The sequence below is a fragment of the Streptomyces monashensis genome (assembly GCF_001866665.1).
In the GTDB taxonomy this organism is placed as follows: domain Bacteria; phylum Actinomycetota; class Actinomycetes; order Streptomycetales; family Streptomycetaceae; genus Streptomyces; species Streptomyces monashensis.
In genome coordinates this window covers 1-57,671 of sequence record NZ_MLYO01000010.1, presented here as the reverse complement: position 1 = coordinate 57,671, position 57,671 = coordinate 1, and the positions used below count along the sequence as shown (strand labels likewise).

Annotated in this window: 45 protein-coding genes and 3 pseudogenes (1 of these 48 running past the window's edge); 22 read left to right on the top strand and 26 right to left on the bottom strand. The window is 72.4% G+C overall.

Going from position 1 to position 57,671, the window contains the following annotated elements:
• The 3 genes in view from BIV23_RS03010 to BIV23_RS03000 are tightly spaced (at most 4 nt apart) and all read left to right on the top strand, a layout consistent with a single transcriptional unit that may run on beyond the window.
• Window positions 1-270: the 3' portion of an ABC transporter ATP-binding protein gene (locus BIV23_RS03010; RefSeq protein ID WP_071379142.1), read on the top strand. It extends 744 nt beyond the left edge of the window; the window shows 270 of its 1,014 coding nt (coding positions 745-1,014); its start codon lies off the left edge, out of view; its stop codon occupies window positions 268-270.
• The gene (locus tag BIV23_RS03005; protein WP_071379141.1) at window positions 267-1,631 is read left to right on the top strand and encodes an ABC transporter permease; all 1,365 of its coding nucleotides are present in this window, start codon (window positions 267-269) and stop codon (window positions 1,629-1,631) included. The genes BIV23_RS03010 and BIV23_RS03005 overlap by 4 nt, the downstream gene beginning before the upstream one ends.
• Before the next feature lie 4 nt (window positions 1,632-1,635).
• Complete coding sequence (locus BIV23_RS03000) at window positions 1,636-4,386, top strand: bifunctional YncE family protein/alkaline phosphatase family protein (RefSeq protein ID WP_071379140.1); 2,751 nt, start codon at window positions 1,636-1,638, stop codon at window positions 4,384-4,386.
• 80 nt (window positions 4,387-4,466) lie between these two features.
• On the opposite strand, the gene BIV23_RS02995 is transcribed toward BIV23_RS03000, so the two are convergent.
• The 6 genes from BIV23_RS02995 to BIV23_RS02970 form a co-directional block, all read right to left on the bottom strand.
• The gene (locus BIV23_RS02995; protein ID WP_071379139.1) at window positions 4,467-6,179 is read right to left on the bottom strand and encodes a carbohydrate binding domain-containing protein; all 1,713 of its coding nucleotides are present in this window, start codon (window positions 6,177-6,179) and stop codon (window positions 4,467-4,469) included.
• Window positions 6,180-6,333: 154 nt separating this feature from the next.
• The gene (locus BIV23_RS02990) at window positions 6,334-7,998 is read right to left on the bottom strand and encodes an allantoin permease (RefSeq protein ID WP_071379138.1); all 1,665 of its coding nucleotides are present in this window, start codon (window positions 7,996-7,998) and stop codon (window positions 6,334-6,336) included.
• Between the two features lie 119 nt (window positions 7,999-8,117).
• Window positions 8,118-10,658 (bottom strand): AMP-binding protein, encoded by a 2,541-nt coding sequence (locus BIV23_RS02985; RefSeq protein WP_071379137.1) that lies wholly within the window; start codon window positions 10,656-10,658, stop codon window positions 8,118-8,120.
• Window positions 10,655-11,521: an alpha/beta fold hydrolase gene (locus BIV23_RS02980; RefSeq protein ID WP_071379136.1), complete on the bottom strand. Its 867-nt coding sequence runs from the start codon at window positions 11,519-11,521 to the stop codon at window positions 10,655-10,657. Before BIV23_RS02980 ends, BIV23_RS02985 begins: the two co-directional genes overlap by 4 nt.
• A 15-nt stretch (window positions 11,522-11,536) precedes the next feature.
• Complete coding sequence (locus tag BIV23_RS02975; RefSeq protein WP_071379135.1) at window positions 11,537-12,496, bottom strand: cucumopine synthase-related protein; 960 nt, start codon at window positions 12,494-12,496, stop codon at window positions 11,537-11,539.
• Window positions 12,493-14,043: an FAD-binding oxidoreductase gene (locus tag BIV23_RS02970; RefSeq protein ID WP_177239678.1), complete on the bottom strand. Its 1,551-nt coding sequence runs from the start codon at window positions 14,041-14,043 to the stop codon at window positions 12,493-12,495. The genes BIV23_RS02975 and BIV23_RS02970 overlap by 4 nt, the downstream gene beginning before the upstream one ends.
• 502 nt (window positions 14,044-14,545) lie before the next feature.
• Here BIV23_RS02970 and BIV23_RS49500 point away from each other — a divergent pair.
• Window positions 14,546-15,010, top strand: a complete 465-nt coding sequence (locus tag BIV23_RS49500; protein ID WP_143079042.1) for a hypothetical protein — start codon at window positions 14,546-14,548, stop codon at window positions 15,008-15,010.
• A 57-nt stretch (window positions 15,011-15,067) separates the two neighbouring features.
• Here BIV23_RS49500 and BIV23_RS51505 read toward each other — a convergent pair.
• A pseudogene (locus BIV23_RS51505) lies at window positions 15,068-15,330 on the bottom strand (carbonyl reductase); the annotation flags it as partial.
• Between BIV23_RS51505 and BIV23_RS51500 the strand changes: the two are divergent.
• A pseudogene (locus BIV23_RS51500) lies at window positions 15,315-15,737 on the top strand (LysR family transcriptional regulator); the annotation flags it as partial. The pseudogenes BIV23_RS51505 and BIV23_RS51500 overlap by 16 nt on opposite strands.
• Before the next feature lie 188 nt (window positions 15,738-15,925).
• Here the strand turns inward: BIV23_RS51500 and BIV23_RS02960 are convergent.
• Window positions 15,926-16,441 carry a DUF2231 domain-containing protein gene (locus tag BIV23_RS02960; RefSeq protein WP_071379132.1) on the bottom strand — a complete coding sequence of 172 codons (516 nt, stop codon included), beginning with the start codon at window positions 16,439-16,441 and terminating at the stop codon, window positions 15,926-15,928.
• A 160-nt stretch (window positions 16,442-16,601) separates the two neighbouring features.
• Between BIV23_RS02960 and BIV23_RS02955 the strand changes: the two genes are divergently transcribed.
• The gene (locus tag BIV23_RS02955) at window positions 16,602-17,720 is read left to right on the top strand and encodes a CapA family protein (protein ID WP_071379131.1); all 1,119 of its coding nucleotides are present in this window, start codon (window positions 16,602-16,604) and stop codon (window positions 17,718-17,720) included.
• A 3-nt stretch (window positions 17,721-17,723) separates the two neighbouring features.
• Here the strand turns inward: BIV23_RS02955 and BIV23_RS02950 are convergent, their stop codons facing one another.
• Window positions 17,724-18,383 carry a dienelactone hydrolase family protein gene (locus BIV23_RS02950; protein ID WP_071379239.1) on the bottom strand — a complete coding sequence of 220 codons (660 nt, stop codon included), beginning with the start codon at window positions 18,381-18,383 and terminating at the stop codon, window positions 17,724-17,726.
• A 168-nt stretch (window positions 18,384-18,551) separates the two neighbouring features.
• Here BIV23_RS02950 and BIV23_RS02945 point away from each other — a divergent pair, with 168 nt between their 5' ends.
• Both BIV23_RS02945 and BIV23_RS02940 read left to right on the top strand, forming a co-directional pair.
• A complete protein-coding gene (locus BIV23_RS02945; protein ID WP_071379130.1) occupies window positions 18,552-18,971 on the top strand; it encodes a CBS domain-containing protein in 420 nt (139 codons plus the stop codon).
• Window positions 18,972-18,988: 17 nt separating this feature from the next.
• Window positions 18,989-19,756, top strand: a pseudogene (locus BIV23_RS02940) (GNAT family N-acetyltransferase).
• 167 nt (window positions 19,757-19,923) lie between these two features.
• Here the strand turns inward: BIV23_RS02940 and BIV23_RS02935 are convergent.
• The 10 genes from BIV23_RS02935 to BIV23_RS02890 form a co-directional block, all read right to left on the bottom strand.
• The gene (locus BIV23_RS02935) at window positions 19,924-21,597 is read right to left on the bottom strand and encodes an FAD-dependent monooxygenase (protein ID WP_071379129.1); all 1,674 of its coding nucleotides are present in this window, start codon (window positions 21,595-21,597) and stop codon (window positions 19,924-19,926) included.
• 85 nt (window positions 21,598-21,682) lie between these two features.
• Window positions 21,683-22,525, bottom strand: coding sequence for an SAM-dependent methyltransferase (locus tag BIV23_RS02930; RefSeq protein ID WP_071379128.1), 843 nt, complete (start codon window positions 22,523-22,525; stop codon window positions 21,683-21,685).
• 151 nt (window positions 22,526-22,676) lie between these two features.
• Complete coding sequence (locus BIV23_RS02925) at window positions 22,677-23,324, bottom strand: dTDP-4-dehydrorhamnose 3,5-epimerase family protein (RefSeq protein WP_071379127.1); 648 nt, start codon at window positions 23,322-23,324, stop codon at window positions 22,677-22,679.
• 106 nt (window positions 23,325-23,430) lie between these two features.
• The gene (locus BIV23_RS02920; protein WP_071379126.1) at window positions 23,431-24,540 is read right to left on the bottom strand and encodes a DegT/DnrJ/EryC1/StrS family aminotransferase; all 1,110 of its coding nucleotides are present in this window, start codon (window positions 24,538-24,540) and stop codon (window positions 23,431-23,433) included.
• A gap of 28 nt (window positions 24,541-24,568) precedes the next feature.
• Window positions 24,569-25,579, bottom strand: coding sequence for an NAD-dependent epimerase/dehydratase family protein (locus BIV23_RS02915; RefSeq protein ID WP_071379125.1), 1,011 nt, complete (start codon window positions 25,577-25,579; stop codon window positions 24,569-24,571).
• Between the two features lies 1 nt (window position 25,580).
• Complete coding sequence (locus BIV23_RS02910; protein WP_071379124.1) at window positions 25,581-27,014, bottom strand: NDP-hexose 2,3-dehydratase family protein; 1,434 nt, start codon at window positions 27,012-27,014, stop codon at window positions 25,581-25,583.
• Between the two features lie 105 nt (window positions 27,015-27,119).
• Window positions 27,120-27,947, bottom strand: coding sequence for a class I SAM-dependent methyltransferase (locus tag BIV23_RS02905; RefSeq protein WP_143079041.1), 828 nt, complete (start codon window positions 27,945-27,947; stop codon window positions 27,120-27,122).
• A gap of 43 nt (window positions 27,948-27,990) precedes the next feature.
• Entirely contained in the window at window positions 27,991-29,238 is a 1,248-nt protein-coding gene (locus BIV23_RS02900; protein ID WP_071379123.1) for a cytochrome P450, read from the bottom strand.
• 55 nt (window positions 29,239-29,293) lie between these two features.
• On the bottom strand, window positions 29,294-32,596 hold the full coding sequence (locus tag BIV23_RS02895) for a ferritin-like domain-containing protein (protein ID WP_071379122.1): 3,303 nt from the start codon (window positions 32,594-32,596) through the stop codon (window positions 29,294-29,296).
• 58 nt (window positions 32,597-32,654) lie between these two features.
• Window positions 32,655-34,205 carry a flavin monoamine oxidase family protein gene (locus BIV23_RS02890; protein WP_071379121.1) on the bottom strand — a complete coding sequence of 517 codons (1,551 nt, stop codon included), beginning with the start codon at window positions 34,203-34,205 and terminating at the stop codon, window positions 32,655-32,657.
• A 358-nt stretch (window positions 34,206-34,563) separates the two neighbouring features.
• Between BIV23_RS02890 and BIV23_RS02885 the strand changes: the two genes are divergently transcribed.
• From BIV23_RS02885 to rfbB, 4 genes are read left to right on the top strand one after another with little or no spacing between them, the layout of a single operon-like run.
• The gene (locus BIV23_RS02885) at window positions 34,564-35,871 is read left to right on the top strand and encodes a glycosyltransferase (protein WP_071379120.1); all 1,308 of its coding nucleotides are present in this window, start codon (window positions 34,564-34,566) and stop codon (window positions 35,869-35,871) included.
• Window positions 35,868-37,094: a cytochrome P450 gene (locus tag BIV23_RS02880; protein ID WP_245790329.1), complete on the top strand. Its 1,227-nt coding sequence runs from the start codon at window positions 35,868-35,870 to the stop codon at window positions 37,092-37,094. The genes BIV23_RS02885 and BIV23_RS02880 overlap by 4 nt, the downstream gene beginning before the upstream one ends.
• Window positions 37,095-37,142: 48 nt before the next feature.
• Window positions 37,143-38,207: a glucose-1-phosphate thymidylyltransferase gene (locus tag BIV23_RS02875; RefSeq protein ID WP_071379236.1), complete on the top strand. Its 1,065-nt coding sequence runs from the start codon at window positions 37,143-37,145 to the stop codon at window positions 38,205-38,207.
• Window positions 38,204-39,148, top strand: a complete 945-nt coding sequence (gene rfbB / locus BIV23_RS02870; protein WP_071379119.1) for a dTDP-glucose 4,6-dehydratase — start codon at window positions 38,204-38,206, stop codon at window positions 39,146-39,148. The genes BIV23_RS02875 and rfbB overlap by 4 nt, the downstream gene beginning before the upstream one ends.
• 8 nt (window positions 39,149-39,156) lie before the next feature.
• Here the strand turns inward: rfbB and BIV23_RS02865 are convergent, their stop codons facing one another.
• Window positions 39,157-41,961, bottom strand: a complete 2,805-nt coding sequence (locus tag BIV23_RS02865) for an ATP-binding protein (protein WP_245790327.1) — start codon at window positions 41,959-41,961, stop codon at window positions 39,157-39,159.
• 335 nt (window positions 41,962-42,296) lie between these two features.
• On the opposite strand from BIV23_RS02865, the gene BIV23_RS02860 reads away from it, so the two are divergent.
• Window positions 42,297-42,707: a VOC family protein gene (locus tag BIV23_RS02860; RefSeq protein ID WP_071379117.1), complete on the top strand. Its 411-nt coding sequence runs from the start codon at window positions 42,297-42,299 to the stop codon at window positions 42,705-42,707.
• A gap of 483 nt (window positions 42,708-43,190) precedes the next feature.
• Complete coding sequence (locus BIV23_RS02855; RefSeq protein ID WP_425443457.1) at window positions 43,191-44,435, top strand: alginate lyase family protein; 1,245 nt, start codon at window positions 43,191-43,193, stop codon at window positions 44,433-44,435.
• A 41-nt stretch (window positions 44,436-44,476) separates the two neighbouring features.
• On the opposite strand, the gene BIV23_RS02850 is transcribed toward BIV23_RS02855, so the two are convergent.
• Window positions 44,477-45,172 (bottom strand): alpha/beta fold hydrolase, encoded by a 696-nt coding sequence (locus BIV23_RS02850; RefSeq protein WP_071379116.1) that lies wholly within the window; start codon window positions 45,170-45,172, stop codon window positions 44,477-44,479.
• A gap of 117 nt (window positions 45,173-45,289) precedes the next feature.
• Window positions 45,290-46,132, bottom strand: a complete 843-nt coding sequence (locus BIV23_RS02845) for a class I SAM-dependent methyltransferase (RefSeq protein ID WP_071379115.1) — start codon at window positions 46,130-46,132, stop codon at window positions 45,290-45,292.
• A gap of 138 nt (window positions 46,133-46,270) precedes the next feature.
• Here BIV23_RS02845 and BIV23_RS02840 point away from each other — a divergent pair, with 138 nt between their 5' ends.
• On the top strand, window positions 46,271-46,855 hold the full coding sequence (locus BIV23_RS02840) for a TetR/AcrR family transcriptional regulator (protein ID WP_071379114.1): 585 nt from the start codon (window positions 46,271-46,273) through the stop codon (window positions 46,853-46,855).
• Window positions 46,856-46,869: 14 nt separating this feature from the next.
• Here BIV23_RS02840 and BIV23_RS02835 read toward each other — a convergent pair whose 3' ends face one another.
• On the bottom strand, window positions 46,870-47,688 hold the full coding sequence (locus tag BIV23_RS02835; RefSeq protein WP_071379113.1) for an SDR family NAD(P)-dependent oxidoreductase: 819 nt from the start codon (window positions 47,686-47,688) through the stop codon (window positions 46,870-46,872).
• 109 nt (window positions 47,689-47,797) lie between these two features.
• Window positions 47,798-48,376, bottom strand: coding sequence for a TetR/AcrR family transcriptional regulator (locus tag BIV23_RS02830; RefSeq protein WP_071379112.1), 579 nt, complete (start codon window positions 48,374-48,376; stop codon window positions 47,798-47,800).
• 270 nt (window positions 48,377-48,646) lie between these two features.
• Here BIV23_RS02830 and BIV23_RS02825 point away from each other — a divergent pair, with 270 nt between their 5' ends.
• The 5 genes from BIV23_RS02825 (at window position 48,647) to BIV23_RS02805 (ending at window position 54,874) form a co-directional block, all read left to right on the top strand.
• On the top strand, window positions 48,647-49,228 hold the full coding sequence (locus BIV23_RS02825; protein ID WP_071379234.1) for a (2Fe-2S)-binding protein: 582 nt from the start codon (window positions 48,647-48,649) through the stop codon (window positions 49,226-49,228).
• Window positions 49,225-50,217 carry an FAD binding domain-containing protein gene (locus BIV23_RS02820; protein WP_071379111.1) on the top strand — a complete coding sequence of 331 codons (993 nt, stop codon included), beginning with the start codon at window positions 49,225-49,227 and terminating at the stop codon, window positions 50,215-50,217. The genes BIV23_RS02825 and BIV23_RS02820 overlap by 4 nt, the downstream gene beginning before the upstream one ends.
• Window positions 50,214-52,352, top strand: a complete 2,139-nt coding sequence (locus tag BIV23_RS02815; protein WP_071379110.1) for a xanthine dehydrogenase family protein molybdopterin-binding subunit — start codon at window positions 50,214-50,216, stop codon at window positions 52,350-52,352. Before BIV23_RS02820 ends, BIV23_RS02815 begins: the two co-directional genes overlap by 4 nt.
• A complete protein-coding gene (locus tag BIV23_RS02810; protein ID WP_071379109.1) occupies window positions 52,345-53,481 on the top strand; it encodes an XdhC family protein in 1,137 nt (378 codons plus the stop codon). The genes BIV23_RS02815 and BIV23_RS02810 overlap by 8 nt, the downstream gene beginning before the upstream one ends.
• 97 nt (window positions 53,482-53,578) lie before the next feature.
• Complete coding sequence (locus tag BIV23_RS02805) at window positions 53,579-54,874, top strand: FAD-dependent oxidoreductase (RefSeq protein ID WP_071379108.1); 1,296 nt, start codon at window positions 53,579-53,581, stop codon at window positions 54,872-54,874.
• Window positions 54,875-55,336: 462 nt separating this feature from the next.
• On the opposite strand, the gene BIV23_RS02800 is transcribed toward BIV23_RS02805, so the two are convergent.
• Window positions 55,337-55,612: a hypothetical protein gene (locus tag BIV23_RS02800; RefSeq protein WP_245790324.1), complete on the bottom strand. Its 276-nt coding sequence runs from the start codon at window positions 55,610-55,612 to the stop codon at window positions 55,337-55,339.
• Between the two features lie 270 nt (window positions 55,613-55,882).
• Between BIV23_RS02800 and BIV23_RS02795 the strand changes: the two genes are divergently transcribed.
• A complete protein-coding gene (locus BIV23_RS02795; protein ID WP_071379106.1) occupies window positions 55,883-56,302 on the top strand; it encodes a hypothetical protein in 420 nt (139 codons plus the stop codon).
• 66 nt (window positions 56,303-56,368) lie between these two features.
• Here BIV23_RS02795 and ppk2 read toward each other — a convergent pair whose 3' ends face one another.
• Window positions 56,369-57,172: a polyphosphate kinase 2 gene (ppk2, locus tag BIV23_RS02790; RefSeq protein WP_071379105.1), complete on the bottom strand. Its 804-nt coding sequence runs from the start codon at window positions 57,170-57,172 to the stop codon at window positions 56,369-56,371.
• Window positions 57,173-57,316: 144 nt separating this feature from the next.
• Here ppk2 and BIV23_RS02785 point away from each other — a divergent pair, with 144 nt between their 5' ends.
• Window positions 57,317-57,664: an ArsR/SmtB family transcription factor gene (locus BIV23_RS02785; protein WP_071379104.1), complete on the top strand. Its 348-nt coding sequence runs from the start codon at window positions 57,317-57,319 to the stop codon at window positions 57,662-57,664.
• Window positions 57,665-57,671: the final 7 nt, after the last annotated feature.

Sequence of the window (57,671 nt, the reverse complement as noted above, 5' to 3'; positions counted from 1 at the left end):
GGGATCCGCACCGTCGACGGCGTCGGCGTCGCGCGCCAGGGCGCCGAGACGCTCGTCGTCCGGGCCCTCGTGCCCGACCTGGACGAACTCGTGACACGGCTGGTGCGGGAGGGCGTCGCGCTGCGCGAACTCGCCCCCGTGGTGTCCCCGCTGGAGGCCGCGTTCCTCGCCCTCACCGAGCAGCCGGAACCGGCCTTGGGGCAGCGGGACACCGGCACCGCACGGCACACCGCCGACACCGGCACCGACCGGCGGGAGGCCGACAGATGACCGCGACTGCCGTCCTCCCTACGCCCGTTGCGGCAGCCACCCGCGTCAGCGTGGCCCGGGGCTACCGCTTCGAACTGGTCAAACTCGTCTCGCAGTGGCGCATCCGGCTGCTGGTCCTCGCCTGCTGGATCGCGCCCGGGCTCTTCGTCGCCGGAGTCGGCCAGCAGAGCACACTGCCCTCCGACACCCTCTTCGGCCGCTGGATGCTCGCCACCGGCTGGGCCGGACCCCTGGTGATCCTGGGCTTCTCGGGCACCTGGGCGCTGCCGCTGCTGACCTCCGTGGTCGCCGGTGACGTGTTCGCCTCCGAGGAACGGCTCGGCACCTGGCGCCATCTGCTGGTCGCCGTCCGCTCACCCCGCCGGATCTTCGTGGCCAAGGCGCTGGCCAGCCTGACCGTCATCGTGCTCCTCGTGGCCGGGCTGGCCGCCTCGAGCACGGTGGGCGGGCTCCTCGCCGTCGGCGATCATCCTCTGGTCGGGCTCGACGACCATCTGCTCGCCCCCGGGGACGCGGCCGGCAGGGTGCTGCTCGCCTGGCTGAGTGTGCTGGCCCCCACCCTGGCGCTGGCGGGTATCGGACTCCTCGGGTCGGTCGTGCTGGGGCGCTCCCCGATGGCACTGCTGCTGCCGGTGGTCGTCGCCCTCGCGATGCAGCTCGCGCAGCTGCTGCCGCTGCCCGTCGCCGTCCGACTCGCCCTGCCCAGCTGGGCGTTCATCGCCTGGAACGGCCTGTTCGCCGACCCGGGCCAGCTCGGCCCGCTGGTCCTCGGCATCGTCGTCAGCCTGGTGTGGGCGGTGACGGCGACGGCGATCGCCTACCTGCTCTTCCTGCGGCGCGACTTCACCAACTCCACCGACGACGGATCGGCGCGCCGCGCCGTCACCGCCGGGCTCCTGCCGCTCGCCGGGCTCATCGCCGTCACGGTCGCGGTCGTCGCCGCGGTGACCGGCGCGACCACCGGCTCCGGGATCCGGCAGGACAAGGTCCAGCGCTCACTGGCCACGGCCTTCGCGCACCTCTACCGGATGCAGACCGCACAACTCAACCGGCCCGCCGTCACCGAGGCACAGCTGAAGTCCTCGGCCGCCTGCACCAAGGGCGACGTCGCGGACGACGCGCAAGGCGCCGGCAACGACTGGCGCTGCGTCGTCTCCTGGCATCTGCCCGGCACCCGGACCGCGGGGCAGGCCGTCTACCAGCTCGACATCACCGCCGACGGGCGGTTCGTGGCCGACGGCGACGGACCGAAGGAAGTGAACGGCTACTTCCTGGTGCGCACCTCGACCGGAGACGCGCCCAACCCGCTCTGGCAGTTCGACGGCAACGTCGACCTGCTCTCCACCTCCCCGAAGGGATGACCTCATGCAGATAACGCGCCGCCGCCGGCAACCCGAGAAGGAGTACTTCGTCCTGCTCGGCAGACATGTCGGCCGCCGGGCGACGCTGCTCACGGCATGCATCACCACGGCGGCCCTGGCCACCGGCACCGCGATGGCCTCGACACAGCAGTTCGGCAAGGAACAGGTCGGCCAGGTCACCGACAAGGGCCAGGTCATCTCCGGCGACCAGTACCTCAACCCGTACGGCAGCCGCCTCGTCCTCAACGACGGCAAGATCATGTCCTCGACGGTCAGCCCGGACGGCAGCCACCTCGCGGCCGCGGTCACCGACGGAGACGCGGCACTGGTCCTCGTGGACCTCAAGACCGGACAGGTGAAGCAGAAGGTCGGCACCAACGCGGCGGACGACCTGCGCATCAAGAGCGCGGCCGTCGGCCAGGAGGGCCCGGCGTACTCGCCCGACGGCAAGCAGCTGTGGCTCGGCCAGACCGACGGCTACACCAAGTTCACCGTGAACGCCGACGGCACCCTCGCCAACCCGGTGACCGTCTCCATCCCGGCCGACGGAGACAAGCACGCCCTGGCGAGCGCGGCGGTGTTCTCCGCCGACGGCTCCACCGTGTACTCCGCGGTCAACGGCCAGAACCGGGTGGTGGCCATCGACACGGCGACCGGCGCCGTCAAGCAGAGCTGGTCCGTGGGCAACGCCCCGCGCGGCATGGTCCAGGTCGGCGACAAGCTCTACGTCAGCAACGAGGGCGGCCGCCCGGCGAAGCCCGGCGACACCACGATCAACTCCTACGGCACCCAGGTCCCGGCCAACCCCAAGACCGGTGCCGCCACGACCGGCACGGTCAGCGTCATCGACCTGAAGAACGCCTCCGCCGCCGTCGGCACCATCGACGTCGGCCTGCACCCGACCGCCGTGTACGCGAAGCGCGGCGCGGTGTTCGTCACCAACACCGCCGACAACAACGTGTCGGTCATCAACACCAGGAACGACAAGGTCGTCCAGACCATCTCCACCCAGCCGTGGCCGGAGGCCTCGGTCGGCTACGAGCCCAACGCGGTCACCCTCACCGACGACGGCCACCTGCTCGTGACGCTGGGCCGCGCCAACGCGGTCGCCGTCTACCGCTACACCTCCGCGCAGGAGCCGGTCTCCTACGTCGGCCTGCTCCCGACGGACTACTTCCCCTCCGAGATCACCACCGTGGGCAAGACGGTGGTCGTCTCCAACACCCGTGGCATCGACGCCCGCCGCCCCGACAGCGCCGGCCACGCCACCCACGACACCACGTCCAGCCTGACCCAGTTCGCGCTGCCCAGCGACCGGACCATCCGCTCCGAGACCCGCAAGGTCTTCCAGCAGAACGGCTGGACCGCGGGCGCCGTGCGGACGGCGAACAAGCACAGCAAGGCCAGGGCGGTGCCGGTCCCGGCGCGCCTCGGCGACCCCTCGACGATCAAGCACGTCTTCCTCATCGTCAAGGAGAACCGGACCTACGACCAGGTCTACGGCGACATCGCGAAGGGCAACGGCGACCCGTCGCTGACCCAGTTCGGCGAGAACGTGACGCCCAACCAGCACGCGCTGGCCGAGCAGTTCGGGCTCTACGACAACACCTACGACATCGGCACGAACTCGGCCGAGGGTCACAACTGGCTGATGCAGGCCGACAACCCCGAGTACACCGAGTCCTCGGCCGGTGAGTACCAGCGCAGCTACGACACCGAGGACGACGCGCTCGGCCACCAGAAGTCGGGCTTCCTGTGGTCCGGTGCGCAGGCGGCCGGCAAGTCCGTGCGGGACTTCGGCGAGTTCCAGCAGTTCCTGACCAAGCCGTCGGGCGCGAGCTGGCAGAACCTGTACTGCGATGCCAAGAACATGGCCGCGACCGGGCAGGGCACCGCCTACCCGCTGAACTCGTCCTCGCCGATCCCCTCGCTCAACAGCGTGTCGGTGCCCGGCTTCCCGAAGTTCGACACCAGCGTCCCGGACGTCTACCGGGAGCAGATCTGGAAGCAGGACTTCGAGAAGAACGGCCCGGCGAACCTGAACATGTTCTGGCTCTCCAGCGACCACACCGGCGGTCCGGCGAGCCCCGCGGCCCAGGTCGCGGACAACGACCTCGCGACCGGCAAGATCGTCGACGAGATCTCGCACAGCAAGTACTGGAAGGACTCGGCGATCTTCGTCGTCGAGGACGACTCCCAGGCCGGCCTCGACCATGTCGACGGCCACCGTGCGCCGATCCAGATCATCAGCCCCTGGGCGCAGCACGACACGGTCGACAGCCACTACTACTCGCAGATCACCATGATCCGCACCATCGAGCAGATCCTCGGGATCCACCCGATGAACCAGAAGGACAGCGCGGCCACCCCGATGCGCGGCGCCTTCACCGGCCGCCCGGACAACACGCCGTTCACGGCGCTGCCCAACCGGACCTCGCTGACCGACGGTCTGAGCACCCCGCCGTCCTGTGGCGTGGACACCCCGGCGAAGCAGAACACCAAGGCGGCGCTCGTCCCGGCGACGAAGGTCCCGTCGGACAGGAGGTCGCTCGTGTCCGAGTGGAACACCTGGAAGTCGAAGCAGCGGCTGACCGGCCCGAACGCCGTGCCCGACTACGCGAACCCCGAGCAGATGAACCACCTCACCTGGTACGAGACCCACAACTGGAGCACGCCGTACCCCGGCGAGCAGAAGATCTTCGCTCCGAATGACGTACCGGGCGCGTACATCCCGTCCGCAGAGAACGACGGCTGACCCGGCCCCGGACCGGAAAGACGTGCGGCGCATCTCTTGTGGGGGGAGAGGTGCGCCGCACGCGTGCGGGGGTGTTCGGGCTAGCCCAGGCTGAAGTCGTCGGCGTAGACGTCGGACTGGCCGTACCAGCCGTGGACGTAGACGGTGGCGGTTCCGCTGCTGCCGGTGGTGAAGGTGACCGACTGCCGGTTCCACGTCGAGCTGTTCGACCAGGTGCTGGCGGTGGCGCCGCCGCTGACCCCGATGTAGGCGTACGGGCCCTGGGTCCAACCGCTCAGCGTGTACGTGTGGTCGGGGGACAGGGTGACGGTCTGGTCGCACTCGCCCGTGCTGCTCGCGCTCGGCGTGACCTGGAGGCTGCGGCTTCCGGAGTGGACCGGGCTGGAGACCACCGAGCTGCCGCCCGTGCAGGTCCAGGGGCCCAGGCCGCCGGTCTCGAACCCGGCGTTGGTCAGCGAACCACCGCCGCCCCCGCCCCCGCTGGAGGTGACGGTGAGCGTGTACGTCGCGCTGTGGCTGCCACTGGCGGCCGTACCGGTGACGGTGATGGGGTAACTGCCCGCCGGTACCGATGAGTTGACCGATGCCGTCAGGGTCGACGTGCCTCCGGAGGTGACGGACGCCGGACTGAGGGAGACGCTGACGCCGGAGGGCGCGCCGGTGGCGGAGAGGCTGACGGACTCGGCGCTGCCGGAGGTGACGGCGGTGTTCACGGTCGCGGTGGCCGCACCGCCCTGGGCGGCGGAGGCGGAGCCCGGTGACAGCGAGAGCGAGAAGTCGCTGCCCGTGGTGCCGCCCCCACCGCCCGAGCTGCCCTCGTACGGCACGAACGCGTCCGTGAAGGCGAGGCTGTTCTGGCTGATCTCGCTGCACGTGGGCAGGGAGTTGGCGCTTCCGCCGCACGGTTGGTCCCGGGTGACCGCCCAGAACGCGAGGCGTCCGACGCCGTTCTGCGCGGCGAAGTTCTCCACCGTCTGCGCGTCCGCCAGGGTGAACGTGGAGCCGTCGTCGTTCTTGCCGATCATCGGGGTGATGCCGAGATTGGCGTACGTGTAGCCGGAGTCGACGGACTGCATCTGCGCCAGGGTGGCCTTGGCCGCGTCGACGGCGCCCTGGCCCATCTCGGTGCCGGTGCCCGCGTAGTAGTCCATGGCCATGATGTTGACCACGTCGATCCTGATGCCGGCGTTCTTGGCGGCCTTGAGGATGTTGACCCCGTCGCCCGTGAGCCCGCTGGTCAGCACCGGCAGGGTCATGGAGAACCGGAGGTTCGGGTTGGCCGCCTTGAGGTCCTTCATCGCCTGCATCTGCCGGGCCGCCGCCGCGGTGTCCGCGACCGCGGCGCCCTCGACGTCGAAGTCCAGCTGGGTGACGCCGTAGTCGTCGATGACGGCCTGGTAACCGGCGTCGATGCTGCTCTGTGTGGAGCAGGTCCAGGCGAGCGGCTCACCGCTCGCGCCGCCGGAGGAGATGATGACCGAGGCGCCCTCGGACTTCGCCTTGGCGATCTCGGGGTCGGTGTAGGAGTCGTTGCCGATGGGGAGCGTGTCGCCCCAGATCTGGTTGCAGCCCGTGCCGAGCACGAAGGCCGCGGTGTAGGCCTTGAGACCGTGTCCGGTGACGGCCGTGTCGAGCAGGCCCTCCTGACCGTTCGACATGTCGACATAGGGAGCCACGGAGTAGACACTGCCCGCCGCAGACGCGGCACTGCCGGCGGGCGCCAGGGCCGTGGCCGCGCCGGTGGCCGCCAGTGCGAGCGTGCAGGCGGAAGCCGCGAATCTTGCCAGGTGCATGACATTGCCCCTTTCGGGGATGCCCCTCGGGCGTCTGAGGGATGGGGAGTTGGTACATACCAAACAGCCCGAGAGTGCACCCGTCAAGAGGACTAGACCAAATCGAATCCATCCAGGGCCCTGATGCCCGGTCGGGCGGTGACCCCGGACCGGCCTACGCGCCGGCCGGCAGCACGTGGTCGCCCGCCTTGTCCGTGCTCAGGCACAGCGAGCACACGACCGCACCGTGGGCGGCGCACGCCGTCAGGTCCGGGCGCTCGTACGGCTGGTGGCACACGTGGCAGTCGAGGGTGACCGCGCTCGGGTTGCCGTCCGTGTCGAGCAGGGGCTCGGTGATGCCGTCGTCGGTGCGGCGCAGGTAGTACCTCCCCCTGGTGACGACGGCCATCACGGGGGTGAGGACGAAGGCGAGCACGGCCGCGGCGACCGGGGAGTACGGCTGGAGGGTGTCGCCCAGCAGATGGAAGTACATCGCGATCGACAGGCCGGAGGCCGCCACGAAGGCCACGACGCCGACCGGGTTGACGGCGTACAGCATGCCGCGCCGGAACTCGGGGGCCAGCGGGGACAGCTTCAGCACGTACTTGTTGACGCCGATGTCGGTGGCGACGGTGACCACCCAGGCGATCGCGCAGTTCGAGTAGAAGCCCAGGATGCTGTTGAGGAAGCTGAACATGTCCGCCTCCATCAGCGCCAGCGCGAAGCCCAGGTTGACCAGCACGAAGATCATCCGGCCGGGGTAGTGCCGGGTGACCCGGGTGAAGGAGTTCGTCCACGCCAGCGAACCGGAGTAGGCGTTCGTCACGTTGATCTTGATCTGGCTGATCACCACCAGCGCCACGGCCAGCGGGACGACCATCCAGGACGGCATCATCGCGTCGAAGGCGCCGCGGAACTGCTGGATCGGCTCGGTCGCGGCGGCCGGACCGACCTTCGCGAGGACGTAGACGGCGAGGAAGACGCCGATGACCTGCTTCAGCGCACCCAGCACCACCCAGCCCGGGCCTGCCATGACGACGGCGGTCCACCACGTGCGCTTGTTCGCCTCGGTCCGTGGCGGCATGAAGCGCAGGTAGTCGATCTGCTCGCCGATCTGCGCGATCAGGGACAGACACACACCGGCACCGAGCAGCACGGACGCGGTGTCGACCCCGCCGCGGCCGTCGGTGCCGGCGTAGGAGAGGAAGCGGTCGACCGTGCCGGGGTCGGTGGCGATCAGGTACGCCAGCGGGCCGATCATCAGGAGCAGCCAGATCGGGGTCGTCCACACCTGGAGCTTGCTGAGCGCCTTCATGCCGTAGATCACCAGGGGGATGACCATCAGCGTGGCGACCAGGTAGCCCAGCCACAGCGGGAGTCCGAGGCCCAGCTTCAGGCCCTGGGCCATGATCGAGCCTTCGAGGGCGAAGAAGATGAAGGTGAAGCTGGCGAAGATGACGCTGGTGAGGACCGAGCCGTAGTAGCCGAAGCCGGAGCCGCGGGTGATCAGGTCGAGGTCGATGTTGTAGCGGGCGCCGTAGTACGCGAGCGGGAGACCGGTGACGAAGATGACGACGGCGGCCACCGCGATGGCCACGAGCGCGTTGCCGGTGCCGTGGGCCAGGCCGATGCCGGCGCCGATGGAGAAGTCGGCCATGTAGGCGATGCCGCCGAGCGCGGTCGTCGCCACGACCATGGGGGTCCAGCGCCGGTAACTGCGGGGAGCGAAACGGAGGGTGTAGTCCTCCAGCGTCTCCTGCACCGCCTGCCCGGCGGCGCCCTGCGGCGTGGCCGGCTCCGCCGTGGCCGGTGCCGGCGGCCGTGACTCCGTGGTGCTCATGTCGCGCCTCCCGGTGCTGCGTACGGTCGTGTATACGACCCTGAACCCGTGGCCGGTCACGCTAGAAAGCCGTTGTTACCCCCGCTTCCCGCCCTCGTGAACGCGGCGTTTCCGAGAACTCACCCGTCCTGCGGGGGAGTTGCCGCCCGCCGTGCCGCCAGCAGCGGGTTCCGGTACGGGTGTGTCGCGTCGAGCCGGGACGTCAGGTACTCGCCGGCCACCTGGGGGGCGTAGCGGGGTTCGGCGCCCGGGGCGAGGCAGCTCGGGAGACATGTGATGCGAGCCCGGTAGGGCGGGGTGACGAACAGCGGGATCGAGTACCGGTCGGTGTCCGGCGGGTTGACCACCCGGTGCGGATTGGAGACCCAGCGGTCGTTGGTCCAGATCGCCATCAGATCACCGAGGTTCACCACCAACAGTCCCTCCGGCACCGCCACGTGGATCCAGGTGCCGTCGCGCCGCATGACCTCCAGTCCGCCCACCCCGTCGTCGGCCAGCAGGGTCACCGTGCCGTAGTCGGTGTGCTCCCCGCAGCCGAGCTGACCGGGGGCGGGCCGCGTGTGCCGCTGCGGCGGATAGTGCAGCAGCCTGAGGTGGTACATCACCTCGCCGCCCGCCATCGCGAGCAGATGGTCGTCCGGCAGCCCCAGGGCGCGGGCGAGGGCGCGCTGGACCCGCTCGGCGGCCTCGACCGCCTCGGCCCGGTAGGCGCTCCAGGCCTGCCGAAAACCGGGCAGATCCGGCAGCTGGTTCGGGCCGAAGGTCGGGGTGCCCGCGAGCACTTCGGGGTGATCGGGGCCATGCTCCCCGCCGGTGTCCAGCCCCTCCTTCAGATCGCCGGTGGTCCCCTCGTCCAGGGCCTCGGCGGCGATGCCGAAGTACCCGCGATGGCAGCTCGACCGGCTGATCGCGAGCGCGTTCTTGGCGGCGGCAGGCAGTGCGAAGAACTCCCTGGAGGCCGCGAACATCGCCGCACGGGTCTCGGGCCGCACCCCGTGACCGGCGGCCAGGAAGAATCCGGTCTCCCGGCAGATGCGGTCCACCTCGGCCGCCACCGCGTCCCGCCCGGGACCCGGCGCCGCCTCGGTGGCGAAACCGCTGATGTCGACAACTGGCAGGCCGGCCATGAGATCTCCAGGAAATTCAGGGTGCGACGGTGTCACGGTTCTCATGTCACCCGGGCGGACGCGTCGCCGGAGCTCCCGGCGCAGGACCTTGCCCGTCGGGCCGCGCGGAAGGGCGCCGACGATGCGTGCCTCATGGATCCGTTTGGGCGCGGACACCCGGGCCGCCACGAAGAGGACGAGCTCCTCGGGGATCGCCGGAGTGCGCAGGGTGACGAAGGCGACCGGCACCTCACCGGCGCGGGCGTCCGGCCGTCCGACGACGGCGGCCTCGGCCACGGCGGGATGCCGGGTGAGCACCGCCTCCACCTCCGCCGGGGACACCTGGTGCCCCTTGTACTTGATGAGGTCCTTGAGCCGGTCGGTGATCCAGAGGTAGCCCTCGCCGTCCACATGACCGACATCGCCGGTGCGCAGCCAGCCGTCCGCGCCGAGGACCCGCCGCGTGGCCTCCGGATCGCCGAGGTAGCCGGCCATCAGCCCCGGGGCGGCGACGTGCACCTCGCCCGACGAACCGGCGGGCACCTCGCGGCCGTCCCGCACGATCCGGATCCGCACACCCGGCAGGGGCAGCCCGGCCGAGCCGGGCCGGGCACGGCCGTCCACCGGGTTGACCGTGATCATCGGCCCGCCCTCGGTCATGCCGTACCCCTGCGCGACGACGCAGCCGAGCCGCCGCGCACAGGCGCGTTCGAGGTCTGCGCCGGCGCCGGCGCCGCCCACGTACACGACACGCAGCGCGCTCAGGTCGTACCGGTCCACCAGCGCGCTGGTGGCGAGCAGGTCGACGAGCGGCGGCGGGACGATCGTCTGCGTCACCCGGTGACGGCTCAGCGCGCCGAGGAACGCGGCGGGCGTGAAACGGTCCAGCGTGACCACGGTGGCCCCGGCCGCGAGCCCTCTCAGCAGCACTCCGCAGGCTCCCATCACATGCGCGAACGGGGCCAGCGCCAGGAGGACGTCGTCGGTGCCGAGCGGCAGCGGACCGGCCGCCTGACGCAGGTTGGCGACCAGGCCGCCATGGGTGAGCACGGCGTACTTCGGCAGGCCCGTCGTGCCGCTGGACAGCGCGAGGACCGCCGGATCGCCGGCGCGGACGACGACCGGTACCGCGGCGGATTCCGCGGCCCGGCGGTCCGGCAGGAGGTCGAGTACGGCTCCGACGCCCGCCCGTGCGGCCGCGGCGCGGGCCGGAGCTCGCAGGGCGGGCGCCGTGACGACCACGGCGGCACGGCTGAGCGCGAGTTGGCCGGTGAGTTCCTCCTCGGTCGCCAGGGGGCTGCACAGCACCGCCGCGGCGCCCGCCCGCAGCACGGCGCACAGCGCGGGCGCGAAGTCCGGGACATTGGGCAGATGCAGTGCGACCACGTCACCGCGCCCGACGCCCAGGGCGGCCAGCCCGGCCGCCCCGCGCCGCGCGCGGTCCGCGAGCGCGCGGCCGGTGAGCGGTCCGGTTCCGTCGGCGGCGACGATCGCGGTCCGCCCGTGCGGCACGGCCCCGAGCACGTACTGGGCCAGCCCGCCCTCGCCGCTCACGCGGGACCGGTGAAGTGCCCGGCCAAAAGGCGCCGAACCGCCGCCAGGAACAGCTCCCTCTCCTCGACGAAGGCGAAGTGACCGCTGTGTTCGCACACGACCAGTTCCGCCTGCGGCACACCGGCGGCGATCGCCTCCGCCGCCTCGACCGAGCAGACCCGGTCGTCCCGGCCGGCGAACAGCAGCATCGGGCCTTTGACCTGGTCGAGACGGTCCTGCACCTCGATGCCGCCGTAGCCGTTGGCCACGAGGTACCGCAGCACGGCAGGTGCGTACCGGGTGTCCTTCGTGCGCTCCCGGTACTCCGCGATGCGCGGGTCGGCGGGGTCGGAGAAGAGGAAGGGCAGCTGCGCGTCCAGGGCGTCCCGTGCCTCCGCGGGGGTGCGCACCCGGGCGGAGCGTTCCATCGCCGCACCCACCCGGTCCCGCAGCCCGGCCGGCCGGAACGTCTCCAGCGCCGCGTCGGCGTGCGCGAACCAGGCGACGGACGGCACGGCGCCGCACAGGATGCTCGCGACGTCCGCGGTCGGCTCGTCGACGGCGTGCTGGAGCGCGACGAACGCCCCCAACGAGTGGCCGAGAACGGCGTACTCACGCAGTCCCAGGGCCCGCGCGACCGCGCCCACGTCCGCCGCCAGCCGTTCGAGCGTCCAGCTGTTCTCGCCGGACGGGGCCGAACGGCCGTGGCCGCGCTGGTCGATGAACAGCAGGCGGTGGCTGTCGGCGAGCGGGTCCAGGTAGTCGCCGAAGGACCCGTGGTCGAGGCCCGCGCCGTGCAGCACGAACACCGCCGGTCCGCTGCCCCGTTCCGCGACATGGAGGGCGGTGTCCCCGACGTCGACCATCGCACCGTCAACGGTCATGGCGTTCCTCCTGGTTCAGATGCGCTCGACGGTGAGCCACACGTGCTCCTTGGTGCGGAAGGTGCTGTCCCAGGCGGCCCGGCCGACCTTCCGCAGCGCGTCGATGTCCTCGGCGACGACCCGGCCGAGCACCGGAGCGTGCAGCGTCTCGGTGGTGGGCCCGTACTGGACGACCAGCTTGTTGCCGGTGGCCTGGGAGAAGCGCAGCCTGCCCACGGGGGCGTCGCGGATGCGCTCCGTCACCGGCGTCGGGGCCACGCTCACCAGTGGCGTCCAGGCGTACATGGACTCACCGGTCACGACCGCGTGGTCCTGCAGCACCGTGAACGGCAGGGCGGCGAGGAAGTCGCCGCACAGGCGCTCGTTGAGGTCGCGGCAGATCTCCGCGACCACCTCGACGCCCAGGGGCTCCCACCGCAGCCGGACCGGCGTGCGCACCGAGGAGCCCTCGTCGCACGCGGCCGGCAGCGTCTGCGCCATGACGTCGGGCGGCGCGGCGTCATAGCGGTACGCCTCGCCGACGTGCCACGGGAAGTAGTGATGGGACCAGGCCGTGAGGCGGTTGACGTACGCGACCAACGCGGACAGCTCCGCGACGAGCCCGCGGTGGTCGCGGACACCGGACTCGACCATGAGCCGGGCGTGATCCGCCAGCCGCTCGAAACCGCTGTACCGGAGGAACTCGCCGTACATGGGAACCCAGCTGCGCAGTACCGCCAGCGCGCTGTCCACGCCGATCTCCCGGCGGGCCACCATGCGCAGCGCCTGGTAGAGGTTCATGGAGTAGTCGCGCAGGATCCCGTTGGCCAGGTCCCAGGCGGTGAAGTACTGGCCGTACGAGCCCGGTCGGTGGGGGAGTGCGCCGGTGCGCAGGGCGTGGATCTCCTCGGGTTCCCGGGCCAGCAGATGTGCGGTCAGGGAGCGCAGTTCGGACCAGGCCCGGGCCTCGATCGTCGCGGTCGGCGTGGTGGTCATGGAGCCTTTCCTGTGTCGTGCGTGACCGGTCGGCGCGCGTGGGTCCGTGGGGGCGGGGTGTAGCGGCCGGTGATGACGCCGTCCGGATCCAGTGCCTGCTTGAGCGCGGAGACGGTGCGCCAGAAGCCGTCGTCGGTGCGCTCGATGAACGGGCCGGCCGAGTCGACGTCCAGACGCATCGGGTAGATGCCGTGGGCTTCCAGCCGCCGGTGCAGTTCGTCCCGCAGGGCGTGGGCGCGGGACACCGCATCGGGGCTGCGCCGGTCGAAGTAGAAGGGGAAGAAGCCGGACAGGGCGGTGGGGCCGATCATGCCGAACAGACAGGCGGCGGTGATGCCCGCCTCGTCGGCGGCGGCCCGGACCTCCGCGACGCAGGCGGCCACGTGTGCTCCGGAGAACGGCAGCGTCACGTTGGCACACAGGAAGCCGGGCAGGTCGCGGTCATGGTCCAGGCCGGCCGTCCCGGGCGGGAATGACTTTCCGGCGGTCCGGGCTATGTTCTCCAGCGAACGGTCCGAGGGGATGCCCTCGGCGAGGCGCAACCGGGCTTCCAGCAGGGCGCGGTCCTCGCCGTCGCGGGCCCGGAGATCGTCGTGCTCGGTGTCGAAGCCGTCCGTGCGGAGCACCAGGGCGCTCATGCGACGCCGCATCTCCCGGTCGGCCTCGGCCCGCATCGCGCTGGTGCCGTAGAGCGTGATCTGTGCCTTCCAGGTGGCTCCGGTGTCGCGCCGGAAGAACCGGATGTGGGGGTCGATGCCGTCGGTGAGGCGGACGTACCCCGTGATGAGACCGTCCTCACGGGCCTGGCGCAGGGCATCGACGACGTCGGGCAGCCTGCCCTCGGCGGCTTCGAGCGTCAGCTCCCGGAAGGGCCGGGCCGGGTGCAGACGCAGCACCATCTTCGTGACGATGCCGAAGCTGGACTGCACGAACAGGCCGCGCAGATCCGGTCCCAGCCCCGGCGGATAGTGCTGGATCAGGTCGCCGGACTCCCGCAGGTGCCACAGTCCGGTGCGCACCGTCTCGCCGTTTCCCAGGGCCACTTCGACACCGAGCAGGTCGTCGAAGCGCGCGCCGAGATGGCCGCCGCCGTGGTCGAGGACGTTGCCCACGATGCTCGTCTCCCGGCCGGCCCCGGTCACATTGAGTTTCAGGGCGCACCCCAGCCCCCTGAGGTGGTCGGCGAGCTGTCCCTGGGTCGTGCCGGGCTCGAAGACGGCGTAGCGGTACGGCGTATTGACCTCGATGATGCGATTCATCCGCCCGAGGTCGACCAGGGCCACCGGTCCACGGGGTGGCAGCGCCGATCCGAATCCCCAGTTGCGGCCGGTGCTGAGGGGATGGAGAGGCACTCCGGTCGAGCGGGCCACGTCGATGATGTGCCGTACGTCATCCGGTGTCGAAGGCCGCAGCAGGGCAATCAGCTCACGGGGACGGTACTCCGACGTATTCATCTGATAGGCGGCGAGGACCTGCGCATCGGTCGAGACCGCCGTGGTGCCGAGTACGGCTCGCCAGTCGGCCACCGCCCGGTCGGCTTGTCGCATGTTTTTCATTATCGGCCCTGTCCCACTTTATATGACGGATTCCATGATCCGGGACGGGATCGCGATTTGTCAAAGGAGCGAAATCGGCCGCACGTGATAATGAGAGCTTTTTATATGATGAAAGGTTGTCAAAGGAAGGCGTGTGGCGGGTGTTCGGTGCTGCTGCATTAACCCTCGATATTCGGCCTCAATCCAATTTCTCACGTGTTGCCGTGGACGCGACCGAATCCTCAACGTCACCGACCCCGAATTCGACTTCCGCGGGCCGGCGGTCCGGCTCGCGGCGGCGAGCTTCGTGCAGGGCGCTGTCCTGCCGGTGGACGGTGGACGGTGGCCGTACGGACGTCTGACCCGCGCTTCCCCGCAGCCCGCGCCTCTTCCCCTGTGCGCTCTTGTGTTCGGGGCCCGCCGCGGCGGTGTGTCCCCGCAACGGCCGTGGAACGGAAAGAGCGTGACGGACCCGTGCGGTACCGGCGCGGGGTGGGTGGCGAGGGGCGGGACGATGGATGCGCGGCGGAGTGCGCGGGCGGCCCTGGTGGGGCTGGGCCTGGCGGTGGCTCTCGTGGGCTGCGGATCGGGGGCCGGTGCGGGCGGCGACGGCTCGGGGGAGGGGAGCAAGTCGCCGCCCGCACCGGTGGTTTCCCCGACCGCCGATGTCGCTGCCTGCTTCGAAGGGCGCTGCCGGATCCGTGTGACGGAGCAGCCGACGCGCATTCCCGTCGACGCACGGTTCGGGGTCGGCTCGCTGGAGGTCATCGGCATCACTGCACGCTCGGTGGTCGTACAGGCCTCCGGGAACGGCCAGTTCATGACCTCGTCGGTCGGCGAGGGAGGAACGGGCAGCCTGAACGGGCTGGGCTTCCGGGTGGAGGACGTCCACGACGGGCAGGCCGTGCTCGACTTCTTCCCGAACGACCAGCACCGTCAGGCGTCCTGGAGGGCGCCCGCAGGCCGGCGGTGTCGCTGACGTGGACCCCGGGACAGGAAGACGTTGCCGACGAGTACCCGGCGACCAGGTCCCGGGTACGGCGCTGCGCCAGGACTCGACCGCGTACTCGACCTGCTCCAGGGCGCGTCGTCGAAGAGGCGGTGCAGCCGCGCGACGAGGTGGCCGAGGGCGCCGAGACTGCTGGCCACGACGAGCAGCCGGCCACCCGGGCGCAGGACAGCGCGGAACGAGCGTGGGATCGCGGGGGTGGCGGTGTTGGACATGTCGATGAACTCGTCGGCCCGCTCGGCCTGCGACTCCCCGGGCAGTACCCGGGCGACCGCGTGGGAGACGACGACAGGAAACCTTCACCGCGGCCGCGGCGGCGCTGGGCTACATGTGGTCGGCGGTCTCCTGGCAGGTCGCCGCGATCGAGCGGGCGGCGGGGCGGAACTGCTGGAGCGGCGGCGCGAGGGCGTACGGCTGACTCCGGCCGAGCGTGTCGTGATGCGGCGCTCGGCGACGGCACGGGAACTGTCCGGCCTGTTCGGCTGTCCGGCCAGTCCGGAACCGTCCGGCTCGGCTGGGTGCCCAGCACCGGGGGCGTACTGATCCCCCGACCCTGGCCACGCTCAGCCACACGGATCCGGGCCTGCAGGGCGTGGGCCGGGAAGGCGGCACCCCCGCCCTGGCGCGTGCCCTGCGGGCGGCGGTCGGCAGGGTGGCCGCGGCGCTGCGTGCGAGGGCACCGGACAGCGACACACCCGCCCCGCCGAGGTGACGTGAGGGACATCGGGGAGATCCGAGGGGGCGGGCGGGGGCCGGGCCGCCTGCCGTCGACGGTCGCTGTGCGGTGCACCTCGTTCGGACAGCGAGAGGCCCGGCACAGAGATTCCGTGCCGGGCCTCTCGGCAGGCCGCCGGGCCGCTCAGGGCCGGGGCTGCACGCCGTGTGTCAGGAGCCGTCCGCCGACTTGGTCGCCGTCTTCGAGTAGGCGTCGTGCCAGGCGGCCTTCGCACCGGAGTCGCCGATCCGGTAGACGTCGACGACCGCGCCCACCGCGACGGCCAGCGAGAGTACACCCACCACGATCCGCACGGGCAGGGCCGACCAGCGCAGGGCACCACCGCCCTGACCGGGCTCCGCCTCGGTGCGTCGGCCGGCCCACCACACGACCGCCGCCAGCACGAACAGGCCCAGGGCCCACGGCAGCAGCCCGTCGCCCAGCTCGGTGTGCCGGCGCACGAGGGGGTCGGAGTCCACGTGCCGTTCGAGCCACTCACCGGCATGCGTCGTCAGCGGCACGCTCACCAGCGCGACGAGGGCCACCAGCGGCAGCACCACGCCCAGCCGGCGGGCGGCGCGCGGCCACAGGGCGGCCGTGACCAGGGCCAGCGCGGTGAGCGGGATCAGCACGACGACCACATGCACGAACAAGACATGTGCGGGCAGACCGTTGATCAGAGTCATCAAGGAGCTCCTGAGGGGGGACAAGGCGCGTCAGCCTGACACAGCAGACTCTCAGTTGCCTCTGAGCCCGCTCAGCCGCACGCGCGACGGTGCACGGGGACGCCATGACCGCGCGCCGTCCGGACCGCGGTGGCCTCCGACGCCGTCCTAGGGTGGAGGCATGGGCGGCGGCACGGTGACGCTGTTCCTGTGCGGCGATGTGATGCTCGGGCGCGGCGTCGACCAGATCCTCCCGCACCCCGGAGAGCCGGAGCTGCGCGAGGACTACGTCACGGACGCCCGGTCGTACGTCGAACTGGCCGAGGCGGTCAGCGGGCCGATCCCCGCGCCGGTCGGTCCCGCCTGGCCGTGGGGCGAGGCGCTGCCGCTGCTGGAGCGGGCCGCCCCGCACGTCCGGATCGTGAATCTGGAGACGGCCGTCACGCGCAGCGACACGTTCGCCCCCGGCAAGGCGATCCACTACCGGATGCACCCGGCCAACCTCCCCGCGCTGACCGTGGCCCGGCCCGACGTGTGCGTCCTGGCCAACAACCATGTGCTGGACTTCGGCCGGCCGGGTCTGGAGGAGACGCTGGACTCGCTGACCGGTGCGGGACTGCGGGCCGCGGGCGCCGGGCGCGACGCCGAGGAGGCCCGCGCACCCGCCGCCGTCCCCGTCGGGCCCGGCCGCCGCGTGCTGGTCCTCGCCCTCGGCGCGCAGTCCAGCGGCATTCCGTCCGACTGGGCCGCGACCACCGAGCGGCCGGGCGTCGCCCATGTCCGCGAGCTGTCGGCCGCGGCCGCCGGGACCGTCGTACAGCGGCTGCGGGCCGTGCGGCGACCGGGCGACATCGTCGTCGTGTCGGTGCACTGGGGCTCCAACTGGGGCTACCCCGTCCCCCTTGAGCAGAGGCGCTTCGCGCACGCCCTGATCGACGGCGGCGTCGACCTCGTCCACGGCCACTCCTCGCACCACCCCCGCCCCGTCGAGGTGTACCGGGACCGGCTGATCCTCTACGGCTGCGGCGACTTCATCGACGACTACGAGGGCATCCGCGGCTACGAGCGGTACCGCGACGACCTCCGCCTCGGTCACCTCGTCTCGGTGGACGCGGACACCGGGGCCCTCGTCGGGGCGCGGATGTTCCCCCTGCGGGCGCGGCGGATGCGGCTGGAGCACGCCGGGGACGCGGACCGCGCATGGCTGCGCGCGACCCTCACCCGGATCAGCCGCGGCGTCCACATCGACGCGCGGCCCGACGGCACGCTCGCCCTCGTACTCCGGCCGCCCGCCCGGTGACCCTCACTCCGGCGGCGCCGCGCGCAGACGCTCCGCACACCACTCGCGGACCGCGTCGGCGACCTGCTCCAGCGCGCCGGGTTCCTCGAACAGGTGGGTCGCGCCCGGGACGACGCGCACGGCGTGCGGGACCCGGAGCCGGCGCGCGGCCTCCTCGTTGAGCCGCAGCACCTCGTGGTCCTCGCCGCCGACGACGAGCAGGACGGGCGCGCGTACGGCGGGCAGCGCGGCGCCCGCCAGATCGGGGCGCCCGCCCCGCGAGACGACGGTCAGGACGCCCGCGGGGCGCTCGGCGGCGGCCTGGAGGGCGGCGGCCGCGCCCGTACTGGCGCCGAAGAGGACGACGGGCAGGCCACGGGTGCCGGGCCGGGCCCCCAGCCACTCCATGGCCGCCACCAGGCGGCGCCCCAGCAGCGCGATGTCGAAGCGGTGCTCGCCGGTCACGACGTCCCGCTGTTCCTCCTCGGCGGTGAGCAGATCGATCAGCAAGGTGCCGAGCCCGGACTCGCGCAGCGCGGCGGCCACGGCCTGGTTGCGCGGACTGTGCCGCGAACTGCCGCTGCCGTGCGCGAACAGCACGACGGCCGGTGCGTCCTTCGGCACCACCAGATCACCAGGGAGCGCGGCGCCGTCGGCGGGCACCACAACCGTCTCGGACATGATGGTCATTGGTCATCGACTTCCCCAGGGGCTACGACGGCCCTCGGCCGTCTCCTGCGACTTCCTGCACATCTCACGTACCCCCGTGCGCGTCCGGCTACCGATTGAAAGCCCAACAGGACATCACGACGTACACGGGTGCACGCTGGCGGGGGAATGGAGGCAACAGCGATGACTACTGCGAAGGACATCATGCACCCGGGCGCCCAGTGGATACCCCGGTACGAGACGCTGGACCGCGCGGCACAGCTGATGCGGGACCACGGTGTGGGCGCACTTCCGGTCAGCGACCCCGAGAACGGTGACCGTATGTGCGGCATCATCACCGACCGTGACATCGTGGTGAAGTGCGTGGCCGCCGGCCACGACCCGGCGAAGGTGACGTGCGCGGAGATCTGCGAGGGCACACCGCGCTGGATCGACGCCGCCTCCGACATCGCGGACGCCCTGCGGGAGATGGAGGGCCGCCAGATCAAGCGCCTGCCGGTCGTCGAGAACAAGCGCGTGGTCGGCATGATCAGCGAGGCCGACATCGCCCGTAACCTCAGCGAGGGACAGCGCGCGGAGTTCGTGCAGCGGGTCTACGCCTAGAGCGTGCCATCGAATCCATGGAGCAACACGCGCTGGTCTGGCGCGCGATGGTGGTCGACCGGGACCCGGACGCCGATGTGCGGGCATCGCCGGGCATCGCCGTGCGCTGGGCCGACTCCAGGTTCGCGTTCTGGAACTGCGTCACGCTCACCGAGGTCGACGCGGACCCGGCGCTGCTCGGCCGCCGCCTGGTCCGGGCGACGGACGTCATGCGCGCCACGAAGCAGCCCGGGTTCCTGTGGCTCTTCGACGACCTCCTCGGCGACGAGGCGCTCGGGAGTGCGGGCGGCGGCCGAGAAGGCGGGCCTCGCGTACGGCTTCCCCGGCACCGGCATGGCCGGAGACCCCCTCCCCGTCCCCGAACCGTCCCACCCCGACCTGACCTTCGAACGCGTCACCACGGAGGAACAGCTCCGGGCGTACGCGGACCTGAACTCGCGCGCCCACGGCTTCCCGCTGGACCATGGCCGCGACGGACTCCTCGGCTCCACGCTGTGGAAGGGCCGGGTGCACGCCTGCCTGGGCCTGCGCGACGGCGTCCCGGTGACCTGCGCCGGCACCGTGGAGGCCGACGGCCGGCTCTTCGTCGCGCTCGTCGCCACCGCCCCGGAAGGGGAACGGCGCGGCTACGGCGAGGCGGTGACGCGCAAGGCCCTGTACGAGGGGGCCAGGGCGACGGGGCCGAACCGGGCCACCCTGCACGCGACGGCGGCCGGGGCGCCCGTGTACCCCGCATCGGCTTCCGGCCGAACTCGCCGATGGGCTTCTACGGCCTGAAGGCGTGACGGTGCGGCCTTGGAGGGTGTCGTTCGGATCATGTCGGCGTCGCGGGCCCTGGCATGCGCTCCCCAGGGGGCACCCCCAGCGGGGGTCGCCGTCGATCGCCGAGTCTCCCACGCCCGGCGCGGGGGACCCCATGACCCTGCTCGGGTCGGCCGGCAGGCGCCGTTCCTCATGGCCGGCCTGATCCGGACGACACCTCCTGACTCCCCTGGCCGGCGAGCACGGCGTCGGCCCGGTCGCCGCGCACCGTGTCGACGAACGCCCCCGGATCGTCGGGGAGCCGGTCGCCGCGCCAGGCCACGTGGCCGTCCGGGCGGACCAGCACGAAGGACCGTTCGTAGAGCGTGGCGGCCGCTCCGCCCGCCCCTGCGTGGATCGTCAGCGGAACGCGCCGGCCGGCGAACGCACGCTCCACGTCCCGGAGTCGGCCGGCCCTCGCGAAGCACAGCAGGGCGAAGCCGCGCCCGAACAGGTCGAGCGTGGAGGTGGTGGCGTCCCACCAGGTGTGCGCGGCGCGGTAGCCGGGCTCGCTGCCGGGGCGCCAGTCCGGGCCCGGCTTTCCGTGGCGCACCGGCACCCGGGGGTCCTCGATGATGGCGGGCGAGCGGTAGCGCAGTCCGAAGTGGATCTCCGGGGCGTCGAACTCCCGCTGCGCGCCGCTGTCTTCGAGCACCCTGGCCGCGTGGCTGCGGGCCAGCTCGCCCTCGGGCCCGTCCAGGTGGATCTCCGGCGGCACCTGCCTGCGCAGGGTGCGCTGCAGATTGACGTTGGCCTCCTTCAGGCTCGCCACGGCGATCGGCCGGCGCTCGGCGTCATAGGTGTCGAGGAGCAGCTGCCCGGCCCAGCCGTTCAGGGCGGCGGCGAGTTTCCAGCCGAGGTCGGCGGCGTCGCCGATGCCGGTGTTGAGCCCGAAGCCGCCGGACGGCGACAGCGTGTGCGCGGCGTCGCCGGCGAGGAAGACGCGCCCGGCCCGGTACCGGTCGGCGACGCGGTGCGTGAGCTGCCACTCGCCGTCGCTCAGCAGCTCCACCGGGGTGTCGAAGGCGAGGGCGTCGCGGACCAGTGTCACCGGGTCGCCCCGGTCGGCGGTGTCGTCCGCGGCCACCACCAGGTTGTACAGGTCACTGCCGTTGAGCGAGCGCATGGGGAAGCGCAGCGTGGACGACAGCATCAGGAAGTAGACGAGCGCGGCCCGGTCGCCGAGCCGGTTGTTGAGTTCGGGGGCGCGGAAGAGGATGTTGCGGAACACCTGGGTGCGGTGGCGCGCCGGCGCGTCGATTCCGCAGGCCCGGCGGATCGGGGAGGAGGCGCCGTCGCAGGCGACCAGATAGCGCGCCCGGACCGTGCCGGTCGTGCCGGTGGTGTGGTCGGTGAGGTCGGCCTCCACGTGGTCGTCGGTCTGCCGGACGCGGTCGACCGTCGTCCGCAGCCGCAGGGGGCCGTCCGGATGGACGCCCACCGCCTTGGTCAGCACCGGGTTCAGCCAGTGGGCCGGGCACATCTGGTCGGGCTCGGGGGTGTGCGTGAAGGCGGGCCGGTTCCCGGCGGTGCCCCGGCGGTAGCGGTAGACCTCGTGGCCGCCCACCCGGGTGACCCAGGCGATGTCCAGGGGATGGTCGGCCGGCCAGCCGGCGTCGCGGACGGCGTCCGCGACGCCCCAGCGGCGGAACAGCTCCATCGAGCGCGGGCCGATCGTGCTCACCTTGGGGTGCCGGACCCGTCCGTCACCGGCGTCGACGACCAGGCAGTCGATCCCGCGGTACGCCAGGTCCAGCGCGAGCGCCATTCCGACGGGGCCGCCGCCCACGATCAGCACATCGGTCCGCTCGTCGGAACGCGTCATGTCCTGCCTGCCTTTCGTGCGTGGGTCCGTTCCCGGTGGGGCGGGCGCGTCGGGTGGCCCGGGACCGGCCACCCGGCACCCCGGATCAGGGCCGTTCCGCGCTGACCAGCAGGCAGCCGAAGGTGTCGACGCCGGCCAGGTCGGCGGGGTGGAACGCGTCGTCGGAGAAGGCGAAGTTGCTCTCGACCATGGCCTCGGGACGCTCGTCGGGATGCGCCGTCCTCAGCAGTTCGTGGCCGGTGCGCAGGGTGGTCTGCTCGGTGACGTCGAGCACGGCGCGCGGCCGCAGACCGGAACGGCGCAGCAGCCCGATGTAGTCGTCCAGGTCCGCCATGGTCGCCATGAGGTCGCGGCAGAACTTCTCGACGCCCGGGTGCCGCGCCTGCCCGCGCGGGCCGCGGTCGAACACGTCGGTCAGGACGAGCCGGCCGCCGGGGACCAGCACGCGGCCCACCTCGGTGAGAACGCGCTGCCGGTCCGGCATGTGACAGAGCGACTCCAACGCCATCACGGCGTCGAACGACCGGTCCGGGAAGGGCAGTCGCATCGCGTCCCCGTGCCGGAACACGGCCCGGTCGGCCACCCCGGCCTCGGCCGCCAGCCGGTTGGCGGTCTTGATCTGCTCCTCGCTGATGCTGATGCCGGTCACCCGCGCACCGGTGCGGTCCACCACCCGCAGCCCGGGACCGCCCACGCCGCAGCCCAGGTCGAGCACATGGGAGGTGCCGTCCACCCTCAGGTGCTCGATGAACACGTCGGTGAGCCGGTCCATCGCCTCCTCGATCGTGGCGTCGGAGTCCGGGGAGTCCCAGTAGCCGATGTGCACATTGGTGTTGAAGGTGCCGTCCTTCATCGCGTTCAGTGTCAGCTGGTCGTACAGCTTGCCGACGGCTCCCGGCACCGGCAGTGTCTGTGCGGAATCGGTCATGGCAGTGGCCTTTCTGGTCGGGATCCACGAGATCGGCGCTCCGCCAGCATCGGGCCGCGCGGGCGGCCGGGCGGCCCGGCGGCGGAAAACCCGCTCATTCACGCGGTGGGCGCGGGCCGGCTCCACCACGACCGGGTGAGCCGGACCTCGCTCACCCCATGCGTGCTCGGGAGGGTTGGGGGATGTGATCCGAGTGCGGGTGGGACCAGGCGTCCTCGATCTCCGCGCACCGGACGTAGTCCGGCAGCAGACCCCGCTCGTGCGCCTCGGCCAGGGTGGGCGCCACCCGGTCCCGGTCGGACAGGACCGGTTCGGCGGCCCCGGTCAGGGGCAGCCCGAGGGCCGGGTCCAGCACGGACACGGCGAGTTCGTGCTCCGGTACGTAGCTCTCGGAGAGCAGGTACGACATGACGGTGTCGTCCTCCAGCGCCACGAACGCGTGCCCCACGCCCAGAGGCAGATACGAGGCCCGGTGGTCCCGCTGGTCCATCAGCACCGAGTCCCAGCGGCCGAACGTGGGCGAACCCACCCTGATGTCGACCACGATGTCCAGGGCCCGGCCGCGGGCGCAGTGGACGTACTTGGCGCTGCCCGGCGGGGTCACGGTGTAGTGGATCCCGCGCACCACACCGCGCCGGGACACACTGTGGTTGGACTGCGCGACGCGGAACAGCGGGCCCCCGCGCGCCTCGGCGAACGCCTGCTGCTGGAACGGCGAGAGGAACAGACCCCGGTCGTCGGGAAAGACCCGCGGGGTGAACTCGATGGCTCCCTGGACGGCGAGTCGGCGTGCTTTCATGTGCGCTCTTTCCTGGCTCGGTGCACGGCTACGTGAACGGCTCGGTGAACAGATCGGTGAACAGATCGGTGAACTGCTCGGTGGGGCACGGGAGTTCGGCGGGGAGTCACAGCGTGCTCAGCACCTCGCGCAGCGCGTGGATGACCTTGTCCTGGAGGTCCTGGGCGAGCGCCGGGTACATCGGCAGCGAGAAGATCTCGCCGGCCAGCGCCTCGGTGACCGGGAGCGAGCCGGTGGCGTAGCCGAGGTGGGCGAACCCGGTCATGGTGTGCACCGGCCACGGATAGCTGATGTTGAGGTGGATGTCGTAGGCCTTGAGGCGTTCGACGACGTCGTCGCGCCGGGGGTGGCGCACGACGTACACGTAGTACACGTGGTCGTTGCCCGGGGCGGTGTGCGGGAGCCGGAGTCCGGTGCCGGCGAGGCCGTCGGCGTAGCGCTGGGCGACCGCCCGGCGGCCGGCGATGTAGGCGTCGAGCCGCCGCAGTTTGCGGCGCAGGATCTCCGCCTGGACCTCGTCCAGGCGGCTGTTGTGGGCGGGTGTCTCCAGCGTGTAGTAGCGGTCCTCCATGCCGTAGTGGCGCAGCCGCCGCAGCCGCGCCGCCACGTCCGCGTCCGAGGTGATCACCGCGCCGCCGTCGCCGTACGCGCCGAGGACCTTGGTCGGATAGAAGGAGAAGGCCGCCACGGCGCCCGTCGTGCCCGCCAGGGTGCCGCCCTGCCGGGCGCCGTGGGCCTGGGCACAGTCCTCCAGCAGGGCCAGCCCGTGCCGGCCGGCGAGCTCCGTCAGCGGTGCCAGGTCGGCGCACTGGCCGTACAGGTGCACCGGCAGCAGGCAGCGGGTGCGTTCGGTGATCGCGTCCGCCACCTGGGCGGTGTCCATCAGGAAGTCGTCCTCGCGGACGTCGACGAAGACGGGAGTGGCGCCCGTGGCGTCGATGGCGACCACGGTCGGCGCCGCCGTGTTCGAGACCGTGATCACCTCGTCGCCGGGTCCGACGCCCAGGGCCTGGAGCCCGAGCCTGATCGCGTTCGTGCCGTTGTCGACGCCGACGCAGTGGCCCACCCCGTGGTAGGCGGCGTACTCCTCCTCGAAGCCGCGCACGCTCGCGCCGAGCACGAGCTGCCCGGAGGCGAAGACGGTCCGTACGGCGTCGAGGATGTCCGGATGCTCGCTCTCGTACTCCGCCAGGTAGTCCCAAACACGCGTGGTCATGTCCTGCCAGCCTTTCCGATGAGGGAAGTCAGTGCTGCTCGTCCTGCTGCCGGGCCAGGGCGTCGACCGTGCGGCGCACCCCTTCGGGCAGGGAGATGCGCGGGTGCCAGCCGGTGGCCGCGCGGAACGGCGTGGAGTCGATGGTCACGCTGCGGAAGTCCGTCACGGGCGCGTGCGCGGGCGGCTCCACGCACTCCACGGCGACCGCGCGCCGCCCGGTGCGCTCGGCCACGGTCCGCGCGATGAGCCGGAACGTGTCGCCGAGCGCGTCGCCCCGGCCCGCGCCGATCAGATGGCGGCCGCCGACCAGGGCCTCCGGGTGGTCGAGCGCGGCCGTGAACGCGTCGGCGACATCCTCGACATGGACCAGATCGCGCCGGACCGTGCCGTCGTGCCACATGGTCAGTGGCCGGCCGGCGAGCGCCTGCCGCACCATGGCCGACACCACCCCGCGGTCGCCGGTACCGCCCGCCACGCCCTCCCCGAACACCGTGGGCAGCCGCAGCGCGATGCCGCGCACCCGGCCCTCGGCCGTCGCCTTCAGCAGGATCTGCTCAGCCGCCAGCTTCTGCCGGTCGTAGGCGGTCCGCGGACGGTCGGGCTCGCTGCCGTCGAGCGGCTCTCGCGGCGGCACGCCGACTTGCGAGGCGGCACCGCCGTACAGCACGAGCGCGGGCGGCCCGCCGTCGTACCCCGGGCCCCGCACGCCGAGCACGTCGACGAGGTCCCGCATCACGCCCACGTTGACGCGTTCGGCCGCCGGATCCGACTCCGCCGCCCGCCAGCCGCCGTCTCCCAGCAGCAGATGCACCACCACGTCCGCACCCGCGACCGCCCCGGCGAGCTCCGTGCGGTCGGTGAGGTCGGCGGTGACGACGGTGAGCTCGGCCGGGCCGCGGACGGCGGGGCTCGGCCCGCGCGCCACGGCCCGCAGCCGGACCGGGCGCGACGCCAGCGCGCGCAGGACGGCCGAACCCACGAAACCCGAGGCGCCGAGCACGGTGATCAGCGAGGCGGGGGCCGGTGCGGTGCCCGTCATGTCACATCCCTTCCCGGGGCCGCGCCGCGACCGCGTTGAGGCAGGCCAGCAGGGTGCGGGCCTGCACGTTGAGGTAGTGCCCGTGCCGGGTCAGCGCCCGGAGCTGGGCGGGGGTGGCCCAGACGAAGCCGGCGGGAGGGTCGAGCGGCGCCTCGGCCGCGCCCGCGTCCACGGCGAGATAGCGGCTGCGGGCGTGCAGGAAACGCCCGCCCTCCTCCGACTGGATCGCCTGGTAGCGGATGCGCGACGGGTCGGCGCCCAGGACCGTGTCGAGGTACGGCGGCCGGTCCGCCACCGGCAGATGGGCGTAGTTGCCCGGCGTGCACTGCACGGTCGGGGCCAGCTCGACCGTGTCCAGGAACCCGCCCTCCGCACGGGCGTTGACCAGCACGTGCGGGACCCCGCCGAACTCGCGGACGAGGAACGCCGCGACCCCCAGGCCCACGGGTTCGACCAACGGCTGGGTCCAGCTGACGTTCTCGCGGTTGCTGCCCCGCACGGAGACGGCGACCACCCTGAAGTAGCGGCCGTGCTCGTGCTCGATCGCCTCCACCCCGTGCTTCCAGCCGCGCACGGCGGCAAGCGGGATGCGCCGCGCGCGCACGTCGTGCCGGGAGCGCTCGCCGGTGAACCAGGACAGCAACTGCGCGTCGGAGTGCAGCGCACCGGGCGCCGCATCCGGGTACGGGACACAGGACAGCACGCTCCGGGCGTTCATGTTGACCAGGTCGTCCTCGTGCAGCAGCGCGGCGATCTGGCCGAGGGTGAGCCAGCGGAAGTCGTCCGACGCGGCCACCTCGCCGGTGGTCTCCACGACCATGTTGCGATTGCACTTGTGGAGGAACCACGAGCCCTGCTCCGACTGGAGGACGTCGACGATGACCCGGTCGGGGTCGGGCCGTACGAAGTGGTCGAGGAGCCGGACGTCCGTACCCCGGTGCGCCCGGGTGTAGTTGCTGCGGGTGGCCTGCACGGTGGGGGACAGCTGGAGCAGATTGCGGTTGCCCGGCTCCATCTTGGCCTGCATCAGAAAGTGCAGCACCCCGTCGAACTCCTTGGCCAGGATGCCCAGGATGCCCACCTCGGGCTGTCTGATGACCGGCTGCTGCCACTCCCGGCGGGGCCCGTCGCCGTAGGGCCCGTCGTGCTCCACCACGTGCAGGCCCTCGACGGTGAAGAACCGTCCGCTGCGATGCACGAGATCGCCCGTGCCCGGCTCGAACCGCCACTCGCCCAGCTGGCCGAACGGGATCCGCTCCACCCGGAACTCACCCGCCGCCCGGCGCTCGGCGAGCCAGGCACGCACCTCGTCGGTCCGCAGCTGCGCCCCGCGGTGGGTCGCCGCCGACACGGCGATTCGGTCGGCGAGCCCCGGGTCCTCGCGCGGACGTACGGCGGCCGGGGAGGCCGCGGGGGGGCCGAGACAAGACGACATCGAAGAACTCCCGGTCTGCGGACGACGGAGGCGGGCAACAGGGTGGGGCACAGGCGTGGGCAACAGGCGTGGGTGAAGGCGTGGGTGACGGAGGCCGGCGGCGGGTCAGAGCCGCTGCGCGGTGATCAGGAGGTAACCGGCGTGCGGGTGCTTCCCGAACGCCTCCAGCAGCTCCGCCGCCGCGCCGAGCCGCGCCGCCGCGGGCGCGGCCAGCATGGCGGCGATGTCCCGGAAGGCGGCCGCGCCGTGCCCGTAACTCGCGCGGACCTGTTCGCCGATGTCCGTCAGCTCCAGCAACTGCCAGCCGGACGCGGTCAGTTGTGCGCGCTGCTCGTCGGGCGTGCTGATCCTGGCGATCTCGTACACGTCCAGCATGCCGTCCAGTACGGCCTTGTCGTCGCCGGTGAACGGCAGCCGCCGGCACAGGTCGGCGACCACCAGCCGGCCGCCGGGGCGGACGACCCGGCGGAGCTCGGTCAGGGCGGCCGTCTGGTCGGGCATGTGCAGCAGCGACTCGATCGCGAAGGCGCCGTCGAAGGAGGCGTCCTCGAACGGGAGCTTCATGGCGTCCGCGAGCTGGAAGGAGACCCGGCCGTACGCCTCGGAACCCTCCGCCGACCTCGCCGCCTGGACCACCTCTCGGCTGCTGACGGTGACACCGGTGACCCGCACCCCGTGTGCCGACGCGATGCGCAGGGCCGGGACGCCGTTGCCGCAGCCCACGTCGAGCAGCCGCTGCCCCGGCCGGAGGGCGAGACGGCCTGCCACGAGGTCGGTGAGCTGATCGGTGGCCTCGGTGATCGGGATGTCCTGGCCCTCCCTCCAGTAGCCCACGTGGATGTTGCCGCCCAGGGCGTTCGTGGTGCCCGCCTCGGCGAACGCGTCGTACGTCTCGCCCACGGACTCGGGGGTGGTGTCGGTCTGCTCGGGCACGATTGCCTTCCTTTCGTCGGGTGTCAGCACGGCGCGACGCAGGTCACGCCAGACTCAGGACCAGCCGCCGCGGTCCGTGGAAGACCATGTCGTCGGCGTAGTCGACCTGGTGACCGCCGCGGCTCAGCCCGGGCACGCCTTCCAGCAGCGTCCGCAGGCCGATCTCGGCCTCGGTGCGGGCCAGCGTCGCGCCGAGGCAGTAGTGGATGCCGAGCCCGAAGCCCAGGTGCCGGTCGGCGGCCCGGTGCAGGTCCAGCACGTCGGGGTGCGCGAAGCGCGCCGGGTCCCGGTTCGCCGAGCCCAGCAGGGCCACCACACGGCTGCCGCGCGGCACCTCGTGCTCCCCGAGCCGGGTCTCCTCGTAGGCCCACCGGGTCACGGCCTGCACCGGCGAGTCGTAACGCATCAGCTCCTCGACCGCCCCTGGTGTCAACTCGGGCCGGGCGCGCAGCTCGTCGAGCACCCGCGGATGCGCCCGCAGCGACAGCACCGCCTTCGCGAGGAAGTTGGTGGTGGTCTCGTGTCCGGCCGTGAGCAGGTGGACACACGTGCCCACGATCCCGTCCACGCTCAGCGGGGCGCCGGCCTCCCGGGCCCGGACGAGGAGCGTGAGCAGGTCCCCCCGGTCCTCCCCGCGCCGCCGCTCCACCTCCCGCCGGAAGTACTGGGCGAACTCCAGGGCGGCCGCCTGGGCCTGGACGTAACCGTCCCTCCCGCCGCCCGATCTGCTGCTGCTCGCCTCCTGGAGTGCCACGGCGTTGGCCCGCAGCCAGCTCTGGTGCTCCGGCGGGATGCCGAGCAGTTCGGAGATGACGAGGATGGGGAACGGCGCCGCGAAGGCCTCGACCAGATCGGTCGGCTGGCGAGGCCCCAGCCGCTCCAGCAGATGCTGTGCGATGCGGGTGACGCGGGGCCGCAGACCGGCGACGACCGAGGGCGAGAACTCCGTGGTGAGCAGGGAGCGCAGCTGGGTGTGGCGCGGCGGGTCCAGGAACACCAGCCAGTTCTCGACGAGGGTCCGCAGCACCCGGTACTCGGCGGGAATCGGGACGGACACCGCGGACGCGTCGCCGGACGCCACGCGCGCGCTCCGGCCGAAGAGCCGGCTCGTCAGCACCCGGACGCAGTCGTCGTGGGAGAAGACGAAGAAGGTGTCCGGCCGGTCCGTGCCCGACGGCCAGCGATGCACCGGCGCGGCCTCCCGGTAGCGCCGGTACACCGGGTACGGGTGGGCTATGTCCTTGCTGTCCCAGCCCTGCAGGTCGAACCGCGGCAGCGTGGGGGAGGGCATGCGGTCTCCTTGGGTCGGCGGTGGGGCGGTGTGGTGGTGTGGTTGCGTGCGGCGGCTAGGGGCGTGGCCGGAGGCGGTCGGCCCAGAACGCGCTCAACTCGCCTACGCGCGAGGGAACGTGAGGGTGCTTGCCGCACGCCGCCGCGAGGTGGTCCAGGCGCAGCGCGATGCCGCGCCGTGCCACGTCCGGGCGGGCCACCGGGGCCGGCTGCCCGTCCAGCTCGAAGGACGGCCCCGCGGTCCTGCCCCGGCGCCCCGACGGCAGCGTCACCAGCTGCTCCGCCAAGGGGCGCATCATGCCCGCCATCACGTCGATCGCCGCGTTCATCAGGTCGGACCGCCGCAGGCTCCCGTCCGGGCGTTCACCGAAGTGCTGGGCCATGAGCTGCAACGCCATGAAGTACGAGCGGTTGAACAGCCGCATGACCGACCGGGCGTCGGGGTCCGTGACGGTCTCCATGGCCGGATTGCCCTCCGTCAGCGTCGGGTTCCGCACGACCGGATGGGCCGGGTCCCAGCGTCCGTCGCCCGCACGGGCCGCACCCGGAGTCGCGGACAGCAGATCGGCGATCCGCAGGAACGAGGCGTAGTGCGACTCCTCGCCCCCGTCGGTCCCCGCGTCGGACCCCGGGCCGAGCACCCCTCCCTCGCCCTGCTCGGTGATGATGTCGATCGCGAACAACGCGCTGGAGAGGTCGTCGACCTCCAACTGGTAGTCCGGGTGGCGCCGGTTGACGGACTCGCGCAGGAACAGGTGGTGCTCCCCGCCGCCCCTGCCCTTCGCCACGAGGAAGAGATCGGGCACGCGTTCCAGGCCCTCGCGGATGTCGGCGTACAGCTCGCTCAGCGAGGCGTAGGGGGTGGCGTGGCCGGCGGGGCGGTCGGCGTCGTACGGCGCGGGAGCCGGTGCGGTGTCGCCGCGCCGCACCTCGCCGACCAGGGCGTCCGGGCGCTCGATCAGCGCGAACCGCTCGACGCTGCCGAGGCTCAGCCGATCGAGACAGAGGTCGAGCGGGACCGGGAGTTCGTGGTTGAGGGTGGCGAAGTCGATCCGGGGCACGTGGAACGGCTCGCCCAGCGCGGTGATGATGTTGTTGACGAGGAGGAAGTGGATCATCTCCTCGCGTGCGACGGTCACGAGCATGCCCCGGATGCCCTCGTCGACGGTCCGGCCGCCGTCGCCGCAGGCGAGCCGGAGCTGCTCGGCCGTCCACCGGCCCCGGCGCACGTACTCCAGACCGGTGCCGTGCGTGGGCACCGAGTAGGCGGCGTACAAGTACTGGAGCATGACGGCCAGTTCGAGCGCGGCGGCCTCGCGCAACAGGCGCAGGAGCCGGCCCCGGGTGGTGACGCCCGCCCTTGCTCGGTGGGCCACGGGCACGGTGAGGGGAACCGCGTCCGGCGCCTGCCGGGCCCGCAGGAACGTCAGCAGAAGCCGCGCCTTGGGCTCGGACAGGTCCCGGGTCGGCGGCATGTAGTACGTCTTCGCCTTGTTGCGCGGGTCGCACATCTGCCAGATCAGCTTCGCGTACGTCTCCACCCGGCACCGGTCCGCGAGGCTGAAGACCTCCGCCTTCATGAACGAGTAGAGGTGCTCGTAGAACGCGAGGACCTCCTGGTACACCAGCTCGAAGGTCGCCTCGTCCTCGGTGGTGCCGGCCAGCCGCCAGTCGTCGGGGAGCACGCGTACGGACACATAGCCGGCGCCGGACCAGTAGCCGAGCGCGTCGTCGGCGTCGTGCCCGAGGGCGGCCGATCCGGGCAGGTCAGGGTCGCACGGCAGGTCGTCGGCGCCGGTCGACAGCAGGATCCGGGCGGTGCCGGCCGTGGCGCCCCGCAGGGTGAACCAGCCGTGGCCCGTACGGTCGGTGTCCAGGACACACATGTGCGACCAGGAGCCGGACCCGCCCCGCCGGCCCGCGCGCAGCCGCACGATGTCGAGGTCGTGGCAGCGTGCCTCGGGAGAGCGGGCGGCGGGATCGCGGGGCAGGGCCCGGGGGTTGAAGAACTGCCGTACCCCGATCCCCGCGACGGCGTGCGGCCGGCCGCGCACGAAGGACCGCACGAGCACCTCGACGTCGTGGTCCCCGTCGTCCGGGGCCCGGGGATGCTCCAGGAAGAGGCAGGCGTCGTCGACCTGGACGTTGACCTCCTTCTCGCGCAGGTGCACGACCGGAGCGCCGGCGCCCGCGGCGACCAGGCACAGCGCCTCGTCGGCCGCGGCGTGCGCCGGCATCTCGCCGGGCACCGTCACCAGCCCACCGCCCAGCGTGTACCGCACGCCGAGGTAGGCCTGCCGGGGCACCCGCGCCACCAGCCGGTCGCTGTGCGCCGTGCGCAGCTCCAGGTCGCCGACGTCGAGCGGCGCCGGTGCGGCGGAGGGCGCCGCGGCGTGGGCGGGCAGTGCGGTGATCATGTTGAGGGTGACATGGTCGTCCGTCAGCTCGACCGTGAGGTTGTGCAGGGGGGCCGGGGCCCGGCCGGGTGCGCGGCGGGCCGGGACGAGCAGCCGACCGGCCGGATAGGTGCGCGGCTCGTGCGGGCGCCAGGGCGCGATGGTCCCGCGCAGCAGCCACCGGCTCGGCCGGTCGGGGGCCGGTGGCAGGGACAGATGGCTGAGCGCGAACTGCACCACCAGCCCGCCGGCCTCCTCGGCGGCCACGACCGCGCGCAGCCGTCGTACGGCCGGGGACACGGCGGACTCGTCGAGCCAGGTCAGCTCCTCGTCCTCGGGCACCACGAACTGGTGGACCACGGACCGGCGCAGCCGGCCCGCCAGAACGTGCTCGCCCACACCGCTGACATGCCGGGCGTTGTGCCATCTCGGGGGATGGAGACCCCGGACGGCGCCGGTGACCATGGAGCCGACGTCGTGGGAGCGGCCGTCGCGCCCGAAGCAGAACCGGCCGACCATGAGCGTCGTCGTCCGGTCGGACGCCGGATCGACGTCGAAGACGCGGGCGCGGTTGACGGTGGTGGCGAGGTACTCGTTGTAGTGGCCCCACATGTCGACCGTGCGCCCCACCACCGGGTCGGCGGTGTCGAGGTCGCCCGCGGCGGTCTCGACACCGGCGACGCGGGCGTCGACCGAGAAGTGCCCGTTGCCCGCGAAGTCCACGCCCTTGGCCGCACTGAACGGTCCGGCGGGGTCCGGGCGGCCCGTGGCGTCGAACCGCGGCCCCAGCCGGTCCAGATGGGCGTGGTACTCGGCGGGCGGACGGTGCGCCGGGAAGGGCCGCCCGTCGCCGGTGAGAGCGGTGTTCGTCGCCAGGTCGACGAGACCGCTCCCGGCACCGGTGGGCAGCCCGGTCGTCGCCACTCCGCGGAAGTGCAGCCGGGGCAGGTCGAAGACGCTCATGCGCGCACCCTCCCTTCCCCCTCATGAACGCGCCTACGGACAAGGTGACTTGGTACGGTCACGCCGACTCCTCCGAGCGGCTCGGCCGAGAGGCGGCGAACACACGGCTGGCCCGCGGCTCGTACCACTCGATCTCGTGGGCGGCGTCGATCGCCGACTCGATGGCGCCCTCGATCCACGCGGGCTTGGACGAGCAGTGCTCGCCGGCGAAGAAGAGCCCCTTCTGCGGCCGGGCGGCCTCCCGGCGCTCCGCCTCGCGGACGGCGGCCGCCTGACCCCAGCGGACCGTCGCCGCTCCCCTGGACCAGCGGTGTGTGCCCCAGGCCCGGGCGACCACGCCCAGCACCATGCCCGGCTCGCGCAACTGGGGGTGCATCACGGCCAGTTCGCGGGCGACGACCGCGTTGCGCTCCGCCTCGCCCAGCCGGGCGAGCTCCTCGGCGTCCGGGCCGATGGTGTAGCTCGCGAGCAGCACCGCGCCGAGTGCCGGATCGCCGTCCACGGGTGGGTAGTAGGTCTGCCGCACATGGCCGCCGGTGAAGGAGGCTCCCCCGCTGATCCCGTCCTTCTCCCAGAAGGCCTCCCGGCAGTGGAAGGCTATCTTCGTCCCCGCCCAGTACTTCGTCTGCCGGATGATGTCGAGCTTGTCCCGGTCGAAGCCGCTCAGGTGCATCCCCCGCAGCACCGGGAACGGGATCGTGCACACCACGTAGTCACAGATCCTGGTGAGGGTGCCGGCGCCCTGCCGGATGCCGAGAATCACCGCGTCGTCGCGCACGTCGATGCCGACGACCTCCAGGCCGGTCGAGATCGGGCCCCGCACGCGCGCGGCGAGCCGGCGGGGGAGTACGTCCATTCCGCCCCGCAGCCGCACGATGGTGGAGCTGGTCTCGTCCAGCACGTCGTCGAGGAAGCGCTCCAGGTGCGGCGGGCAGAACGTGCGCACCTGGGGATGGTCGGCGAACAAGGCGTGCAGGTCGATGCGGTTCTTCGTGCTGCCGCACCGGTAGGGCGTCAGGTCGATGTGGTCGACGCGGTTCAGCAGTTCCACGCCCATTTCGGTGCCCAGCGCGCTGTAGAACTCACGCGGAGCCACGGCGCGCAGACTGGCGTCCAGCCAGGCGCCGAACAACAGGGTGTTCTCCTGGTAGTCACGGCTCGGCAGCCCGGCGGCGAACTCGTCGACCAGCGTCTCATGCGCGTCCCGCACCCGAAGATATCCCGTGGAACCGGGCAGATATGCGGCCTCGTCGGAGAACAGTGTCCGGAACTCGGAAACGTGCTTCTGCAAACCCAGTTCGGCGATGTAGTGCATGGTCAGCCGGTGTCCGGCCGGGATCCGCATCGCACCCAGCTCGGCGAACGGCCCGCCCGGACCGTCGGCGGAAACCCGGTCGTCGCCCGGAATCCGACGGTCGCCGGAAAAGCGGTGGGTGTGAATGCGGCCGCCGATCTCCGGACTGCCCTCGATGATCTGGACGTGATGTCCGAGCCGCTCCAGTTCATAGGCCGCCACCAGACCGGAGATACCGGCGCCGATGACGGTGATGTTCTTCGGTCCACCGATGGCACCGTCCGCTCCGGCAACCTCCTGAAAGGGTCTCGTCACAGGTTTCCTCTCCAGTGCGCGAAGTCCTGGCCCGGAAGCATGTCCTGGTTGAATCCGGTGCCTTTCCCTGTTCCGGAACGGCCATGCCGGGAATTTCTCAACGGCCATTGTTTGCGGGGTGGTAGCGCTCCCATATCCCCCAGCGGACCCTGGATCCGGATGGTTTGACAGGGCCGCGCCCACCCACTCGGGGCGACGGGGCAGCCGTCACCCCGCGCGATCGCGCGGGGTTTGTCCCGCGCCGCAGTGGAGCGCGCGAGGCGGGGGAAGACTGGCGGGCGTCGCCGGACGGCCGGGCCCACGGGAGGCCCGGCCGTCCGGCCGGCACGGTGACACACCCCCCACGGAGGCGACGTCGATGCGTGTGTTGATCGCTACCACCCCGGCACCAGGACACGTCGTCGGCATTCTCGAGGTCGCCCGCGAACTGGCGCTGCGCGGTCACGAGGTGCGCTGGTACACAGGGCGGGCCTTCCGGACACAGGTCGAGCAGGCCGGGGCCCGCTTCGAACCCATGAGAGAGCAGCTGGACTTCAGCGGAAAGAGCCGGGAGGAGGCCTACCCGGAGCACGCCGGACTGACCGGCACCGCCAGCTTCAAGATCGGTGTCCGGGACATCTTCTACCGGACCGCGCCGGCCCAGATGGACGACCTGCTGGCGGTCCTCGAACGCTTCCCGGCCGACTGCCTGCTCTGCGACGACATGTGCTACGGCGCCTGCTTCGCCGGCGAGCACACCGGGATCCCGCTGGCCTGGCTGAGCAATTCCGTCTACATCCTCGGCAGCCGTGACACCGCCCCGCTCGGCCGGGGACTGCTGCCGAGTGCGTCACCGCTCGGCCGGGCGCGCAACGCACTGCTCAGGTTCGTCGGCGACCACGTGGTGATGCGGGACATGCGCAAGGAGGCCGACCGGACCCGGGACCGGGTGAACCTGCCCCGGCTGCGGACCGGCGCCATGGAGAACATCGCCCGCCCGCCGGCCCTCTATCTCCTGGGCACCGTACGGTCCTTCGAGTTCCCCCGCAGCGACCTGCACCCCGGCACCCACTTCGTGGGCGGACTGCTCGGACTGCCCCCGGAGCACTTCGACCCGCCCGGCTGGTGGGCGGAACTGCACGACAGGCGGCCGGTGGTGCTGGTCACCCAGGGCACCACGGCCAACGACGTCGACCGGCTGCTCGTGCCCACCCTGCGCGCGCTGGGCGGTCAGGACCTCCTGGTCGTGGTCACCACCGGCAGCTCCGTGGACCGCGCCCGGCTCGGTCCGCTGCCGGACAACGTCCGCCTGGAGCGCTTCGTGCCCTACCACCACCTGCTGCCGCACGTGGACGTGATGGTCAGCAACGGCGGCTACAACGGCATCAACGCCGCCCTCGCCGAAGGGGTCCCGCTCGTCGTCGTGCCCGGCTCGGAGGAGAAGCCCGACGTCGCGGCACGGGTCAAGTGGGCCGGGGCCGGGGTGGTGCTCGGCCGGCGGGCCGTTTCCGAAGCCGGCCTGCGGGGCGCCGTGACCACCGTACTGAACGACGACCGCTACCGGCGCCGGGCCCGTGAACTGGCCGAGGAGTACCGCAGCTGCGACGCCCCGCGCGGGGCCGCCGACCTTGTCGAGTCCCTGGCCGGTTCCGCGGGCCAGGTTCCCACCGGAGGAGTCACACGTTGAACACCACGACCAACGCCGGCCTGAACGAGGCCCCCGAGACGAACATGCCCGTGGACCCGGGACCCTTCGACTGCATGCCGGAGCTGCTGGCCGCCGCGAAGGTGGCACCGGTCGTCCGGATCCCCTACCTCGGCGAACACGCCTGGGTGGTGTGCGACCCGGAGCTGGTGAAGGTCGCGCTGACCCACCCCCAGATGGGCAAGGACGTCACCCTGGTCCCCGACTTCATGCGCCGGCCCGGCCTGATGGTGGGATCCCAGCCGGACCCGGACTACGCCCGCGCCATGATCATGAGCGACGGCGAGAACCACGCCCGGATCCGGCGGATGCACGCGCCGGTGCTGAGCCCGCGCAACACCGAGAGGTGGGGCGAGCGGGTCGCCGTCAAGGTCGACGGCTTCCTCGACGAACTGGAGCGGTCCGCCCCCGGTACCGGCGCCGAGGTCAACGTCGTCACGGACTACACGCACCGGATCCCGCTGGCCTTCATCTCCGAGATGCTCGGCCTGCCGCCGCAGGCCCAGCGGCAGCTGCGCGGCATCACCGACATCATGCTCTACTCCTCCGACTACCCGGCCCGCAAAGAGGCGGTCGGGGCGCTGTACGGGGCGGTCGAGGGCTGGGTGCGCGCCCCGGAGCCGCTGGACGAGGGCGTCATCACGGGCCTGCTGGCCTCCTCCGGCGGGGCGGACGCGGCGGTCACCGAGGGCGAGGTCATCGTCTGGACGCTGGGGATGATCATCACCGGCTACGAGACCACCGGCAGCCTCATCTCGGCCTCGCTGTACGAGGCACTGCGCCGGCCGCCCGAGGAACGGCCGCGCACCGACGACGAGATCAGGGCGTGGGTCGAGGAGACCCTCCGCGTGCACCCGCCGTTCCCCCACCCCACCTGGCGCTTCCCCCTCACCGACATCGACCTCGGCGGCTATCTGATCCCCAAGGGCGCGCCCGTGCAGGTCAGCATCGCGGCGGCCAACCGCGAACCGGACGAGGGAGCCGACTGCTTCGCGAAGGACCGCCAGGGCAAGGGGCACCTCAGCTTCGGCCTCGGCACGCACTACTGCATCGGCGCTCCGCTGGTCCGCCTTGAGACGAAGATCGCGGTGGGCGGCTTCCTGCGCCGCTTCCCGCAGGCACGGCTGAGCACCACCACGGCCGTCGAGTGGGAGTCGGAGTGGATGATCCGCCGGCTGAGCGTCCTGCCCGCGACGCTGCTGTGAGGACGCTGCTGTGAAGACGACGGGATGCCCCCAGGTGACGGGATGCCGATGAAAGCCCTCGTGCTCGCCGGCGGGTCCGGCCGCCGGCTCCGGCCGATCACACACACCTCGGCCAAACAGCTCGTACCGGTCGCGAACAAACCGGTCCTCTTCTACGGCCTGGAATCGATCGCCGAGACCGGGATCCGGGACGTCGGCATCGTCGTCGGCGACACGGCCGCCGAGATCGGGTCCGCGGTCGGCGACGGCTCGCGCTTCGGCCTCGACGTCACCTACCTGCCGCAGGAGGCACCGCTGGGCCTGGCCCACGCGGTGCGCACCGCCCGGGACTACCTCGGCGACGACGACTTCGTGATGTACCTCGGCGACAACTTCGTCGTCGGCGGCATCAGCGCGATCGTGGACCGCTTCCGGGCGCGCCGCCCGGACGCCCAGATCATGCTGACCCGGGTGTCGGACCCGCGCGCCTTCGGCGTGGTCGAACTGGACCGGCACGGCCGGGCCGTCCGGCTGGAGGAGAAGCCGGAGCAGCCGAAGAGCGACCTCGCGCTGGTCGGCGTCTACCTGTTCACGCCCCGCGTGCACGACGCGGTGTCCGTGCTCAAGCCGTCGTGGCGGGGCGAGTTGGAGATCACCGACGCCATCCAGGAGCTGATCGACTCGGGCTGCCGGGTGGACTCCACCGTCGTCTCCGGTTACTGGAAGGACACCGGCAACGTCGACGACATGCTGGAGGTCAACCGCCTCGTCCTCGACGGCGTCACGGCCGAGTGCGCCGGTGAGGTCCACTCCAGCGAGCTGATCGGCCGGGTGGTGATCGAGCGGGGCGCGACCGTCACCGGGTCGCGGATCGTCGGCCCGGCGGTCGTCGGGGCAGGAGCGCGGATACGTGACTCCTACGTCGGCCCGTTCACCTCCATCGACCGGGACTGCGCGGTGCTCGACAGCGAGGTCGAGTACTCCATCGTGCTGCGCGGGGCGTCCATCGTCGGGGTGCGGCGCGTCGAGCGCTCGCTGATCGGACGCGAGGTCGAGGTCACCTCGACACCCCGGATCCTGCGGGCCCACCGCCTCGTCCTCGGCGACCACAGCACGGTGCGGGTGACCTCATGAGGATCCTCGTGACCGGTGGCGCCGGCTTCATCGGCTCGCACTTCGTGCGCACCCGCGCCGACGAGGCCGAGCTGACCGTGCTCGACAGGCTGACCTACGCCGGGAACCCGGCGAACCTGGAGCCGGTGCAAGGCCGTTGCACCTTCGTCCACGGCGACATCTGTGACCCCGAACTGCTCGCCGAGGTGGTACCCGGCCACGACCTCGTCGTCAACTTCGCCGCCGAGTCGCACGTCGACCGCTCCATCGCCGACGCCGACGCGTTCGTCCGCAGCAATGTGCTGGGCGTCCAGACCCTCATGCGGGCCTGCCTGGACGCGGGCACCCCGAGGATCGTCCAGGTCTCCACCGACGAGGTGTACGGCAGCATCGAGAAGGGCTCCTGGGACGAGACGGCCCCGCTCGGCCCCAACTCCCCGTACGCCGCGGCCAAAGCGGGCGGCGACCTGATCGCGCTCGCCTACGCACGCACCCACGGACTCCCGGTCAGCGTCACCCGCTGCGGCAACAACTACGGCCCCTACCAGTACCCGGAGAAGATCGTCCCGCTCTTCGTCACCCGCCTGCTCGACGGCCTGGACGTCCCGCTCTACGGCGACGGCGGCAACGTCCGTGACTGGCTCCACGTCGACGACCACTGCCGGGCCGTACGGCTGGTCGCCGAGCGCGGCGAGCCCGGCGAGGTCTACCACATCGCCGGAACCGCCGAGCTGACCAACCTGGAGCTGACCGCCCGGCTGCTCGACGCGCTCGACGCCGACTGGTCACGCGTCGCGCGGGTGCCCGACCGAAAGGGCCATGACCGCCGCTACTCACTGGCCGACGGCAAGCTGCGGGCCCTCGGCTACGCACCCCGGACCGAGTTCGAGCAGGGCCTGGCCGAGACCGTCGACTGGTACGCCACCCACCGCGCGTGGTGGGAACCGCTCAAGGCGTCCTGACGGGGCCGCTACTGCTTGAACTGGACCAGGGCCGTACGGGAGCGGATCCCCAACTTGCGGTAGACCTGCCGGAGATGGAAGCCGACCGTGTGCGGCGAGATGAACAGATGGCGCGCGGCCTGCCGGTTGGTGAGGCCGCCGGCCACCAGTTCCGCCACCTTCCGCTCCGTGTTGGTGAGACTCTCCCAGCCGGACACCGGACGCTTCGCCTGGGTCCAGTGGCGGCGCCGGACGCCGAGCCGGCGCAGCCCGGCCCGCACCCGCGCGGCGTCCCGCTCGCCGCCGAGGCCGTCGTACAGGCTCATCGCCCGGTTCAGCTCACCGATCGCGCTCTCGTGGTCGCCGCGACCGAGCAGCACGCCCGCGTGGTCCTCGGCCGCCGCAGCGCGCGCCCATGGATTGCGGTGCAGCCGGGCCGCCCGGGCCAGGGCCTCCGCGTCGCCCTCGGCGAGGGCGCGGGCATGGGTGGCCGCGGCGACCACCGAGGGCACCCGCGGGTTGTGTGCGCGCAGGTACTCCGTCGCCTCGACCACCGTCCGCGCCAGCTCCGGCTGGTCCGCCGCCAGCGCACAGCGCACGCACCACGCCGCGGCGGCCGAGTCCTCCAGCACGAGTTCGCGGAACGCGGCGGGCTGCGTACCGATCTCGGTCAGTACCTCCGCGGCCACCGCGGAGTTCGCCTGTGCCTCGGCCACCTGCGCGTTCAGCAGCAGGCATGCGGCCCACCAGGGGCTGTGCGGATGCTGCGGGAAGTCCTTCTCCAGCGTCGCGATGTGCCCCTGGGCCTGGGCGAGTTCCCCGCGGCGCAGCGCGGTGTGGGCCAGCACCAGCCAGGCCTGGGGGGCGAGCATCGGCACACACGGGCCGTCCAGGCGCACTCCGGCCCTCGCCGCAGCCTCGGCCTCGGCCAGCCGGCCCTGGGCGAGGTGCAACGGCGCCCGGAGCACCGCCGGGAGCGTGGCGGCCAGCGTCCTCGCCCCCGGGACGACCGTCCGGGCGAAGGACTCGACGACGGCCGTGGCCTCCTCGTACTCGTCGATCCTGGTGAGGGTGAAGGCGAGGAACCAGCGCGGATCGAGGAACGGTACGTCCTCGCCCCCGTGGTCGAGCGCGACGGCCTGGCGCAGTATCCCCACCGCGTCGGCCACATGGCCGTCGCGCCACTGTGTGAAGGCCTGGAAGGTCATCGCGCCGATCTGCACGGTCCAGGTGTGCCGGTCGGGCGCGCTGAGGATGCTCCGGGCCCGCTGCGCCGCGGTGCTGTCACCGTTCAGATAGGAGGCGGCGAGATGGGTGAGCACGGCGTCCCGGTGCTGGGGGCCGCCCCGTTGCACCGCGAGCGCGTCGCGCGCGGCCTGGTAGGCCAGCGGCGCGTTGCCCAGCAGGAGCAGCGCGGCGGACATGGAGGCTCGCAACGAGGCGACGTCCGCGGCGAGTTCCGCCGGCAGCGGGAGGGCGAGGCGCGCGGCCTCGTCGATCGTGTCCTTGGCCAGAGCGATGGCCCGGTCCAGGCTGCCCGCCCTGGTGAGCGCGTCGACCGCGGTCTTCGCGAGGCGGACGCGGTCGCTCTGACCGGGAGACAGCAGCTCCATGCCGCGGGTCGCGAGCGCGGCGGCGAGCGAGGGATCGGTGGCCAGGAGCCGCTGGGCCCCCTCGGCGATGACGCGCAGCGCCTGCGTGTCGCCCGGCTGGGCGACGTGCACGAGCTGGAGCGCGGCGCGCTCGATGCCGCCGGGGCGTGACAGCAGCGTCTCCGCCGCCTGCCGGCGCAGCAGCGCGCACACGGGCGGCGGCACGGAGTCGAGCAGGACCCGCCAGACGGGCTCGCTGCGGAACGCCAGATCGCGCTCGCCGCAGACGAGGAGCCCCCGGTCGACCGCTTCGTCCACCGCCGCCAGCAGGCCCACCGGCGCCTCACCGAGCAGGGCCGACAGATCCTCCGGAGCGAACGGCGAACCGAGCACGGCCGCCAGCCTGAGCGCCCTCGTCGTGATCCCGGAGAGCGAGCGGAGATCCTTCTGGAGCAGCGCGGAAAAACGCTTGGGCACCGGTGCCGGCAGGCACACATCGGTCCCGCCGGAGGCGCCGCCGGTCGCGGCGGGCTGCAACCGTGAGGTGCCGTCGACCACACATAAGTCACCGTCCTCCACGAGGCCGCGCACCAGCTCGATCACCGCCCGCGGCCTGTCGTTGACACTCTCGGCCAGGGCGAGCAGCCCCGCGTCGGGGGCCGCCCCGACGCAGTCGGCGACGAGCAGGCTCAGCGCGTCGCCGGAGAGCGGGCCGAGCTCCCGCAGGTGCTCCACCGGGAGCCTGCCGCGCAGCCTGCCGAGGCAGCTCGGCACCGACTCGTGCGGCGCGGCGCGGCTGACCGGGGTGAAGGCGAGCAGCCAGAGGATCGGGCGACCGCCGAGGCCCGCGATGAGGTCGGACAGCACCGCCAGATCGGAGGGATCGGCCAGATGCAGATCGTCGAGCGTCACGACGGTGCGCACCGGGTCCGCCTTGTTGCGCAGCAGCGCCCGTGCGGCCTCGATCGCGACGGAGGCCCGGGGGGTGTGGAGCCCGTCCTCGACGGCGCGGGTCAGGGGCGGCGCGTGCGCAGCCGCCCGGGAGACGGTGTCGGAAGCGCGGGGGACGCCGTCGACGACCGAGAAGCCGTGCGCACCGGCCAGGGCGGCGGCTTCGGCGAGCAGCCGGGTCTTGCCCGCGCCGGGTGCCCCCTCCACCAGCAGAACCCGGCTCCGCCGGGTGTCCGTCACCGCGCGCAGACGGGCACCGATCTGTGCCAGCTGTGCTTCCCGCCCGCGCACGTGCGGCAATGGTTGTGCAGTGGGCCCCATGACGCTCCATGTCCGATGGTGAAGGGACGCAGACTAGTACGTACCCGGCTGCCCACGCGGTGCACACGGGCGCGAGCATCAGGGAGGAGGTGCGGAGGGCTCACTGGTACGCAGGTGGTGAACGCGTGGCGCGCGGTCGCTCCGTCAGCGCCGCCGGAGGCAATCACGACCTCGGCGTCGGCCGCGCGCCGAGAGTGAGCGGGTACCCGAACGAGTCGCAATGTGACGAATCATCAGATAGCGCACGGAGCCCGGATACCATGGCCGCCTGCCGAACACCTGACAACGCCGAAGGAGCGACCGGCATGGAGATCGCGTCGTCGCAGAAGATCACGACGTTCCTGATGTTCGAGGGCGACGCCGAAGAGGCGATGACCTTCTACGTCTCACTCTTCGACGACGCCGAGGTCGTGCACATCACCCGCTACGGCGCAGGTGGTCCCGGCAAGGAGGGGAGCGTGCAGCACGCGACGTTCTCGCTGGCCGGTCAGCAGTTCATGTGCGTCGACAGTCCCGCACAGCACGACTTCACCTTCACCCCCTCGATGTCGCTCTTCGTGCAGTGCGCCAACGAGGCCGAGATCGACCGTCTCTTCGCGGCCCTCGCCGAGCGCGGCACGGAGCTGATGCCGCTGGGTCAGTACGGCTTCAGCCCGAGGTTCGGCTGGGTGAACGACCGGTTCGGCGTTTCCTGGCAGCTCAATCTGCCCGCCTGAGACCGCCGGTGCGCGCTCGTCGTGACGCGCACAGGGCGTGGTCCGCGAGTTCGGTGACGTCGCGGATCCGGCGTACGGCTCGGGTGGGCGATCGTGGTGTCGGTCATCGGGCCGCCCGGCTCGAACTTCCAGGCGTACCGTGATCCGCCGCCCGTCGTTCCCGTGCCCGCGCACCAGGGCACGGGGCGCCCCGTGCCGCGGTCGGCGAGCCCGCTGCGCACGGCGCCGCGCCGACTCCCGCGGGCAGGAGCGCGGCGAGGGATGCGAAGGCGACGACGGCCGCGGTGCGGCGGACGGTCCCGCAGCGGATGACCGGCATGCGGCCACCGTGGAAAGGGCCGGGCGCGACCGGCCGTCCGGCCGGCCGGAGGATCCGAGGTGGATTCTCCGCAGTGCCGCCGAACGCCCCACGGGTTCCCGGCACTTGACGGCCGTTTGGTCCGTACCTATGGTCGTCGGTCAGCGCAATGTTCAAGCTGTCGCATGCTGTTCACATACGAGGACGGTCTCATGCTGGACATCCCGCTCTCCCCCCGACGCCGCCGAGCCTCCAGGCGCTCCGCCCTCGCGCTCACCGCCGCCCTGCTGACCACCGGACTGCTCTCCTGGCCCGGTGCCCAGCGGGCCCAGGCCGCCCCCACCGCCTTCGTGCACCCCGGCGTCACCGTCTCGCGCGCCCAACTCGACTTCGCGCGCGGCAAGGTGCTCGCGGGCGTCCAGCCCTGGAAGAGCGCGTACGACCAGATGGCGGCGAGCCCGTACGCCGGCCTCAGCCGCACGGCCAAGCCCCGCGCCGTCGTCGAGTGCGGCCCCTACTCCCACCCCGACCACGGCTGCACGGACGAGCGCGAGGACGCCATCGCCGCGTACACCGACGCGCTCGCCTGGTACGTCACCCGGGACGACCGGTACGCGAAGAAGGCGATCGAGCTGATGGACGCCTGGTCCGCCACGCTCACGGACCACACCGACAGCAACGCCCCCCTGCAGGCGGCCTGGGCCGGCGCCTCCTGGGCCAAGGCCGCCGAGCTGATCAAGTACACGTACACCGGCACCTGGGCCGACTCCGGCCGCTTCGCCACCCTGCTGCGCACCGTCTACCTGCCCGAGGTCATCAACGGCTCCCGTTCCAACGGAAATTGGGAGCTGACGATGATGGAGGCCGCCGTCGGCATCTCCGTCTTCCTGGAGGACGAGGCGTCCTACGACTCGGCCATGGCCCGCTTCCGCACCCGTACCGCCGCCTATGTGTACCTCTCCTCCGACGGCGCCCTGCCGAAGACCGTCCCGAGCCAGAACCTGAACACCCGCGACAAGATCGTCTCGTACTGGCAGGGCCAGTCCACCTTCGTGACCGGACTGACCCAGGAGACCTGCCGCGACTTCACCCACACGGGATACGGCATCTCCGCCATCTCGCACGTCGCCGAGACCAGCCGCATCCAGGGGCGGGACCTCTACGGCACCGACGTCGGCGAACGGCTGCGGCAGGCGCTCGGCTTCCAGTCCACGTACGAGCTGGGCGCCGCCGTGCCGAGCTGGCTGTGCGGCGGATCCCTCAAGCTCGGTCTCGGTCCGGTCACCGAGGTCGGCTACAACGCCCTGCACAACCGCCTGGGCATCGCCATGCCCAACACCCGGACGCTGACCGAGCGCAACCGCCCCGCCGGCACCGACAACCTCTTCGTGGCCTGGGAGACCCTCACCGACGGCGACAATCCCAACTGACCGGGCAGGTCCGCAGGTTCGGGAACCGGCACCGGAGACTGTCACGCCACGGCGGCCAGCTCCACGAGACGGCGGGCCGTGCCGGCGGGATCGACGATCTGGTGGAGGTGTGCGCCGGGCAGGTGCGCCACGCGCCAGCCACGGGCGCGCGCCTCGGTGGCGAGGTCGTCGTACGGCGGGCCGAACAGCAGGTAGGAACAGGGGTGGTCGTCCCAGCCGGCGGGGACGGGGATGTGCTGCTCGTAGTAGGACAGCGGCAGGGTGGGCTGCTCCTCGACGACGGTCTTCCGCATCACCGGATCGGTGAACATGGGGGCGACGTCCGCCTCCTCCCACCAGTCGGTCCAGCGCGGCAGCCGGCCGTCCACGGCCCGGGGGCGCAGCAAGTCCAGCAGCTCCGGCGCGGCGACCGGGGTCGCTCCCGCGCGGGCCGGCAGCGCCGCGTCCACGAAGACCGACCCGGCCACCGGACGGTCGAGCGCAGCGCGGATCACCGGGAGGAACAGGCCCGCGTTGCTGTGCACCACCAGCACGAGCGGGCTGTCGGCCCGCACATGCCGTACGTCGTCCCGGACCGCCCCGGCGACGCGGGGCCAGAACGGCGGCTCACCGGTACCGATGTGCAGCAGGGACGGCACGTGCACCCGGTGCCCCGCGGCCAGCAGGTGCGCGGCCACGGGACGCCAGGTGGACGGGCCCACGGACGGGCTGTGCACAAGAACGAACGTCGTCTGCATGGGACGATCCTGCCGCCGGTCCGGGAGAGGGCGCGAGCGTCTCGGCCCACAGCAGAACACGGCACCGCACCTGCGCGCCCCGTGCGCCGGCCCGACGTCATCGGCCGACGCTGCCGCTCACCGGTCCGCCGTGACGAGCCAGGCGGTGCCGCGCAGACGGACCGTGCCGTCGGCGGCCTCGTGGGCGCGCAGATGGGCGACGAGCGTGTCGCGGGCGCGGGCCCTGGTCGGTGCGTCGGCCTGGGACGTGAGGTGGCGGCCGGGGCCGGTGCCGAGGAGGAAGTCCGCCGCGTCCTCGGCTCCTGCTCCCCAGTCGCCGTACGCCTGGACCTGGTCGACGGTGACGGCGGTGAATCCGGCCGCGGTGAGGACGGCGCGGAGGTGGTCGGGGTCGGCCAGGGAGAACATGCCGGGCAGCCCCGGCCGGCCGAAGTCGCCGACCGGCAGGATGCCCCGGAGCGCGGCCACGGCCAGCACCCAGTCGTTGCTTCCGGGGTCGGCCGGGCAGACGAACGCGAGGCGGCCACCAGGGGCCAGGGCCCGGCCGACGTTGGTGAACGCGGCCACCGGGTCGGCGAAGAACATCACCCCGTAGCGGCTGATCGCCACGTCGAAGGAGCCCGCCTCGAAAGGGTGGACCTGCGCGTCGCCCTGGACGAAGGAGAGGTTGGTGACGCCCTCCCGCGCGGCGCGGGCCCGCGCCGCGGTCAGCATGGGGCCGGACAGGTCGAGGCCCGTCGCGTGCCCCTCCGGTGCCCTGAGCGCGGCGAGGCGTGTGGTCCGGCCGGCGCCGCAGCCGACGTCCAGGACGCGGTGCGCCGCGGTGGGGGCGGCGGCGTCGAGGAGGCGGTCGTCGAAGCCCCCGTTCACCGCGTTCCAGCGGTCCTGGTTGCGGGCCCAGTGGGCGCCTTCATGGCCGTTCCATGCCTGTGCCTGCTCCGTGTTGACGATGTCGGACACGGGTTCCTCCTGCGGTGGACGGCGGAGAATGGGCGTACGCCCAAACTGTATGGGCATACGCCCAAAGTCGCAATGTCCGTTACTCTCAAGGAAGTTGCGTGTCGCGGGAGCGGCGGATTGCGGAGCAAGGAGACGCCCATGGCACCGCGCGGAGTGGCGACGCCGGACGTGCGCGAGCAGTTGTTCGCCGCCGCCGAGCGCGTCGTGGACAGGGACGGCCCCGGGGCCCTCACCAGCCGGGCCGTCACCACCGAGGCCGGCTGCGCCAAGGGGCTGCTGCACACGCACTTCGCGGGTATGGACGAGTTCGTCGCCGAGCTGTGCGTCGACCGCTTCGCCCGTACGGCCGCCAAGGCGAGGTCGCTGTCGGACCTCGTGGGCCAGGGCACCGTGGCCCGGAACCTCGAAGCCGTCGCCCTCGCCCTGTTCGACTCCGGCGGCCCCGCCATCTCCGGTCTCGCCATGACCCGGCCCGGTGCCGCGCTGCGCATCCGCGAGGCGCTGGAGGGCGGGGCGCCCGGCTTCGACGCCATTCAGCAGGCGGTCACCGGCTATCTGGAGGCCGAACGGCGGCTCGGTCGGGTGGCGCAGACCGTCGACCCCGACTCGGCCGCCCTCGCCGTCGTCGGCGCCGCCCACCACCTGCTGATGACCAGCCGGCCGGGCGCACCCGACCCCCGTCCCGCCATGACGCGCCTGGTCGGCGCACTGGTGGGCGGCTAGGCGGGGTCCTTCCCTCAGGGGGTGTCGTCGCTCCGCGGCGTGATGCGGAAGTCGAACGCCACGGTGCCCGGATCCAGGGCCGTCGTGCCGCCGTCCACCGTGAGGACCGAGCCGTTGACGTACGACGCCGCCGGGGACAGCAACCAGTCGATCGCCTCCGCGACTTCCCGCGGCTCGCCCGGTCGCCCGAGCGGCATCAGCCGGGTCGCCTCCGCGTAGGCGGCCTCCGCGCCCGCGTCCCCCAGGTCCGCGTCCTGGGCGAACCGGGCCATGCGCCGGTCGGCCATCTCGGTCCGGACCCAGCTGGGGCACACGATGTTGGCACGCACTCCGGCACGCCCGTAGTCCACGGCCACGGAGCGGCAGAGCTGGAGCAGGGCCGCCTTGGACGTGGCGTACGCGGCGTTGCGCGTGCCGTTGCGCAGGGCGGACACCGAGGCCACGGCGACCACCGCCCCCTTGGACTCCAGCAGATGCGGCAGCGCGGCGCGCAGCAGGAGCATGGGCCCGGTGACGTTGGTGCGCATGACCTCGTCCCAGTCGCCGAGGGCCAGGTCGCCCACGGCTCCGCCGCGCCCGATCCCCGCGTTCAGGACCACCCCGTCGAGACGTCCGTGCGCCTCCAGGGCCGCCCGGACGAGACCGTCGGCCGTGTCGGGCTCCCCGATGTCGGACGGGTACGCCAGCGCCCCGGTCTCCCGCGCCAGGCGGTGCAGCGGTTCGGCGCGGCGACCGGAGACGACCACCTGGTGCCCGCCCTCGGACAGCAGCCGGGCAGTGGCCTCCCCGATGCCCGAGCCCCCGCCGGTCACGATGACAACTCGCTTGCCCATCACTGTAGTCGGGCCCTTTCGCCGAGATCACCCAGACACCGTCCGACCCTAGGGCCTGCCGGCGTCACCGCTGATGACTTCCGGCCACGGCGTGGCTGCCGGACGGTGTTCAGGCGCCGGCGGGCCCCGTGCGCAGCCCGGCCATGACCAGGTCGAGGAGGCGGGCGGCGCGGGGCTCCCAGTCGTCGTCCGGGTCGAGCTGCCACAGGCCCGCGATGGCGAGGAGGAAGTCGTCCGGGGTGAAGCCGGGGCGGATGGTCCCGGCCTCCTGGCCGGCGCGGAGCAGGAGGCCCGCCGCCCTCATCACCGGGGTGGGCGGCGGCTTCTCCGGCCCCCCGGGGGTGCAGGTGGCCTGGCGGATCGCGTCGGCCAGGCCGGCCTTGGTCATGGCGAACTCGGCGAGCCGGTCCATCCACGCGCGCAGGGCCTGGTCGGGGGGCCGGGTCTCCAGCAGCTGGGTCGCGCTGGCGGCGACCTGCTGCATCTCGTGGCGGTAGATCTCCAGTACGAGCGATTCGCGGTTGGGGAAGTTGCGGTAGAACGTGCCCTGCCCGACGCCGGCCTTCCGGGCGATCGCGCTCAGCGGGGCGTCAGCGCACCGCGACAGTTCGACGAGGGCCACGTCGAGTATGCGCTCGCGATTGCGTTGCGCGTCCGAGCGCCGGGGTGAGTCCTGCTGCTTCGGCACTCGTCCTCCTCATGGGTCCGTGGCGGGAACCCACTCTTGCTAACCGGACAACTGTCCGGTACGTTCTCAAGTAACGGACAGTTGTCCGGTTGTGTCCACCATAGCGGCGGACGCGGCCCGGCGGCAGTCGCCGGCTGCCCCTGTCCCGGCTCAGCACCCAGCACCTTCGTTTCGCCCCGCGGCACAGGCCCGCACGGCGCGCGCCCCGCGTCGCACGTATCCCGGCTGCCGGACCCTCGATCCGCACTGTCCATGCGAAAGAAGCAGCTCATGACCTCATCGACGTCCAGTGTCATCACCTTGAAGATCAACGGCGAGAAACACACACTGCCCGTCGACCACCGCACCACCCTGCTCGACGCGCTCCGCGAGCGCCTCGATCTGACCGGCACCAAGAAGGGCTGTGACCAGGGTCAGTGCGGGGCCTGTACCGTCCTGCTGGACGGGCGCCGGGCGGTCGCCTGTCTGCAACTGGCCGTGGCGGCCGAGAACCGCGAGATCACCACCATCGAGGGCGTGGCCGACGGCGACCGCCTGCACCCCGTGCAGCAGGCCTTCCTCGACCTGGACGGATTCCAGTGCGGCTACTGCACCCCGGGCCAGATCTGCTCGGCGATCGGGGTGATCGAGGAACACGCGGCGGGCTGGCCGAGCGCCGCCACCTCCGACGTACGGCCCGAGGCGGGGCCGCCGCCCCTGAGCGCCGAGGAGATCCGGGAGCGGATGAGCGGCAACCTGTGCCGCTGCGGTGCGTACGTGTCGATCGTCGAGGCGGTGGCCCGCGCGGCCGGGGTCCAGGCGGACGAGCGCCGCGGCGAGGACGTCCCGGCGGGCAAGGGGGCAGCGGCATGAGGGAGTTCGACTACCAGCGGGCGTCCGACGTCGCCGGCGCCGTCGCGCTGCTCGGCGCCGATCCGGACACCCGCTTCCTCGGCGGCGGCACCAACCTCGTCGACCTGATGAAGTCCGGGGTCGAGCGCCCCGCCCGGCTCGTCGACATCCGTGAACTCCCGCTCGACGAGATCGAGCCGACGCCCGACGGCGGACTGCGCATCGGCGCCACGGTCACCAACGGCGACCTCGCCGCCCACCCCGAGATCCGGCGCCGCTACCCGGCCCTCGCGCAGGCGGTGCTGGCGGGCGCCTCCGGGCAGCTGCGCAACATGGCCACGGTCGGCGGGAACCTGCTCCAGCGCACCCGCTGCGGCTACTTCACCGACGTCACCAAGCCCTGCAACAAGCGGGTGCCCGGCAGCGGTTGCCCCGCGATCGAGGGCGAACACCACAACCACGCGATCCTCGGCGCCTCCGGTCACTGCGTGGCCGTACACCCCTCGGACATGGCCGTGGCCCTCGCCGCCTTCGACGCCGTCGTCCACTTCCACGCGGCCGACGGGCCGGGACAGTCGCCGCTCGCCGACTTCTACCTGCCCGTCGGCGACACCCCGCACCGCGAGACGGCCCTGCCGCCGGGCGCGCTGATCACCCATGTCACGCTCCCGCCCGCCCCGGTCGCCGCACGCTCCCGCTACCGCAAGGTGCGCGAGCGTGCCTCGTACGCCTTCGCCATCGGCTCGCTCGCCGCCGCGCTCGACGTGCGCGACGGCGTCGTACAGGACGCCCGCCTGGCCTTCGGCGCCGTCGCCTCCCGTCCATGGCGGGCCGGCGCGGCCGAGCGGGTCCTCATCGGTGCGCCGGCCGACGCCGGGACCTACGCCGCCGCGGCGGACGCCGAGCTGGCCGCGGCCCGGCCGCTGCCGCACAACGGCTACAAGGTGGAGCTGATCCGCAACCTCGTGGTGGCCGTCCTGTCCGAACTCGCCGAGGAGGCCGCCCGATGACCACCCTCACCACCGCAACCACCCTGCACACGCCCGCCGTCGGCACCGCGCACACCCGGATCGAGGGGCGGGACAAGGTCACCGGAGCCGCCCGCTACGCCGGGGAGGTGCCCTTCGCGGACCTCGCCCACGGCTGGCTGGTGCTGTCCACGGTCGCCCGTGGCCGCATCCGTGACCTCGACACCGAGTCCGTCCTCGCCATGCCCGGTGTCCTCGCCGTCCTGGAGCACCGCAACGCCCCGCGCCTCACCACCGACTACACCAGCTTGCTGGGCATGCGGCCGGACCCGACCTGCGCCGTCTTCCAGCACGACCGGGTGCCCCATCTGGGCTGGCCCGTGGCGCTCGTCGTGGCCGAGACGTCCGAGCAGGCCAGAGAGGCCGCCGAGACGCTCGTGGTGCACTACGAACAGGAGCCGCACGACGTCGGGTTCGGCGCCGGGCACCCCGACGCCTACGCGGCGGACGGACACATGCCGGCGGTGACGGAGAAGGGCGACCTCGACGCCGAACTGGCCGCCGCGGCCGTCGTCGTGGACGCCGAGTACACCACTCCCGAAGAGCACCACCACCCGATGGAACCCCATGCCGCGACCGCCCGCTGGGACGGTGGCCGGCTGGAGGTGACCGACTCCAACCAGGGCGCCACCTGGGTCGTCGGCGAGCTGGCGAACCTCTTCTCGCTCGACCCGGCCGCGGTCCGCGTACGCTCCGAACACGTCGGCGGCGGCTTCGGCAGCAAGGGCGTGCGCGCCCACCAGGTGGCCGCCGTGATGGCCGCGACCGTCCTCCAGCGGCCGGTGCGCGTCGTCCTGACCCGCCGTCAGATGTTCTCGCTGGCCGGCTACCGCAGCCCCACCGTCCAGCACGTCCGGCTCGGCGCCGACACCGACGGACACCTGCGTGCCCTGGCGCACCGCTCCCTCAGCCAGACCGCCACCGGCTACGAGTTCGTGGAATCGAGCGCCGGGGTGGCCCGGGTGATGTACGACGCCGACGCCCACCACACCGCCAACCGCGTCGTACGGCTCGACGTACCGTCCCCGACGTTCATGCGTGCCCCGGGCGAGGCGCCGGGATCGTTCGCGCTGGAGGCCGCCCTCGACGAACTCGCCGAGAAGTGCGGGATCGACCCGATCGAACTGCGCCTGCGCAATGAACCCGACAGGGGGCCGGTGTCCGGCCTGCCGTTCGCCGGCCGCAATCTGGCCGCCTGCCTCCGGGAGGGCGCCCGCAGGTTCGGCTGGGGCGAGCGGGACCCGCGCCCCGGGCGGCGCCGGGAGGGCCGCCTGCTGCTCGGCACGGGCATGGCGGCCGCCTCCTTCCCGGCGGGCGCCATGCCGTCCACCGCGAGCGCGACCGCGCACCCGGACGGCACCTTCACCGTCCGGATCTCGGCGGCCGACATCGGCACCGGGGCCCGTACCGCACTCACGCTGGTCGCCGCCGACGCGCTGCGGACGTCTCCCGAGCGCGTCCGTGTGCGCATCGGCGACAGCGACTTCGGCCCGGCGATGATCGCCGGCGGCTCCATGGGCACCCGCTCCTGGGCCTGGGCGATCCGGGTGGCGGCCGGGGAACTGCGCGAGCGCCTGGCCCTCGGCACCGGCATCCCGCCCGAGGGGATCACCGTACGGTCGGACACCACCGAGGCCATCGGCGCCCTCGCCGCCGCCGAACGGCACTCCTACGGCGCGCAGTTCGCGGAGGTCGCCGTGGACCCCGGCACCGGCGAGGTGCGGGTGCGGCGCATGCTCGGCGTCTTCGCGGCGGGCCGCATCGTCAACCCGCTCACCGCGCGCAACCAGTTGCGGGGCGGCATGATCTGGGGCATCTCCATGGCCCTGCACGAGGAGGCCGTCCGCGACCGCGTCTCGGGCGGACACGTCGGCGCCGACCTCGCGGGCTACCACGTCGCGACACACGCCGACGTGCCCCGCATCGAGGCCGACTGGATCGAGGACACCGATCCCGACGACCCGGTCGGCATCAAGGGCATCGGTGAGATCGGCATCGTCGGCGCCGCGGCCGCCGTCGCCAACGCGGTCTGGCACGCGACCGGCGTGCGCCACCGCAGCCTGCCCATCCGCCCGGACCGGATCCTCGCCGCCGCCGCGGAGGCGCCGGATGCTTGACCTGGCCGAGGAACTGCACCAATGGGCCGAAGACGGCCGGGAGTTCGCCGTCGCGACCGTGGTGGCGGTCGGCGGCAGTGCGCCGCGCGGTCCCGGCGCCGCCCTCGCCGTCGACGGGGCGGGCACCGTCATCGGCTCGGTCTCCGGCGGCTGCGTGGAGGGCGCGGTGTACGACCTGTGCCGCGAGGCGCTGCGGACCGGCGAGAGCGTGCTCGAACGGTTCGGCTACAGCGACGAGGACGCCTTCGCCGTGGGGCTGACCTGCGGCGGGACCATCGAGGTGCTGGTCACCCCGGTCTCCGGCCGGGGCGGGGCGCTGTCGGTCGCGGCCCTGTCGGCCGCCGTCCGCCGTGAACCCGTGGCCCTCGCCCGGGTCGCCCGCGGCCCGGCCGGACTGCGCGGACACGCCCTGCTGGTCCGGCCCGACGGCACCTGGGAGGGCGGACTCGGCGGCGACCCGGAGCTGGACCGGGTGGCGGCGGCCGAGGCCCGGGCCCTGCTGGAGTCGGGCCGCACGGGCACGGTGGAGCTCTCGCAGGACGGCTCGCACTGCCCCGGCGGTCTCACGTTGCTGGTCGAGTCGAACGTGCCGCCCCCGCGCATGATCGTGTTCGGCGCGATCGACTTCGCGGCGGCGCTCGCGAGGGCCGGGAAGTTCCTCGGGTATCACGTGACCGTCTGCGACGCCCGCCCGGTCTTCGCCACCCGGGCCCGCTTCCCCGAGGCCGACGAGGTCGTCGTGGACTGGCCGCACCGGTATCTGCGGCGCACCGGCACCGACGCCCGCACGGTGCTGTGCGTGCTCACCCACGACGCCAAGTTCGACGTACCCCTGCTGACGGCCGCACTGCGGATGCCGGCGGCGTTCATCGGCGCGCTGGGCTCGCGCCGCACCCACGAGGACCGCACCCGGCGGCTGCGCGCGGAGGGCGTGACCGCGGCGGAACTGGCCCGGCTGCGCTCGCCGATCGGCCTGGACCTCGGCGCCCGGACGCCCGAGGAGACCGCGCTGTCGATCGCGGCGGAGATCGTCGCCGTCCGGCGGGGCGGTACGGGCGTCCCGCTGACCGGTTCGACGACGCCGATCCACCACGACGACGAAGAACAAGGGAGGCGGGCGGCCGCCTGAAGGAGTAGAATATTCATCGTCCGATGAATTAATACGATTGAATCAGCGCTCCTCGATCTGCCGCTGAATCACTGCTCTCCCGAAGGGCAGGACTGCCATGGAACAGACCACGTGCTGCGTCGTGGGCGGCGGCCCCGCGGGCATGGTGCTCGCCCTGCTGCTGGCCCGGTCCGGCGTCGACGTGACGGTACTGGAGAAGCACGGCGACTTCCTGCGCGACTTCCGCGGTGACACCGTCCACCCCTCCACCCTGGCGCTGCTGGACGACCTCGGCCTGGCCGAGCGCTTCGCCCGGCTGCCGCAGCGCCGGGTGCGCACCGTCCAGCTGCCGGTCGGACCCGGCCGCTCGAACGTCACGGTCGGCGACCTGTCGGTGCTGCCCGGCCCGTACAACTACGTCGCGATGGTGCCGCAGTGGGACCTGCTGGACCTGCTCGCGGACGAGGCCGGCCGCGAGCCGTCCTTCCACCTGCGGATGAACACGGAGGCGACCTCCTTCCTGGTCGAGTCCGGACGCGTGCGGGGAGTGCGCTACCGCACCGCAGACGGCCGCACCGGCGAGCTGCGCGCCCACCTCACCGTCGCCTGCGACGGCCGCGGCTCGCCGGCCCGCAACCGGCCCGAGCTGGGACTGCGCGACTTCCCCTGCCCGATGGACGCGTGGTGGTTCCGGCTGCCGCGCCGCCAAGGCGACCCCCAAGGACTCGTCGGCGCCGCCGGTGACCGCTTCCTCGCCGCGTTGATCGACCGCGGCGACTACTGGCAGTGCGCCGGACTCATCCCCAAGGGCACGGACGCACAGCGCCGGGCCGCCGGACTCGACCGGTTCCTGGCCCAGTTCGCGGCCGCCGCCCCCTGGATGGCCGACCGGACACACGCCCTGCGCTCGTGGGACGAGGTCAAACTGCTCGACGTACGCATGGACCGGCTGCGCCGCTGGCACCGCCCCGGACTGCTGTGCATCGGCGACGCCGCGCACGCGATGTCCCCGGTCTTCGGCATCGGGATCAACCTCGCCGTGCAGGACGCGGTGGCCGCGGCCCGGTATCTCGCCGAGCCGCTGCGCCGCGGGGCCGTGGGCCTGCGTGACGTACGCCGTGTGCAGCGCCGCCGCCGGCCCACCACGGTTCTCACCCAGGCCCTCCAGCGGACGGCGCACGCCCGCTTCGTCGCCCCCGTCCTCCAGGGCCGGCCCCCGCTCGGCAGCGCGGACCGGGCCAAGGCGGTGGCGCATCTGCTCGCCGGGTCGCGCTGGGTCCGCCGGCTCCCCGCGTACTTCGTCGCGTACGGCGCCCTGCGGGAACGGCCACCGGCCTCGGCGGTCCGCAGGCCACCGGAGGACGCGGCTCCTGCGCCCCACGCTACGGGCCGTACGGCGAAGGCATCTCCCTGAACCTGCACGGAAGTTGACGCCCGCCGCGCGGCGGCCCGGGTCCTCGAAGGGCGGGGCGCCGTGTTCCGGTCAGTAAGGGTTGGCGGAGGAGGCCAGGGTGTGGGCGGGCCGCCAGCAGTCCCTGCTCGCGGTGGAGCATGCCCGCGTGCGTGAGACGTGTGCGGGCTCCGGCGAGTAGGAGCCGTACGTGCATGACAGTCCCGAACCGTGTTCGCGGTGACGGCCACGGCCATGGCCACGGCGCCGACGGGGTGCCCGAAGCCGTACTGGGCCGAGGCCGCGCCGCCCGGCACGTGCGCCTTCACCGCGAGCACGAGAGACATGAAGGGCCGCGTCGCCGCCGCAGGTGAACCCCCGTACCAGGGCCGTTCGTCCGGAACGGCCTTGGCGTCAGGGCCTGTTGGCATGGCGTCCTCTCGGCGCGCCGCGGGAGTCCGGCGTGGCGGCGCGGCGGGCTCAGCGCTAATTCTGGCCGAATCGCGCCGCGATCCATGTGGCGCCGCGCTCGGCGAGCGCCCGCCTGCGCCCCCACCGGGACCGACGCGGGGCGACGGGCAGGGACGGGCGTTCCGGCGGGGTGGCCGCCAGGGTGGCGAGGCGGCCGGCGGCGCGAGCGAGCTCCGCCTGTAAGCGTCGGCGCCGCTCCGCGGTCCCGGCACGCAACAGCGCCGAGTAGAGCCCCTCGACCTCGGCCACGGCGGCGCCGAGCCGCAGATTCGCGTCACGCACTCGTCGCATGTCCCCGCGTGGCATGAACGTCCTGCCTTCCCCCGATGCCGGTACGGACCCCGTTGACTTCAATTATTGCGCAAGGCAGCAAGTTCCTGCTGCTCTCCCGCCTCACCCGCTGCGGCCGCGCCTTCCCTCCGGGCTGTTACAAGACAGCGACATGGCGTCAGTGAACGCCCCCCTTCCCCGTGTCGTCACTTCTAATGACCACGCCAATCGCCATGTAACTGGCCTTTGGCGCGAAAAACTCTTCTCTCCACGGAAAAGGACATATCAGTGATGGTCTCGAAGCGTCGCTCCCTGCGCATAGCCGTCGTCGGTACTCTCGGCGCTGCCTCCCTCGCCCTCGCCGGCACCGCGATGGCGGCTGCCCCCGCCACGCACTCCGCCTCGGCCGTCGCCGCCGCGCAGAAGGCGCAGCCCGCCAAGGCGAGCATCACCGCCAACCCGTCGGTGTCCTCGGTCCGCGCCTGGCAGCTGTTCCGCGTCACGGGCAAGACCACCGGCATCAAGGCGGGCAGCAAGGTGACCCTGCAGCAGAAGCAGCACGGCAAGTGGGTCAGCCTGCCCGCCTCCGTGCCGGTCCTGCACAACGGCTCCTACTCGCTCGGCGTCAAGCTCGGCCTGAAGGGCAAGAACGACCTGCGCGTCGTCAACGGCTCCACGGCCTCGCCGGTCTTCCACGTGACCGTCCGCTGAGACGGTCCGACTCCCGCCTGTACGAGGCGCCCTCGTACAGGCGGACCCCGTTGTCCCCGCGGCCGCCTACAACCGGGCCGCGTGATCGGGGACATAGGTCCGCAGATCACGCGGGGGGCGCTCGTAGCCCGTGGACGGCGGTCGCTCGGGCAGGTTCAGCACCGGTGGCGGGACCTCGTGGTACGGGACGGACGCCAGCAGGTGGGCCATCATGTTCAGCCGGGCGCGCCGCTTGTCGTCGCTCTCGACGATGTACCAGGGCGCTTCGCTGATGTCGGTGTGCACCATCATCTCGTCCTTCGCCCGGGAGTACGCCTCCCAGTGGGTGATCGACTCCAGGTCCATCGGCGACAGCTTCCAGCGCCGCAGCGGATCCTCCAGCCGGCGCCGGAACCGCTCCTGCTGCGCCGTGTCGCTCACCGAGAACCAGTACTTGCGCAACAGGATCCCGTCCTCGACCAGCATCCGCTCGAAGGCCGGGCACTGGCGCAGGAATCGCTCGTGTTCCTCCGGGGTGCAGAACCCCATGACGTGCTCGACCCCGGCCCGGTTGTACCAGGACCGGTCGAAGAGCACGATCTCTCCGGCGGCCGGCAGATGTTCGACGTACCGCTGGAAGTACCACTGGGTGCGCTCGCGCTCCGTCGGCCTGGGCAACGCGGCGATCCGGGCCCCGCGAGGGTTGAGGTACTCGGTGACCCGCCGGATGGCGCCGCCCTTGCCGGCCGCGTCCCGCCCCTCGAACACGACCACCAGCCGGGCCCCCTCGGCTCGCACCCACTCCTGGAGCTTGGCCAACTCGGTCTGGAGGCGCAGCAGTTCGGCTTCGTAGACCTTGCGGGAGAGCGTCGGCGCCCTGTTGCCTTTCATATCCGCATTTTCCCCTTGTTCCCGCCGTCCGGCCCGCAGGGGTGCGCTGGTGTCGGAGGAGTGCTCCCCTTGTCCCTTCCGGCCGCGGTTCGACGGCGGTCGTACTATGGCCTGACCGTACCGAAGCCGCCCCGAGGAGTCACCGTGGCCCGCCCCCGCACCGCCCGGACAGTGGAGCACCCCGACCTGTCGGAGGTCTCCCTCCAGCAGGTGCTGGAGGCGTTGGTGGACCCCGTGCGGCGGCTCGTGGTGGCCCAGCTGGCCGCCGCGGACGAGGACATGAGCTGCGGCACGTTCGAGGCGCCGGTGTCGGTGTCGACGCTGACCCACCACTTCAACGTGCTGCGCGAGGCGGGCGTGATCCGGCAGTACTACGTGGGGACGACGAAGCTGAACGCGCTCCGCGCGGACGATATGGAGCAGCGGTTTCCCGGCCTGCTCGGCGCCGTGCTGGCGGCCTCCGCGGCGGAGGGCGGGGCGGTCCCGGCCTGAGTGGGGC

Coding starts and splice junctions, on each gene's coding strand:
- BIV23_RS03005 (WP_071379141.1), top strand. CDS start 267: ATGACCGCGACTGCCGTCCTCCCTACGCCCGTTGCGGCAGCCACCCGC.
- BIV23_RS03000 (WP_071379140.1), top strand. CDS start 1,636: ATGCAGATAACGCGCCGCCGCCGGCAACCCGAGAAGGAGTACTTCGTC.
- BIV23_RS02995 (WP_071379139.1), bottom strand. CDS start 6,179: ATGCACCTGGCAAGATTCGCGGCTTCCGCCTGCACGCTCGCACTGGCG.
- BIV23_RS02990 (WP_071379138.1), bottom strand. CDS start 7,998: ATGAGCACCACGGAGTCACGGCCGCCGGCACCGGCCACGGCGGAGCCG.
- BIV23_RS02980 (WP_071379136.1), bottom strand. CDS start 11,521: ATGACCGTTGACGGTGCGATGGTCGACGTCGGGGACACCGCCCTCCAT.
- BIV23_RS02975 (WP_071379135.1), bottom strand. CDS start 12,496: ATGACCACCACGCCGACCGCGACGATCGAGGCCCGGGCCTGGTCCGAA.
- BIV23_RS02970 (WP_177239678.1), bottom strand. CDS start 14,043: ATGCGACAAGCCGACCGGGCGGTGGCCGACTGGCGAGCCGTACTCGGC.
- BIV23_RS49500 (WP_143079042.1), top strand. CDS start 14,546: ATGGATGCGCGGCGGAGTGCGCGGGCGGCCCTGGTGGGGCTGGGCCTG.
- BIV23_RS02960 (WP_071379132.1), bottom strand. CDS start 16,441: ATGACTCTGATCAACGGTCTGCCCGCACATGTCTTGTTCGTGCATGTG.
- BIV23_RS02955 (WP_071379131.1), top strand. CDS start 16,602: ATGGGCGGCGGCACGGTGACGCTGTTCCTGTGCGGCGATGTGATGCTC.
- BIV23_RS02945 (WP_071379130.1), top strand. CDS start 18,552: ATGACTACTGCGAAGGACATCATGCACCCGGGCGCCCAGTGGATACCC.
- BIV23_RS02935 (WP_071379129.1), bottom strand. CDS start 21,597: ATGACGCGTTCCGACGAGCGGACCGATGTGCTGATCGTGGGCGGCGGC.
- BIV23_RS02930 (WP_071379128.1), bottom strand. CDS start 22,525: ATGACCGATTCCGCACAGACACTGCCGGTGCCGGGAGCCGTCGGCAAG.
- BIV23_RS02925 (WP_071379127.1), bottom strand. CDS start 23,324: ATGAAAGCACGCCGACTCGCCGTCCAGGGAGCCATCGAGTTCACCCCG.
- BIV23_RS02920 (WP_071379126.1), bottom strand. CDS start 24,540: ATGACCACGCGTGTTTGGGACTACCTGGCGGAGTACGAGAGCGAGCAT.
- BIV23_RS02915 (WP_071379125.1), bottom strand. CDS start 25,579: ATGACGGGCACCGCACCGGCCCCCGCCTCGCTGATCACCGTGCTCGGC.
- BIV23_RS02910 (WP_071379124.1), bottom strand. CDS start 27,014: ATGTCGTCTTGTCTCGGCCCCCCCGCGGCCTCCCCGGCCGCCGTACGT.
- BIV23_RS02900 (WP_071379123.1), bottom strand. CDS start 29,238: ATGCCCTCCCCCACGCTGCCGCGGTTCGACCTGCAGGGCTGGGACAGC.
- BIV23_RS02895 (WP_071379122.1), bottom strand. CDS start 32,596: ATGAGCGTCTTCGACCTGCCCCGGCTGCACTTCCGCGGAGTGGCGACG.
- BIV23_RS02885 (WP_071379120.1), top strand. CDS start 34,564: ATGCGTGTGTTGATCGCTACCACCCCGGCACCAGGACACGTCGTCGGC.
- BIV23_RS02875 (WP_071379236.1), top strand. CDS start 37,143: ATGAAAGCCCTCGTGCTCGCCGGCGGGTCCGGCCGCCGGCTCCGGCCG.
- rfbB (WP_071379119.1), top strand. CDS start 38,204: ATGAGGATCCTCGTGACCGGTGGCGCCGGCTTCATCGGCTCGCACTTC.
- BIV23_RS02860 (WP_071379117.1), top strand. CDS start 42,297: ATGGAGATCGCGTCGTCGCAGAAGATCACGACGTTCCTGATGTTCGAG.
- BIV23_RS02855 (WP_425443457.1), top strand. CDS start 43,191: ATGCTGTTCACATACGAGGACGGTCTCATGCTGGACATCCCGCTCTCC.
- BIV23_RS02850 (WP_071379116.1), bottom strand. CDS start 45,172: ATGCAGACGACGTTCGTTCTTGTGCACAGCCCGTCCGTGGGCCCGTCC.
- BIV23_RS02840 (WP_071379114.1), top strand. CDS start 46,271: ATGGCACCGCGCGGAGTGGCGACGCCGGACGTGCGCGAGCAGTTGTTC.
- BIV23_RS02835 (WP_071379113.1), bottom strand. CDS start 47,688: ATGGGCAAGCGAGTTGTCATCGTGACCGGCGGGGGCTCGGGCATCGGG.
- BIV23_RS02825 (WP_071379234.1), top strand. CDS start 48,647: ATGACCTCATCGACGTCCAGTGTCATCACCTTGAAGATCAACGGCGAG.
- BIV23_RS02820 (WP_071379111.1), top strand. CDS start 49,225: ATGAGGGAGTTCGACTACCAGCGGGCGTCCGACGTCGCCGGCGCCGTC.
- BIV23_RS02815 (WP_071379110.1), top strand. CDS start 50,214: ATGACCACCCTCACCACCGCAACCACCCTGCACACGCCCGCCGTCGGC.
- BIV23_RS02810 (WP_071379109.1), top strand. CDS start 52,345: ATGCTTGACCTGGCCGAGGAACTGCACCAATGGGCCGAAGACGGCCGG.
- BIV23_RS02805 (WP_071379108.1), top strand. CDS start 53,579: ATGGAACAGACCACGTGCTGCGTCGTGGGCGGCGGCCCCGCGGGCATG.
- BIV23_RS02800 (WP_245790324.1), bottom strand. CDS start 55,612: ATGCGACGAGTGCGTGACGCGAATCTGCGGCTCGGCGCCGCCGTGGCC.
- BIV23_RS02795 (WP_071379106.1), top strand. CDS start 55,883: ATGGTCTCGAAGCGTCGCTCCCTGCGCATAGCCGTCGTCGGTACTCTC.
- ppk2 (WP_071379105.1), bottom strand. CDS start 57,172: ATGAAAGGCAACAGGGCGCCGACGCTCTCCCGCAAGGTCTACGAAGCC.